Source organism: Isoptericola sediminis (assembly GCF_013085345.1).
GTDB lineage: Bacteria > Actinomycetota > Actinomycetes > Actinomycetales > Cellulomonadaceae > Isoptericola > Isoptericola sediminis.
In genome coordinates this window covers 165,672-220,128 of sequence record NZ_JABFAJ010000011.1, presented here as the reverse complement: position 1 = coordinate 220,128, position 54,457 = coordinate 165,672, and the positions used below count along the sequence as shown (strand labels likewise).

General features: G+C 73.6%; 55 protein-coding genes and 2 riboswitches (2 of these 57 only partly in view). Of the genes, 20 read left to right on the top strand and 35 right to left on the bottom strand.

Translation table 11 applies throughout. The features are described 5' to 3' along the window. The 7 genes from HLI28_RS06920 to HLI28_RS15935 all read right to left on the bottom strand — a co-directional run. On the bottom strand, window positions 1-790 hold the 5' portion of the coding sequence (locus HLI28_RS06920) for a sodium-dependent transporter (protein ID WP_171246765.1). Its footprint begins 785 nt before the window's first position; only the first 790 of its 1,575 coding nucleotides appear in the window; the start codon lies at window positions 788-790; the stop codon falls past the left edge of the window. 110 nt (window positions 791-900) lie between these two features. Next, window positions 901-2,154 carry an FAD-binding protein gene (locus tag HLI28_RS06915; protein WP_171246764.1) on the bottom strand — a complete coding sequence of 418 codons (1,254 nt, stop codon included), beginning with the start codon at window positions 2,152-2,154 and terminating at the stop codon, window positions 901-903. A 23-nt stretch (window positions 2,155-2,177) separates the two neighbouring features. Beyond that, entirely contained in the window at window positions 2,178-3,311 is a 1,134-nt protein-coding gene (locus tag HLI28_RS06910; protein ID WP_171246763.1) for a DNA glycosylase AlkZ-like family protein, read from the bottom strand. Window positions 3,312-3,365: 54 nt separating this feature from the next. Beyond that, a complete protein-coding gene (locus tag HLI28_RS06905; protein ID WP_171246762.1) occupies window positions 3,366-3,737 on the bottom strand; it encodes an STAS domain-containing protein in 372 nt (123 codons plus the stop codon). 133 nt (window positions 3,738-3,870) lie between these two features. Next, a complete protein-coding gene (locus tag HLI28_RS06900) occupies window positions 3,871-4,365 on the bottom strand; it encodes a YbaK/EbsC family protein (protein ID WP_171246761.1) in 495 nt (164 codons plus the stop codon). Next, window positions 4,362-4,700 carry a DUF2087 domain-containing protein gene (locus HLI28_RS06895; RefSeq protein ID WP_171246760.1) on the bottom strand — a complete coding sequence of 113 codons (339 nt, stop codon included), beginning with the start codon at window positions 4,698-4,700 and terminating at the stop codon, window positions 4,362-4,364. Before HLI28_RS06895 ends, HLI28_RS06900 begins: the two co-directional genes overlap by 4 nt. Further along, complete coding sequence (locus HLI28_RS15935; RefSeq protein WP_171246759.1) at window positions 4,697-7,000, bottom strand: D-alanyl-D-alanine carboxypeptidase family protein; 2,304 nt, start codon at window positions 6,998-7,000, stop codon at window positions 4,697-4,699. Before HLI28_RS15935 ends, HLI28_RS06895 begins: the two co-directional genes overlap by 4 nt. A 181-nt stretch (window positions 7,001-7,181) precedes the next feature. Here HLI28_RS15935 and HLI28_RS06885 point away from each other — a divergent pair, with 181 nt between their 5' ends. From HLI28_RS06885 to HLI28_RS06875, 3 genes are all read left to right on the top strand, one after another. Beyond that, complete coding sequence (locus HLI28_RS06885) at window positions 7,182-7,970, top strand: LamB/YcsF family protein (RefSeq protein WP_171246758.1); 789 nt, start codon at window positions 7,182-7,184, stop codon at window positions 7,968-7,970. Beyond that, window positions 7,967-9,541 (top strand): 5-oxoprolinase subunit B/C family protein, encoded by a 1,575-nt coding sequence (locus HLI28_RS06880; RefSeq protein WP_171246757.1) that lies wholly within the window; start codon window positions 7,967-7,969, stop codon window positions 9,539-9,541. Before HLI28_RS06885 ends, HLI28_RS06880 begins: the two co-directional genes overlap by 4 nt. A 116-nt stretch (window positions 9,542-9,657) precedes the next feature. Further along, on the top strand, window positions 9,658-10,143 hold the full coding sequence (locus HLI28_RS06875; protein WP_171246756.1) for a hypothetical protein: 486 nt from the start codon (window positions 9,658-9,660) through the stop codon (window positions 10,141-10,143). A 23-nt stretch (window positions 10,144-10,166) separates the two neighbouring features. Here HLI28_RS06875 and HLI28_RS06870 read toward each other — a convergent pair whose 3' ends face one another. Then, on the bottom strand, window positions 10,167-11,414 hold the full coding sequence (locus HLI28_RS06870; RefSeq protein WP_171246755.1) for an amidohydrolase: 1,248 nt from the start codon (window positions 11,412-11,414) through the stop codon (window positions 10,167-10,169). A gap of 58 nt (window positions 11,415-11,472) precedes the next feature. Between HLI28_RS06870 and HLI28_RS06865 the strand changes: the two genes are divergently transcribed. Then, window positions 11,473-11,751: a YrhK family protein gene (locus HLI28_RS06865; RefSeq protein ID WP_171246754.1), complete on the top strand. Its 279-nt coding sequence runs from the start codon at window positions 11,473-11,475 to the stop codon at window positions 11,749-11,751. 19 nt (window positions 11,752-11,770) lie between these two features. Here the strand turns inward: HLI28_RS06865 and HLI28_RS06860 are convergent, their stop codons facing one another. After that, window positions 11,771-12,619 carry a siderophore-interacting protein gene (locus HLI28_RS06860; protein ID WP_171246753.1) on the bottom strand — a complete coding sequence of 283 codons (849 nt, stop codon included), beginning with the start codon at window positions 12,617-12,619 and terminating at the stop codon, window positions 11,771-11,773. Between the two features lie 78 nt (window positions 12,620-12,697). On the opposite strand from HLI28_RS06860, the gene HLI28_RS06855 reads away from it, so the two are divergent. Then, complete coding sequence (locus tag HLI28_RS06855; RefSeq protein ID WP_216077442.1) at window positions 12,698-13,174, top strand: hypothetical protein; 477 nt, start codon at window positions 12,698-12,700, stop codon at window positions 13,172-13,174. A 168-nt stretch (window positions 13,175-13,342) separates the two neighbouring features. Beyond that, window positions 13,343-17,827 (top strand): ATP-dependent RNA helicase HrpA, encoded by a 4,485-nt coding sequence (gene hrpA, locus HLI28_RS06850; RefSeq protein ID WP_343035705.1) that lies wholly within the window; start codon window positions 13,343-13,345, stop codon window positions 17,825-17,827. Window positions 17,828-17,860: 33 nt separating this feature from the next. Here hrpA and HLI28_RS06845 read toward each other — a convergent pair whose 3' ends face one another. After that, complete coding sequence (locus HLI28_RS06845; protein ID WP_171246751.1) at window positions 17,861-19,633, bottom strand: RNA-binding domain-containing protein; 1,773 nt, start codon at window positions 19,631-19,633, stop codon at window positions 17,861-17,863. A gap of 208 nt (window positions 19,634-19,841) precedes the next feature. Between HLI28_RS06845 and HLI28_RS06840 the strand changes: the two genes are divergently transcribed. After that, window positions 19,842-20,072 carry a PspC domain-containing protein gene (locus tag HLI28_RS06840; RefSeq protein ID WP_171246750.1) on the top strand — a complete coding sequence of 77 codons (231 nt, stop codon included), beginning with the start codon at window positions 19,842-19,844 and terminating at the stop codon, window positions 20,070-20,072. A 53-nt stretch (window positions 20,073-20,125) separates the two neighbouring features. On the opposite strand, the gene HLI28_RS06835 is transcribed toward HLI28_RS06840, so the two are convergent. The 8 genes from HLI28_RS06835 to HLI28_RS06800 form a co-directional block, all read right to left on the bottom strand. Further along, window positions 20,126-21,025 carry a type II secretion system F family protein gene (locus tag HLI28_RS06835; RefSeq protein WP_171246749.1) on the bottom strand — a complete coding sequence of 300 codons (900 nt, stop codon included), beginning with the start codon at window positions 21,023-21,025 and terminating at the stop codon, window positions 20,126-20,128. Between the two features lies 1 nt (window position 21,026). Beyond that, window positions 21,027-21,956, bottom strand: coding sequence for a type II secretion system F family protein (locus HLI28_RS06830; RefSeq protein WP_171246748.1), 930 nt, complete (start codon window positions 21,954-21,956; stop codon window positions 21,027-21,029). Further along, window positions 21,953-23,422 (bottom strand): TadA family conjugal transfer-associated ATPase, encoded by a 1,470-nt coding sequence (locus HLI28_RS06825; RefSeq protein WP_171246747.1) that lies wholly within the window; start codon window positions 23,420-23,422, stop codon window positions 21,953-21,955. Before HLI28_RS06825 ends, HLI28_RS06830 begins: the two co-directional genes overlap by 4 nt. Continuing rightward, a complete protein-coding gene (locus HLI28_RS06820) occupies window positions 23,422-24,648 on the bottom strand; it encodes a CpaE/TadZ family protein (protein ID WP_171246746.1) in 1,227 nt (408 codons plus the stop codon). The genes HLI28_RS06825 and HLI28_RS06820 overlap by 1 nt, the downstream gene beginning before the upstream one ends. After that, the gene (cpaB, locus tag HLI28_RS06815; protein WP_171246745.1) at window positions 24,645-25,394 is read right to left on the bottom strand and encodes a Flp pilus assembly protein CpaB; all 750 of its coding nucleotides are present in this window, start codon (window positions 25,392-25,394) and stop codon (window positions 24,645-24,647) included. The genes HLI28_RS06820 and cpaB overlap by 4 nt, the downstream gene beginning before the upstream one ends. Before the next feature lie 10 nt (window positions 25,395-25,404). Beyond that, window positions 25,405-26,442 carry a pilus assembly protein TadG-related protein gene (locus tag HLI28_RS06810; protein ID WP_171246744.1) on the bottom strand — a complete coding sequence of 346 codons (1,038 nt, stop codon included), beginning with the start codon at window positions 26,440-26,442 and terminating at the stop codon, window positions 25,405-25,407. Continuing rightward, window positions 26,430-26,837, bottom strand: a complete 408-nt coding sequence (locus HLI28_RS06805) for a TadE/TadG family type IV pilus assembly protein (protein WP_171246743.1) — start codon at window positions 26,835-26,837, stop codon at window positions 26,430-26,432. Before HLI28_RS06805 ends, HLI28_RS06810 begins: the two co-directional genes overlap by 13 nt. A gap of 89 nt (window positions 26,838-26,926) precedes the next feature. Further along, a complete protein-coding gene (locus HLI28_RS06800; protein WP_246246469.1) occupies window positions 26,927-27,112 on the bottom strand; it encodes a Flp family type IVb pilin in 186 nt (61 codons plus the stop codon). A gap of 263 nt (window positions 27,113-27,375) precedes the next feature. Between HLI28_RS06800 and HLI28_RS06795 the strand changes: the two genes are divergently transcribed. Continuing rightward, window positions 27,376-28,011, top strand: a complete 636-nt coding sequence (locus tag HLI28_RS06795; protein ID WP_171246741.1) for a prepilin peptidase — start codon at window positions 27,376-27,378, stop codon at window positions 28,009-28,011. Window positions 28,012-28,080: 69 nt separating this feature from the next. On the opposite strand, the gene HLI28_RS06790 is transcribed toward HLI28_RS06795, so the two are convergent. Then, window positions 28,081-29,397, bottom strand: a complete 1,317-nt coding sequence (locus HLI28_RS06790; protein ID WP_171246740.1) for a DUF2254 domain-containing protein — start codon at window positions 29,395-29,397, stop codon at window positions 28,081-28,083. Window positions 29,398-29,467: 70 nt separating this feature from the next. On the opposite strand from HLI28_RS06790, the gene HLI28_RS06785 reads away from it, so the two are divergent. Beyond that, complete coding sequence (locus HLI28_RS06785) at window positions 29,468-29,989, top strand: O-acetyl-ADP-ribose deacetylase (RefSeq protein ID WP_171246739.1); 522 nt, start codon at window positions 29,468-29,470, stop codon at window positions 29,987-29,989. A gap of 38 nt (window positions 29,990-30,027) precedes the next feature. Then, window positions 30,028-30,606: a DNA-3-methyladenine glycosylase I gene (locus HLI28_RS06780; protein WP_171246738.1), complete on the top strand. Its 579-nt coding sequence runs from the start codon at window positions 30,028-30,030 to the stop codon at window positions 30,604-30,606. Here HLI28_RS06780 and HLI28_RS06775 read toward each other — a convergent pair. Together HLI28_RS06775 and HLI28_RS06770 are read right to left on the bottom strand one after the other, a co-directional pair. Continuing rightward, the gene (locus HLI28_RS06775) at window positions 30,582-31,052 is read right to left on the bottom strand and encodes a hypothetical protein (protein ID WP_171246737.1); all 471 of its coding nucleotides are present in this window, start codon (window positions 31,050-31,052) and stop codon (window positions 30,582-30,584) included. The genes HLI28_RS06780 and HLI28_RS06775 overlap by 25 nt on opposite strands. Window positions 31,053-31,082: 30 nt before the next feature. After that, entirely contained in the window at window positions 31,083-31,541 is a 459-nt protein-coding gene (locus HLI28_RS06770; protein ID WP_171246736.1) for a DoxX family protein, read from the bottom strand. 77 nt (window positions 31,542-31,618) lie between these two features. On the opposite strand from HLI28_RS06770, the gene HLI28_RS06765 reads away from it, so the two are divergent. Next, complete coding sequence (locus HLI28_RS06765) at window positions 31,619-32,740, top strand: App1 family protein phosphatidate phosphatase (protein WP_171246735.1); 1,122 nt, start codon at window positions 31,619-31,621, stop codon at window positions 32,738-32,740. A 75-nt stretch (window positions 32,741-32,815) separates the two neighbouring features. Here HLI28_RS06765 and HLI28_RS06760 read toward each other — a convergent pair whose 3' ends face one another. Together HLI28_RS06760 and HLI28_RS06755 are read right to left on the bottom strand one after the other, a co-directional pair. Next, window positions 32,816-33,463: a 1-acyl-sn-glycerol-3-phosphate acyltransferase gene (locus HLI28_RS06760; RefSeq protein ID WP_171246734.1), complete on the bottom strand. Its 648-nt coding sequence runs from the start codon at window positions 33,461-33,463 to the stop codon at window positions 32,816-32,818. Between the two features lie 47 nt (window positions 33,464-33,510). Further along, the gene (locus HLI28_RS06755; RefSeq protein WP_171246733.1) at window positions 33,511-34,701 is read right to left on the bottom strand and encodes an NYN domain-containing protein; all 1,191 of its coding nucleotides are present in this window, start codon (window positions 34,699-34,701) and stop codon (window positions 33,511-33,513) included. A gap of 104 nt (window positions 34,702-34,805) precedes the next feature. On the opposite strand from HLI28_RS06755, the gene HLI28_RS06750 reads away from it, so the two are divergent. The 4 genes from HLI28_RS06750 (at window position 34,806) to HLI28_RS06735 (ending at window position 40,209) form a co-directional block, all read left to right on the top strand. After that, window positions 34,806-35,708 carry an alcohol dehydrogenase catalytic domain-containing protein gene (locus HLI28_RS06750; protein ID WP_171246732.1) on the top strand — a complete coding sequence of 301 codons (903 nt, stop codon included), beginning with the start codon at window positions 34,806-34,808 and terminating at the stop codon, window positions 35,706-35,708. 63 nt (window positions 35,709-35,771) lie between these two features. Then, a riboswitch (SAM riboswitch) is annotated at window positions 35,772-35,879 on the top strand. A gap of 5 nt (window positions 35,880-35,884) precedes the next feature. Continuing rightward, a complete protein-coding gene (locus tag HLI28_RS06745; protein ID WP_171246731.1) occupies window positions 35,885-36,913 on the top strand; it encodes a methylenetetrahydrofolate reductase in 1,029 nt (342 codons plus the stop codon). Window positions 36,914-37,002: 89 nt separating this feature from the next. After that, on the top strand, window positions 37,003-39,444 hold the full coding sequence (gene metE, locus HLI28_RS06740) for a 5-methyltetrahydropteroyltriglutamate--homocysteine S-methyltransferase (protein WP_171246730.1): 2,442 nt from the start codon (window positions 37,003-37,005) through the stop codon (window positions 39,442-39,444). A 264-nt stretch (window positions 39,445-39,708) separates the two neighbouring features. Continuing rightward, a complete protein-coding gene (locus tag HLI28_RS06735; protein ID WP_171246729.1) occupies window positions 39,709-40,209 on the top strand; it encodes an FBP domain-containing protein in 501 nt (166 codons plus the stop codon). 90 nt (window positions 40,210-40,299) lie between these two features. Here the strand turns inward: HLI28_RS06735 and HLI28_RS06730 are convergent, their stop codons facing one another. Further along, window positions 40,300-40,518: a hypothetical protein gene (locus HLI28_RS06730; RefSeq protein ID WP_171246728.1), complete on the bottom strand. Its 219-nt coding sequence runs from the start codon at window positions 40,516-40,518 to the stop codon at window positions 40,300-40,302. Between the two features lie 62 nt (window positions 40,519-40,580). Continuing rightward, the gene (locus tag HLI28_RS06725; RefSeq protein WP_171246727.1) at window positions 40,581-41,144 is read right to left on the bottom strand and encodes an MOSC domain-containing protein; all 564 of its coding nucleotides are present in this window, start codon (window positions 41,142-41,144) and stop codon (window positions 40,581-40,583) included. A gap of 50 nt (window positions 41,145-41,194) precedes the next feature. Between HLI28_RS06725 and HLI28_RS06720 the strand changes: the two genes are divergently transcribed. Next, window positions 41,195-41,791, top strand: coding sequence for a P-loop NTPase family protein (locus tag HLI28_RS06720; RefSeq protein ID WP_171246726.1), 597 nt, complete (start codon window positions 41,195-41,197; stop codon window positions 41,789-41,791). Between the two features lie 13 nt (window positions 41,792-41,804). Here the strand turns inward: HLI28_RS06720 and HLI28_RS06715 are convergent, their stop codons facing one another. The 7 genes from HLI28_RS06715 to HLI28_RS06685 form a co-directional block, all read right to left on the bottom strand. After that, entirely contained in the window at window positions 41,805-42,191 is a 387-nt protein-coding gene (locus tag HLI28_RS06715) for a VOC family protein (protein WP_171246725.1), read from the bottom strand. 106 nt (window positions 42,192-42,297) lie between these two features. Continuing rightward, entirely contained in the window at window positions 42,298-42,711 is a 414-nt protein-coding gene (locus HLI28_RS06710) for a (deoxy)nucleoside triphosphate pyrophosphohydrolase (RefSeq protein WP_171246724.1), read from the bottom strand. Window positions 42,712-42,829: 118 nt separating this feature from the next. After that, window positions 42,830-43,063, bottom strand: a complete 234-nt coding sequence (locus tag HLI28_RS06705; RefSeq protein WP_171246723.1) for a LuxR C-terminal-related transcriptional regulator — start codon at window positions 43,061-43,063, stop codon at window positions 42,830-42,832. Between the two features lie 270 nt (window positions 43,064-43,333). After that, entirely contained in the window at window positions 43,334-43,702 is a 369-nt protein-coding gene (gene gcvH / locus HLI28_RS06700; RefSeq protein ID WP_171246722.1) for a glycine cleavage system protein GcvH, read from the bottom strand. Window positions 43,703-43,750: 48 nt separating this feature from the next. Further along, window positions 43,751-44,905, bottom strand: a complete 1,155-nt coding sequence (gene gcvT, locus HLI28_RS06695; RefSeq protein ID WP_171246721.1) for a glycine cleavage system aminomethyltransferase GcvT — start codon at window positions 44,903-44,905, stop codon at window positions 43,751-43,753. A gap of 6 nt (window positions 44,906-44,911) precedes the next feature. Next, window positions 44,912-47,812 (bottom strand): aminomethyl-transferring glycine dehydrogenase, encoded by a 2,901-nt coding sequence (gene gcvP, locus HLI28_RS06690; RefSeq protein ID WP_171246720.1) that lies wholly within the window; start codon window positions 47,810-47,812, stop codon window positions 44,912-44,914. 140 nt (window positions 47,813-47,952) lie between these two features. Further along, window positions 47,953-48,048: riboswitch (glycine riboswitch) on the bottom strand. Between the two features lie 73 nt (window positions 48,049-48,121). Next, window positions 48,122-49,030, bottom strand: a complete 909-nt coding sequence (locus tag HLI28_RS06685; protein WP_171246719.1) for a LysR family transcriptional regulator — start codon at window positions 49,028-49,030, stop codon at window positions 48,122-48,124. 177 nt (window positions 49,031-49,207) lie between these two features. On the opposite strand from HLI28_RS06685, the gene HLI28_RS06680 reads away from it, so the two are divergent. Next, complete coding sequence (locus HLI28_RS06680) at window positions 49,208-49,555, top strand: CBU_0592 family membrane protein (RefSeq protein WP_216077440.1); 348 nt, start codon at window positions 49,208-49,210, stop codon at window positions 49,553-49,555. A 64-nt stretch (window positions 49,556-49,619) separates the two neighbouring features. Here the strand turns inward: HLI28_RS06680 and HLI28_RS06675 are convergent, their stop codons facing one another. Then, entirely contained in the window at window positions 49,620-50,798 is a 1,179-nt protein-coding gene (locus HLI28_RS06675; protein WP_171246718.1) for a pyridoxal phosphate-dependent aminotransferase, read from the bottom strand. Between the two features lie 60 nt (window positions 50,799-50,858). Between HLI28_RS06675 and HLI28_RS06670 the strand changes: the two genes are divergently transcribed. Continuing rightward, window positions 50,859-51,431, top strand: a complete 573-nt coding sequence (locus HLI28_RS06670) for a DnaJ family domain-containing protein (protein ID WP_171246717.1) — start codon at window positions 50,859-50,861, stop codon at window positions 51,429-51,431. A gap of 55 nt (window positions 51,432-51,486) precedes the next feature. Next, window positions 51,487-52,614, top strand: a complete 1,128-nt coding sequence (locus tag HLI28_RS06665; RefSeq protein ID WP_171246716.1) for an alpha/beta hydrolase — start codon at window positions 51,487-51,489, stop codon at window positions 52,612-52,614. A 16-nt stretch (window positions 52,615-52,630) separates the two neighbouring features. On the opposite strand, the gene HLI28_RS06660 is transcribed toward HLI28_RS06665, so the two are convergent. Further along, window positions 52,631-53,125: a low molecular weight protein-tyrosine-phosphatase gene (locus HLI28_RS06660; RefSeq protein ID WP_171246794.1), complete on the bottom strand. Its 495-nt coding sequence runs from the start codon at window positions 53,123-53,125 to the stop codon at window positions 52,631-52,633. 120 nt (window positions 53,126-53,245) lie between these two features. Here HLI28_RS06660 and HLI28_RS06655 point away from each other — a divergent pair, with 120 nt between their 5' ends. Next, the gene (locus tag HLI28_RS06655) at window positions 53,246-54,175 is read left to right on the top strand and encodes an SDR family oxidoreductase (protein WP_171246715.1); all 930 of its coding nucleotides are present in this window, start codon (window positions 53,246-53,248) and stop codon (window positions 54,173-54,175) included. Window positions 54,176-54,362: 187 nt separating this feature from the next. Here HLI28_RS06655 and HLI28_RS06650 read toward each other — a convergent pair whose 3' ends face one another. After that, window positions 54,363-54,457: the 3' end of a hypothetical protein gene (locus tag HLI28_RS06650; protein WP_171246714.1), read on the bottom strand. The gene runs 553 nt beyond the window's last position; 95 of the gene's 648 nt are visible here — the last part of the coding sequence; its start codon lies beyond the right edge, outside the window — the gene reads right to left on this strand; the stop codon is at window positions 54,363-54,365.

Below are 54,457 nucleotides of genomic sequence, written 5' to 3'. Positions count from 1 at the left end.
CGGTCATGTTGGACCGACGACGCCGGTACGAGGCGTAGGTGATCATGATGCCGAACGCCACGGACAGCGAGAAGAAGATCTGACCGTAGGCGGCGATCCACACGTCCGGGTCGCCCAGCGCGTCCCACTGCGGGGTGAAGAGCGCGTTCAGCCCTTCCGCGGCCCCGTCGAGGGTCAGCGCGCGGACCACCAGGGCGCCGAAGGCCACCAGCAGCAGCGGGATGAAGACGATGTTCGCCCGCTGGACACCCTTGACGACACCGGCGGCCAGCACCGCGATGACCACGACCCACACCAGCACGAGCGGGATCAGGACGGCGGCCACGAAGTCGAAGGTGAGCCACGGGTCGGCTCCGCCGACGTCGGCGAGCTGGAGGTGCTCCCCGAAGAAGAAGGCCTGCGGGTCGTCACCCCAGTCGAGACCGAAGGAGTAGACGAAGAAGCTGGCCGCCCAGGCGACCACCGCCGCGTAGTAGACCGCGATGACGATGCAGATCATCACCTGGAACCAGCCGAGCGACTCGAGCCAGCCCTTGATCCGCCGGAACGCCTGCGGGGCGCCGCCGCGGAACCGGTGACCGATCGCGTAGTCGAGGAACAGGATCGGGATGCCCGCAGTCAGCAGCGCGATGAGGTAGGGCACGAGGAACGCGCCACCACCGTTCTCGTACGCCACGCCGGGGAACCGCCAGATGTTGCCGAGCCCCACGGCGGAGCCGATCGCCGACAGGATGAAACCTACCTGTCCGGTGAACTGCTCCCGCGGGGCGGTCTGGTTGTCAGCACTCACGGGTCACACACCTTCCGCGCTGGTCGCCGCGTCGTCAAACCGGTCTCTCCTGGTGATCATCGGGCACATTCCCTCGACCGGCATGTCGAGCACCGGGACGAAGCCCCCGGTCAGGCGAGCAGTCGGGCGACGTACCCGCCCCGCAGGCGGCCCTCCGGGTCCAGCCGGTCGGCCAGCACTCGGAACTCGTCGAACCGGGGGTAGGCGGCGCGCACCGCCACGGGGTCGGCGGCGAACACCTTGCCCCAGTGCGGCCGCGCACCGAACGGGGCGAGGGTCTCCTCGATCAGGGGCAGCACCCTGGCGACCTCGGGCGCCCGGGGGAGCCAGGTGAAGTGCAGCCCGATCGAGTCCTCGGCGAAGGGGCTCAGCCACAGGTCGTCGGCGGCCACGGTGCGGACCTCACCGGTCATGAGCAGGGGCGCCACCACGCTGCCCAGGCCCCGCATCGCCTCCACGGCCTTCACCGCGTGCTTCCGGGGCAGCAGGTACTCGCTCTGCAGCTCCTCCCCCACGGACGGGGTGTGGTCGAGCCGGAAGTGGCTCAGGCGCTCGTGGGAGGGGCCGGGGACACCGTGCTGCGCGGTGCAGGCACCCGGGTCCACCCCGGGCACCGGGTGCACGTCGTGCTCGGCCCAGTGCAGGTCGGGCAGGGCGTCGGGCCGGTGACCCCGCCCCTCGGACACCACCGACTTGAACCAGGCCGCGCGGACCGTCGGCTCGTCCCACCGCGTGAAGAGGCTGACGGAGTACGCCGAACCCGTGACGTCGTCGAACCGGTCGAGCACGGCGTCCCACGGGAGCTCCAGCGCGACGTCCTGCCGCACCTGGAACGCGGGCACGGTGGCCAGCTCGATCCGGGTGACGATGCCGAGCACCCCCAACGACACCACGGTCCCGGCGAACACCTCCGGGTCGGTCTCCCGGGTGATCCGGCGCAGCTCGCCGGCCGTGGTCATGAGCTCGAGCGCGACGACGGCGCCCGCGAGGGACCGGTTGGTGTCGCCCGAGCCGTGGGTGGCGGTCGCGACCGCCCCGGCGACGGAGAGGTGCGGCAGCGACGCGAGCTGGGTCAGCGCCCGCCCGTGGGCGTAGAGCACCTGCGACACCTCCCCGTACCGCATCCCCGCGTTGACCGACACGACACCGGTCCCCGGGTCCAGGTCGACGGCCGGGCGGCCGTCGTCGAGGCGGTCGACCTGGACGTGGGTGCCCGTGGTGTCCGCGAGGTCGTTGAAGGAGTGGCGTGATCCCAGCGCGCGGACCGGGCCGCCGACGACGAGCCGGTCGGCGAGCTCCTCCAGGGAGGTCGGGCGCACGAGATCCCGTGCGGCGTAGTCGATGTTCCCGGCCCAGTTCCGCATGCGGCCCAGCGTGCCACGGCTGGTCAGACCGCGCGCAGGAAGGCCTCGAGGTCGACGGTGACACGCGCCACGGCGGCTCGGTCGGGCGCCTCGGGAGCCCGCTGCCACTGCAGCTCCGGTCCGCCCGGTCGGGGCGGCCCGCCCGGCCAGCGCCACCGCGCCGCGCGCCGCCCGTCGATCAGCACGGTGTGGACGAAGGCGTTCCGTCGCCCGGGCTCGGGCGCGCGGGGGTCCGCGAGGACGCGGCGGGTCTCGCCGTAGGAGCTCAGCAGCTCGTCGTAGGCGCACAGCAGGTCGGCGACACGCCCGCCGGACGGCGCCGCGGGGGCGCCGGACACGACGGACTCGTGCACGGCCGGGGTCGTGACCAGGGTCAGCCCGTCGAGATCCTCCGCGCCCGGGACCTCCACGACCTCGCCCAGGTCCCGCAGCACGGCCAGCCCGGCACGCAGCACCGTGCGGGTCAGCCCGGACCACTGCGACAGGTCCTGGACCGTGGCGTAGGCGCGGGCGGGCAGCCAGCGACGCCACAGCTCCAGGACGGCGGACTCGCGGTCGAAACGGTGTCCCAGAGGCCCGTAGCCGGCCGGGACACGGTCGTCGAAGGCCACGTAGGTCGACCGGCCGTGCGCCGCCGGACCGCTGATCAGCACCTTCCGCAGCTCGGCGTGCATGAGGATGTGGGACACGGCGACGCCCGGCGCGTCGGCACCGAGCACGCCCCGCTCGACGAGAGCCGTCGCGAGCTCGTCGCGGGTGCGCGGCCCGGTGGCGACCTCGGCCGCGACGGCGGCGACACCGGGACCGGGGGCGTCGAGCCCCCAGGACCTCTCGGTGGACGCCATCGTCCGGGCGACGCGCGGGGCGGTGAGCTCGAGGAGCCAGCGGACGTCGACGGGCAGCACGAGGTGCCACGTGGGTCGCAGGACGTGGGTGCGCAGGATCTGGCCGTCGTCGAGCGCGGCGAGCGCGGTGGCCTCGTTCCCCCGGGCGGACGTGGCGAGGCGGCGCGTGAGCCCCCAGAGCGTGGGCCGCACCTCCTGCCCCTGCACGGCCAGCAGGTGTCCGACGGCGGCCGGCAGGTCGGGCAGGTCGGGTCCGCGCAGCCGCTGGGACCGCAGCCGGGCCGCCCGGACGGTGGCGGCGTCGACGCTCATGGGAACACCCTGCCCCTCCCCACGGCCGGACACGTCCGCCGGGGTCGTGTCCGGTCAGGCGCTCGTGGCCCGCTCCTCGGCGATCACCGGGATCCGGCCGTCCATGCCGACCATCTCCAGCACCTCGGTGACGGCCTCGGACGGCGACCGCAGCTGGACCGGGGCGCCGACCTCCTCGCCGAACATGTAGACCTGCAGGATGAAGGCGACTCCCGAGGAGTCGATGAACGTCACGTCACGGGTGTCGAGGACGATCGGCTCCGCACCCGGCCGGGCGGCGACCGACGCCATCGCATCGCTCGCCGACTCGCGCAGGGCGGCGTCCACCTCGCCCCACAACATCAGCAGCGTGCCGCCCTCGTCGTGCTGGCAGGAGATGCCGGACCCTGCGTCCGGGTCCATGTCCGTCGCGCTGTCGTAGTCCATCGGGCTCGTGCTCCTGTCATGCCAACGGCGGGCTTCGCGGTCGGATGCCCCCTTCGGTCCTGACCACGATCGAGTGTTCACCCCTCCGACCGGTTCGTCCAGCGGGACACGGCACGGAGGAGCCGGGGATTGCTCAGGGAGACGCCTCGGGGTCGGTGACGTCCGCCACCTGGGCGTTCAGCGCTCTGAGCAAGGCGTCGGCGTCGAGCGTCACCCCGACACCGTGGCCACCGGCCCCGACGGACACGGTACCTGCTGCAGGGATCCTCGCATCGGCAACCACGGGCCACGCGTGCCGCGCACCGAACGGCGTGATGGTGCCACGCTCGAACCCCGTGACCTCTCGGGCGACCTCGGCGTCCGGCATGGAGAGACGGTTGACGCCGAGCAGCGCCCGCAACCGGGGCCAGGCGATCGTCCGGGTCCCCGGGACCAGCACGAAGAGGTAGTCGTCGACCCCGCGGCGCACCACCATCGTCTTGAGCAGACGGTCCGGCGACACGCCCCGGGCGGCCGCCGCCTCGGCGAGGGAGCCCACGCGCCCGTGCCGCCGGACGACGTACTCGAGGCCGGACGCCTCCAGCGCCGCACGGACCCGGCGCTCGGGTTCGGGCTCGACGTCGTTCACGGGGACTCGCCCAGCGCGCGGTCGGCGATCTCGACGGCGTCGGGCTCGGGATCGTGCTCGGTCCGCACCGTGCGCCAGTACTCCGCTCCGTCCCGGGTGCGGCTCACCAGCCCCTGGTCGACCATCGCCCGGCGCAGCGCGACCGGGTCGCGGGCCAGCTCACCGAGCCGGTCGGTCAGCTCGCGCTCGGAGACCGGCTCGAGCAGGCGTGGCATCGCGACGGTCGCGAGGTAGCCCGTCACGGCGACCTTGTCGCGCCACCGGCGGGGACTGCGCTCCAGGCGACCGTTCACGAGGAACCGTCGCGGGTCGTCGCTCGAGGACGTCCGGTTCACGGGGTCGTGTCGGACCCGTCCGCCGAGGTCCCGTCGTCCGTGCCGTCGTCCGCCGAGGTGGCGTCGAGCTCGTCACCGGTCCCGTCGGTGCGGGAACCCGCGACCTCCTCCTCGCGCTGGGCGTACTCGCTGTCGTCGCCGGTCGACTCGGGGGCGCTCTGCTCCGACGTCGAGGAGTCCGTGGTCGACGACGTCGATCCGCTGCTCGAGTCGGTGCCCGAGCTGTCCGTCCCGGAGGTCGGCGTCGGGCTCGAGGACGGGGTCGGGCTGGTCGACGGCGACGGGCTCGTGGTCGGTGTCGGGCTCGTGGTCGGCGTCGGGCTCGGGCTGGTCGACGGCGACGGGCTCGAGGACGGCTTCGGGCTCGGGCTGCTCGACGGCTTGGGGCTCGAGGACGGCTTCGGGCTCGGGCTGCTCGACGGCTTCGGGCTGCTCGACGGCTTCGGGCTCGACGACGGCTCGGACGTCGAGCCGCTCTTCGCGTCGGACTTCTTGGTCGTGCTCTTGGAGCCGCCGCCCGAGGTGTCCTTGGTGCTCGATCCCGAGCCCTTCGTCCCGGTGCTGTGGGTACCGGACCCCGAGGCCGTGGACCCTGAACCCTTCGACGACCAGCCGGCACCCCCGGCGGTGGCCACGTCGTGGCTCGACGCCGCGCGGTCGGGAACCGGGCCGGCGGCGAAGAACTCGAAGTGCCAGGGCTCGGGCTTGCTGCCGTTCGGGCGCGCCCAGGTCGGGTTGTCCCAGCCGTAGTCGGGGGCGTGCACGCGCATCCAGACGTACTCCGCGGAGTAGCCGGTCGAGATCGGCGCGCTGAGGTCGAGCGCGAGGCCCCACCCGTGGTTCGACGTACCCGGCACCGCGGCCAGGTGCGGCTTGGCGGCCCGGACCGCGACCTGCGACTCGTACGACCGGTACGAGTCGGTGATCGGGATGTCGACGCCGAACCGGGCCCGGTACTCCGCGTTGAGGGCGGCGAACTGGGCGGCGGCGTCGCACCGCAGGAGGTGACCGGGAGCGGAGGCGATCCCGCAGAGCACGGAGGCCGGGATGCGTCCGTTGCTGAAGCCCGCGGTCGACCCGGCGTGCTGGTCGACGACCGCCTGGAGCGTCGCGGACAGCGACCCGGCACCGGTGAGCGGCATGCCGTTCGCCGTCACCGCCACCCCGTCGTCGGAGACGAAGGTGCCGTCGGGCAGCTCGGTCACCGCGGGCCGGATGTCGACGACGAAGGACGCGGAGGCCGGGTCCAGCAGCGCGGCCAGGTGCGTCGCCGCCACGACGATGTCGTCGAAGGTCACCGCGCCGTGGTCGTGCGCGTCCTCGTCGTGCGTCTCGACCTGGCCGGCGGCCCCGAGCGCGAGGCCCTGGGCAGCCGCGCCGACCGAGCCCTGCACGCCGGCCGCGAGAGCGTCGCCCTGCCACACGTGGCGGACCTGGAACGTGGACTCACCCTCCACGAGGCTCTCCCAGGTGGGCAGCTGCAGACCGAGTCCCGAGAACGCGCCCACGTCCTGGGGCAGCGGTTCGAGGTCGTCCACCTCGGCGGTCGGGGCCGGGCCGGGGGCGGGAGCCGCGTCCTGCGGGGCGGCGGCCTCCTCGACCACGCCGTCCTGCTCCGGCGCGCTCTTCTGCTGCTGCTCCGGAGCGTCCTTCTCGTCCTGCGGGGCCTCCGACGGGGCCGGGGAGTAGGACGGTGACGGAGCCGGCTCCGGGGACGCCTCGGCGGGCGGACGGAGGGACCCCCCGGTCAGCTCCTCGGGGGCGACGAGGTCGTCGGGCGAGGACACGGGCGGACCGGCCGGCGGGATGTCCGCGGGCGCCGGCTCGACGACCTCCGGCAGCTCCGCGTCGTCCAGACCCGGGACGGCCTCCGCCTGCTGCTGCGCGACATAGGTCGTCAGGAGCGCGCCCAGCTCGGCGGCAGCCTGCTGGACCTCCGGTCCGAGCTCGCGTCCGTCCTTCAGCGCGGTCAGCTCGGCCTGCTCGATGACACCCAGGACCTCGTCGATCGACGCCGGGCCCGACCGCGAGGCGGCGCCCACCACGCCGAGCTCGAGCGGCTCGCTCTGGACGGGTGCGGAGAACGTCGGGTGCTGGCGGAACTCGTTCCAGGGCGTGCTGGCGACCGACCCGGCCATGAAGCCCGCGGCCAGCACGACCGCCCCGGCCCCTGCCCCGACGACCCGCCCGAGGCGACGTCCGCGACGGCGACCGCCCGCGGCGAGACGAGCATCGTCGGACGTCAGAGGGCGCGCCACGTCCTCGCTGCCGATCTCCGTCGAATCGAGCTCGTCCGCCACGTCGTACCCTTCTCGACCCCGTTTGTCCTGGCTGGACGCATCTTCGCACAACACCTCGAGGATACGTGGCCCCTGTCACATTCCACCACCTACTGTGTGCCACGCATTCGCTGCCCGCCACCCCTCCGGCACCGACGAGCGGGCGAAGTTTTCCCGGCCCGGGACGGGGCACACTGGCGTCATGAGGACGTCGGACGCGGACACCCCGCGACGCATCGACCTGAACAGCGACCTGGGCGAGGGCGTGAGCACCTCGGAGCACGCCGGGGACGCCCGCATGCTCGAGATCGTCTCGAGCGCCAACATCGCCTGCGCTTTCCACGCGGGCGACCCGGCGACCATCCACCGCACGGTCCACGCGGCGGTCCGTCGGGGCGTGACCGTCGGGGCGCACGTCGCCTACAACGACCGCGAGGGGTTCGGGCGCCGGGACCTGGAGGTGCCCAGCGACGAGCTCCGGGCCGACCTCGTCTACCAGCTGGGGGCGATCCGCGAGATCGCCCGCAGCGCGGGCACCACGGTCCGCTACGTCAAGCCGCACGGGGCCCTCTACAACACGGCGGCCGTCGACGCGCGGGTCGCCGAGGACGTCGCCGCCGCGGTCGTCACCGTCGACCCCGAGCTCGTCCTGCTGGGCCTGCCCGGCAGCGTCGCCCTCGACGCGGCCCGTGCGGCGGGTCTCGTGACGGCCGCCGAGGCGTTCGCCGACCGCGCCTACACCGCCACCGGCCGGCTCGTGCCGCGCAGCGTGGAGGGAGCCGTCCTGCACGACCCGGAGGAGGTCGCCGCCCGGATGCTGCGCCTGGTCCACGAAGGTGTCGTCCGGTCGATCGAGGGCACGGACGTGACGATCGTCGCCGACTCCATCTGCGTGCACGGCGACACCCCGGGCGCCGCGAGGATGGCGGCCCGGCTGCGGGAGGTGCTCACCGGGGCCGGGGTGAGCCTGCGTCCGTTCGTGACGTCATGACGCCGCAGATCCGGCCGGTGGGCGACGACGCCGTGCTGGTCACGTTCGACGCCCCGGGATCGGCCGTCGCCCTGCACCGGTCGCTGCGACGCCGGCCGCTGCCCGGCGTCGGGCACACCGTGCCGGGCGCGCGGACGCTGCTGATCCCCTTCGCGCCGGGCCGCACCGACGCCGCGACGCTCGCCCGGGCGCTGCGGACGCTCACCGCGGACCCGCCGCCCGACCCGGAGGAGGCGCACCGGCACGAGCTCGCCGTGGTGTACGACGGCGAGGACCTGGCGACCGCGGCGGAGCTGCTCGGATGGTCCGTCGAGCAGCTCGTCCGCCGGCACACGACCGCCACGTGGCGGGTCGCGTTCATGGGGTTCGCCCCCGGCTTCGGCTACCTGGCGGGCGACGACCCCGCCCTGTCCCTGCCCCGCCGGGACACGCCCCGCACGCGGGTCCCGCCCGGTGCGGTGGCCATGGCCGGCGACTACAGCGGGGTCTACCCGCGCGAAAGCCCCGGAGGATGGCAGCTGCTCGGGCGGACCGACGCCGTCGTCTGGGACACCGCACGCCGGGCGCCCGCGCTGTGGCGGCCCGGGGACACCGTGCGCTTCGCCCCGGCACGGGAGGTGGCCACCGTCCGCGTCCCGCGACCGTCGACCCCGCCGGGCGCTCCCGCCGACCCGGTCCTGGAGGTGCTGGCTGCCGGGCTGCAGACGCTCGTGCAGGACCTCGGCCGCCCGGGGAGCGTGGACCTCGGCGTCTCCGGCTCCGGTGCGGCCGACCCCCGCAGCTTCCGGGCGGCGCAGCGGGCCGTCGGCAACCGGACGGACGCCGCCGCGCTGGAGACGCTCGGCGGCCTGCGGCTGCGCGCCCTGCGCCCCGCCGTCGTCGCCACGGCGGGCGCGGCCGCCGACCTCGAGGTGACCGGCGGGACCGGGCCCTCCCGGGCTCCGCTCCCCGGTCGGCCGTTCGTCCTGGCCCCCGGCGAGGAGCTCTCCGTCGGCGCTGCGCGCCGGGGGCTGCGCACCTACGTGGCCGTCCGCGGGGGTCTCGACGTCACCCCGGTCCTGGGGTCGCGTGCCACCGACCTGCTCGCCGGTCTGGGACCGGACCCGGTCACCGCCGGGGACGTCCTCGGTACCGCCGGGGACGCCGTCGAAGCCGTGGCGACCGCGGACACCGGCGCCCCGGACCCCGCGAGGCTGCCCGCCCCCGGCGACGTCGTGACGCTGCCCGTGGTCCTCGGCCCGCGGGACGACTGGTTCACCCCCGACGCGCTCGACGTGCTCGCCTCCCAGGAGTGGGAGGTGACGGCCCGGTCGGACCGCGTCGGCCTGCGCCTGACCGCGGAGCAGCCGCTCACCCGGACCGCGACGGCACAGGGTGCCGAGCTGCCCAGCGAGGGTGCGGTGACCGGTGCGCTGCAGGTACCGCCCGACGGCCTGCCCGTGCTGCTCGGACCCGACCACCCGTTGACCGGCGGGTACCCGGTCGTGGCCACCGTCGCGGCCTCGCACCGGTGGCTGCTCGGCCAGATCCCGCCCGGTGCGCGGATCCGGTGCCGGCCGGTCCGGACCTGACCGCCGACCGGGCATCCGTGGACGACGCCGCGTCACCGCCCACTGTGCGCAACATCTCCACGAGTCGCCCCGACGTCCCCCCGGCACTCAGGGCGCTGACCAGGCAGAATCGGGCCATGACGTCAACGCTGACCATGCCGCCGGCCCGCGCGAAGCAGCGCGGGGCCACCCGGATCGCCGCCGCCAGCCTGCTCGCCCTGGCGATGATGCTCGGCGCGTGCTCCGCCCCGGCGGACGTCCAGCAGTTCATCGACGCCGCGCAGAGCCAGGCCGAGGCCATCGAGGGCGACCTGCGCGAGCTCGAGGAGCAGGTTCCCGACGTCCCCGACGAGGTGCAGACCTCCATCACCGACGCCGTGGCGTCGGCTCAGGCCGCCACGGACGAGGCCCGCACCGCCCTCGACCAGGCCGCGGAGTCCGAGGACGGAGCGGTCGTGGCGCTGCAGGACGCGCAGGTCGCGCTCGAGGCGGCCTCGGCCGAGGTCGCGAACGCGACGGAGGAGGCCCGCTCCGCCGGGTCCGAGCAGGTCGCCGACCTGCTCGCCCAGCTCCAGACCCAGCTCGACGAGCTGCGCGGCGAGACCGAGGACGCCGCCGGCTGACCCGACCCGGTCCGGCAGGGCCCTCAGTCGAGCCAGGCGGTCGCGGCACCGACCAGCAGGGCGACCCCGAGGTCGAGCGTCGGGTCGAGGACCGGCGCGAACTCCGGCGAGTGGTTCGGTGCGACGCCCGCGGGCAGGCTGCCCATCCCGGCGAGCGACGCCGGGTCGACACCGGCGAAGAGCGCCGGGTCCGCCCCGCCCACGTGCCAGTAGACGAGCGGGGCCCCGGCGGCCGCCGCCAGCTCCCCGACGTCCTCCGAGCCCGCGATGGGCGGCATGGCGACCACGGCGGGAGCCCCGCCGGCCCGACGGATCGCGTCGTCGTGCGCCGTCAGGACGTCCCCCAGCGCCGCGCCGGTGCGGTGCGAGGCCTCGGGGTCGTTGACCAGCACCCCGAACCCGGCGATCTGCTCGTACTCGGGCGGTCGCGGCGCCCCCGAGGCGACGGCCTCGGCGTCGACGATCCGGTGCACGGCCGCGAGCACCCGCTCGCGCACGCCCTCGTCGAACGTGCGGACGTTGACCAGCAGCTCGGCCCGGTCGGGGATGATGTTGGCCTGCGTCCCGGCCCGGATCGACCCCACGGTCACGACGGCCTTCTCCGCGATGCCGACCTCGCGGGACACGACACCCTGCAGCCGCTGGACGACCGCGGCCGCCAGGAGCACGGGGTCGACCGTCGACTCGGGGCTGGAGCCGTGACCGCCGCGTCCGTGCAGGGTCACGCGCAGGGAGTCGGCCGCGGCCATCGCGGGTCCCGGCGTGAGGTTGACCGTCCCGACCGGGAACGGCATCACGTGCTGCCCGAGCACCACGTCGGGGGTCCCCACCCGCTCGTACAGCCCGTCCTCGACCATGGCCCGCGCCCCGGCGCCGACCTCCTCGGCGGGCTGGAACAGCACCTGCAGCGTCCCCGACCACTCCCCGCGACGTGCGGCCAGGTCGGCGGCGGCACCCAGCAGGCAGGTGACGTGCACGTCGTGACCGCAGGCGTGCATGGTGCCGGTCTCCTGCGAGGCGTACGGCAGGCCGGTGCGCTCCGTCACCGGCAGCCCGTCCATGTCGGCGCGCAGCAGCACCGTCGGCCCGTCGCCGTTGGCCAGCACGCCCACCACGCCGGTACCGCCGATCCCCCGGTGCACGGCGTACCCCCAGCCGCCCAGGCGGTCGGCCACGATCCCGGCGGTGCGGTGCTCGGCGAACGCGAGCTCGGGATGGGCGTGCAGGTCGGTGCAGATCGCCGTCAGGTCGGCGCCGGTGAGGGTGCTCATGGCCGCATGATGCCGCGCCACGGGTGCCGCCGTCGCTCCCGGGTGCCACCATGACCAGATGCCCGAGGATCGCGACATCACCCTGCGCATCGGTCACGAGGAGCTCGTCGTCCGGCAGCGCTACGAGACCGCCAGCATCGCCAACGACGTCCTGATCGGCCTGTGGTTCGTCGTCGGCTCGGCCCTGTTCTTCTCCGAGTCCACGGCCACCGCCGGCACCTGGCTGTTCCTGCTGGGCAGCATCCAGATGCTCCTGCGCCCGGGGATCCGCCTCCGGCGACGCCTGCACCTGCAGCGACTGGGCTCCCCGCACGCGGAGACCGCGCGCGACTTCTGAGCGTGTCGCCGCCCGCTGCTCAGTCGGGGTCGACGGGATCCAGCGGCTGCTCGTGGTCGTGGTTGACCGTGCCGCGACGCCAGTAGCCGGCGATCGACATGCGGTCCGCGCCCAGGCCGAGCTCCCGGCGCAGGTGACGGCGCACGGGCACCAGGTCCCCCGCCTCACCGAGCCCGACGACGTACTCGCCGTCGTCCAGGGGACCCAGGGCACGGACCGCCTCGGCGAGCTGGCCCGGGCCGCCGGTGCGGTAGAGGAGCTCGACGTCGGCACCGCCGAGCTCCGACTCCACGAACTCCTCGTCGACGTCGTCGCCGATCTCGACGATCGCGGTCACCCGCACGTCCGGTCCGACGGCCGCGACCCAGCGGGCGGCGGCGGGCAGGCCGGTCTCGTCGACGGCCAGCGTGAGTCGGTCGACGCCGTCCGGCACCCCGTGGCTGACGTGCGGTCCGGCGAGCACCAGCTCGTCGCCGACCTCGGCCCGGGCGGCCCAGGCCGACGCCTGGCCCGCGTTGCCGTGCAGCACCCAGTCCAGGTCGACCTCGGCCGCGCCGTCCCGCGTCCGCGCGTCGCGGACGGTGAGGTCCCGGGAGACCGAGACGCCCGCGGTGGGCCGCTGCAGGCCGCCGTCGGGGGCGAGCGTGGGGGCGTGCAGCTCGCCGGTGGCCGGGTCCGGCAGGAAGACCTTGACGTGGTCGTCCGGGCCGGGGGCGCGCAGAGCGGCGAGGGACGACGGCGCGGCCGGGTCGGCGCCGTCCACGTCGCGCAGGGTCGTGCGCACCATGGACCCGGTCAGCTCGTGCACGGCGTGCACGCGGACCCGTCGCGGGACGATGTCGAACGAGGAGCGGGGTCGCGACGACATCTCTCGATTCCATCACGCCCGCCGGGGGCCGGGCCACGAGACCTGGCGACCGGGTACCACGTCGGGGACACTGGAGAGGTGAGCGATCCCTACCAGCCGCCGCCGTCGGACGAGCCGACCCCGCCGTCCGGCGGGAACCCGCCGCCCGGGTACGGGCAGCAGCCGCCCGGGTACGGGCCGCAGCAGCCCGGCCCCTACGGCACGCCCCCGCCGGAGAACCCGCAGCAGCCCGGGCAGCCGCAGCCCGGCTATCCCCCGGCGGGCTACCCGCCGCCGTACACCCCGGACCCCCCGGGCAAGGTCATGGGGATCGTCGGCTTCGTGCTCGCGTTCGTGTTCGCCCCGGCGGGCATCGTCGTGTCCGCGCTGGCGCTGTCGGACTCGAAGAAGGTCGGCTACGACAACGTCCTGGGCAAGTGGGGGCTGTGGTTGTCGATCATCTTCACGTCGATCGGCGTGCTCCTGGTGATCGGGTACCTCGTGTTCTTCATCGCCGTGTTCGGGACGATGGGCACCGAGATGACCGTGTCGTCGGGCGTCCTGTCCGGCGTCTGATCAATCAGCTTGCGTCTCTTGCGACAATGAGAGGTCGTGAGCACCGAGCCCTCCCCCGCCCCGCAGCCCGTCGGCGACCCTGGTCGCCCGACGGGCGGTAGCCGACGGCGGCGCCGCGGCCGCGGGAAGGGGCGCGGTCCCGGCGCCGGGACCGCGGGACCGACCCGTGTGAGCCGTGCGGAGCTCGACCGTGCCGCGGAGATCCGGGACGCCGTCGTCGTCCCGGAGATCACCTACCCGGAGCAGCTCCCCGTCTCGGTCCGACGCGAGGACATCGCCGCGGCGATCCGCGACCACCAGGTCGTGGTCGTCGCCGGCGAGACCGGGTCCGGCAAGACCACCCAGCTGCCCAAGATCCTGCTCGAGCTGGGCCGCGGGCGGGCCGGGCAGATCGGGCACACGCAGCCCCGACGCATCGCCGCGCGGTCCGTCGCCGAGCGGGTGGCCGAGGAGCTCGACGTCGAGCTCGGCGGTGTCGTCGGCTACCAGGTGCGGTTCACGGACACCTCGTCCGACGAGACGCTGGTCAAGGTGATGACGGACGGCATCCTGCTGGCCCAGATCCAGCGGGACCCGGAGCTGCTCGCCTACGACACGATCGTCATCGACGAGGCGCACGAGCGGTCGCTCAACATCGACTTCCTGCTCGGCTACCTGTCCCGGCTGCTGCCCCGGCGCCCGGACCTGAAGCTCGTCATCACCTCCGCGACCATCGACTCCGAGCGGTTCGCCGCGCACTTCTCCCCGGCCCACCTGGCCGAGGTCGGTGGCGCACCGCCCGCCGTCGTCGAGGCGCTGCCCGACGCCGCCCCCGTCGTCGAGGTCTCCGGCCGCACCTACCCGGTCGAGATCCGCTACCGCCCGCTGGTGCCCGAGGCCGAGCAGGGCACCGGGAAGAAGAAGGCGGCCGGCGGTGAGGAGAAGGACCTCGTCACCGGGATCGTCGAGGCCTGCGACGAGCTGATGCGCGAGGGGTCCGGCGACATCCTCGTGTTCCTCTCCGGCGAGCGCGAGATCCACGACGCCGCCGACGCCCTCGAGGGGCACCTGAAGGAACGCGTCCGCGACCCGAAGCGCCCCGACCACGTCGAGATCCTGCCGCTGTACTCGCGCCTGTCCTCGGCCGAGCAGCACCGGGTGTTCCAGTCCCACCCGGGCCGGCGCATCGTGCTGTCCACGAACGTCGCCGAGACGTCGCTGACGGTGCCCGGCATCCACTACGTCGTCGACCCGGGCACCGCCCGCATCTCGCGGTACTCCAAGGCCACCAAGGTCCAGCGCCTCCCGATCGAGCCGATCAGCCAGGCCTCCGCGAACCAGCGCTCCGGGCGGTCCGGGCGTGTGGCCGACGGCATCGCGATCCGCCTGTACTCGCCGGAGGACTTCGAGAACCGCCCGGAGTTCACCGAGCCCGAGATCCTGCGCACCTCGCTCGCCTCGGTCCTGCTGCAGATGATCTCGGTCGGCGTGGTCGGCTCCCCCGACGACGTCGCACGGTTCCCGTTCGTCGAGCCCCCGGACACGCGCGCCGTCCGCGACGGCGTGAACCTGCTGGCCGAGCTCGGCGCGCTCGCCCGCCGACGGGCGCGCGACGGCACGGCGTCGGGCGAGGTGCACCTCACCGACGTCGGACGCCGGCTGGCCCGGCTGCCCATGGACCCGCGGCTCGCGCGGATGGTCCTCGAGGGGTCACGGCTCGGCGTCGCCCGCGAGGTCGCCATCATCGCCGCGGCGCTGTCGATCCAGGACCCGCGGGAGCGTCCCGCCGACTCCCGCGAGCAGGCCGACCAGTCGCACGCCCGGTTCACCGACCCGACGTCGGACTTCCTCACCTATCTGAACCTGTGGGAGTACCTGCGCGAGCAGCAGCACCAGATGGGCTCCTCGGCCTTCCGCCGGCTGTGCAAGAGCGAGTACGTCAACTTCCTGCGGGTGCGCGAGTGGCAGGACGTCGTCGCCCAGCTGCGGCAGATGGCGAAACAGCTCGACGTCGACATGCGCTACCGCCCGGCCACGACCGGCCCCTCCGAGACCGACGGCGCGGAGCCGGACGCGGAGAGCTGGAAGCGTCCCTGGGACGGCGACACCATCCACCGGGCGCTGCTGTCCGGGCTGCTGTCCCAGATCGGCATGCAGGACACCGGCGAGATCAAGGCGTCCTCGGTGGCGCACCTGCGCGGGGAGGCCCGGGCCCGGGCGTTGCGCCAGGCCGCCAAGCGGGCCCGGAACGAGTACCTCGGCGGACGTGGCGCCCGGTTCGCGATCTTCCCCGGTTCCCCCCTGAGCAAGAAGCCGCCGGCGTGGATCATGGCCGGCGAGCTCGTCGAGACGTCCCGGCTGTGGGCCCGCGACGTCGCGCGCATCCAGCCCGAGTGGGCCGAGGAGCTCGCCGGCGACCTGGCCAGACGCACCTACTCCGACCCGCACTGGTCGACCAAGCAGGGTGCCGCCATGGCCGCGGAGAAGGTGCTGCTCTACGGCGTCCCGATCGTCGCGGACCGCAAGATCCTGTACGGCAAGGTCGATCCCGAGGCCGCGCGGGAGATGTTCATCCGGCACGCTCTGGTCGAGGGGCAGTGGACCACGCACCACGCCTTCTTCGCCGAGAACCGTCGGCTGCTCGCCGAGGCCGAGGAGCTCGAGGCGCGGTCGCGTCGGCGCGGGCTGGTCGCCTCCGAGGACGACCTGTACGCGTTCTACGACGAACGGGTCCCCGAGTCCGTGGTCAGCGCCCGACACTTCGACTCCTGGTGGAAGAAGGCCCGCCGCGACGACCCGGACCTGCTGACGTTCACGCTCGACCAGCTCGTCGACGCCGAGGCGGTGGACACCTCCGAGTTCCCGGAGACGTGGACCCAGGGCGAGGTCACCCTGCCGCTGACCTACCAGTTCCAGCCCGGGAGCGACGCCGACGGCGTCACGGTCCACATCCCGCTGTCGATCCTCAACCGGGTCTCCCCCGACGGGTTCGACTGGATGGTGCCCGGGCTGCTCGACGAGCTGTGCACGGCCACCATCCGGTCGCTGCCCAAGGCCGTGCGCCGCGAGCTCGTGCCGGCACCCGACGTCGGCGCCGCGGTCGCCGGCTGGCTGCGGGAGAACACCCCCGCCTGGGAGGACATGACCCGGGCCGGCGACATGGCGTCCCCGTTCCACGTCGAGTTCACGCGGGCCGTGCGGGCGCTGCGCGACGTGGTGATCCCGGACGACGTCTGGGACGACGAGCGGGTCGAGCGACTGCCCGGCCACCTGCGGATGACGTTCCGGGTCGAGGGCTCCGCGGACGCCGACGGCCCCGCACGCGACGCCGGGCCGGCCGGTGGTGGCCGCCGCAAGTCCGGGAAGAAGCAGCGTGGCCGGGGCGCTGCGCGTTCGACCGGTCCCGTGGTGCTCGACGAGTCCAAGGACCTGCTGTCGCTGCAGAAGAAGCTCGCGCCGCAGGCGGAGGCCGCGGTGCGGTCGGCCGTGAAGGGGGCGGTCGGCGTGGCGCTCGAGGAGGCGGCCCGGGCCACCTCGGGTCGCTCAGGAGCGCCCGGGGTCGAGGCGTCGGACGCGCCGCCTCGCTCACGGGCCCCGGGGGGCCCTCCGCTACGGCTGGACGGCGGCGCATCCGACACCCCGACCCCTGGCTCCGCAGGTTCGTCCGGGTCCGGGCGGTCCGACGGCGGTACCAGCGCCGGGGCTTCCGCTCCTGGGTCCGTCGTGGCGGAGCAGGAGGGGCTGACGACGTGGCCGGAGCTGCCGGACGGGGTGCTGCCGGCGACCGTGTCGACCGACCTGGGTGGCGGCGTCGTCGTGCAGGGGTACCCCGCGCTGGTCGAGGAGCCGGGGGCGAAGGGCTCGCCCCCGTCGGTGGCGCTGCGGGTGCTGGCCGCCGCCGCGGAGCAGGACGAATCGCACGCCCGCGGGGTGCGCCGGCTGCTGCTGTCCGAGACGGCGCTGCCGACCGGGCGCATCACCTCGCGGTGGTCCGCGAAGCAGTCGCTGACGCTGGCGGCCGCCCCGTACCAGAACACCGACGCCCTGGTCGACGACCTGCAGCTCGCCGCCGTCATCGCACTGACCAGCGCGGACGCGGACAAGGCTCCCGGGACGCCGACCGGCGGACCCGTTGGTGTACAGATTCGTGATGCGGACTCGTACGCGAAGGCGCTCGCGTTCGTGCGCCGGCACCTGGAGGACGAGGTGCACCGGGTCGTCGGGCACGTCGTCGCCGCGCTCACCGCCTGGCGGACGGTCGAGAGCGAGGTCAAGGCGTCCTCGTCCCTCGCGCTGCTCAACACCCTCCAGGGTGTCCGGGAGCACGTCGCGGGCCTCGTCCACGACGGTTTCGTCTCCGCGACCCCGCCGCGCCGCGTCCCGCACCTCGTGCGCTACCTGCGCGCTGCCTCGTACCGGCTGGAGAAGGCCGAGGCGAACCCCCACCGCGACGCCGAGCTGGCGTGGCGCCTCCAGGACGTCACCGGCGTGTACGAGAAGGCTCGCGAGGCCTACGCCGCCGGGGCCGCCGACCCGGCCCGCGCCGCCGAGCTGGCCGAGGTCCGGTGGCTGCTGGAGGAGCTGCGGGTCTCGCTGTTCGCCCAGCAGCTCGGCACCGACGGGTCGGTCAGCGAGAAGCGGATCCGCAAGGTGCTCACCCCCGGTGGCTGGTGACCCCCATCACCGGTAGGGAACCAGCAGTATTCCTCAGTCGAGATCAAGTTCCTCAGACTGCGGCCGATCCGCAGGTCGCACCGAGGCGTCCTGACCAGCTACAGCTTTCGGCCCTGGCCCGTAGGTCACCGAGGTGCCGCGTGTCGCCTTGGAGGTCCGGACGAGGAACCCCCGATCGACAAGATCACGCAGCAGACGCGAGGTGGTCTGGACGTCGAGATCGAGCATGAGGCGGACCATGCGCGAGTTGATCATCCCGGCTTCCTTGACGAGCGCGATCACCTTTCGATCGAGCTGATCGGCCGTCCGCCTTCGGTACGCGACTGCCGACCCGAGCGCAGCCACGGGTTCCTCGCGCAGTCGATAACGCGGGAACGTGTTCCGTCGCGTCTCTCGCGTCGGTTCGATCAGACGAACCTCGTCCGAGGCAAGCCGGTCCAGAACCGCTTGAGTCTCAGCGACGTCTGGTTTCTGCAGTCTTGGAGTCATTTCTCGGGCGTCAACGAGCCGCTGCGTCAAGAGGGTGAGGAGAACCATCAGCATGTCCGCATCTTCGGCTTCGTCAGCAGGAAGGGTCGAGACGAACCGCGTGAGACTCGCGTTCGGGGCCCCGCCCCGGAGAGTAACCGTCACCGACTCCGGATCGGCCTGGTAAACCGGAGGCTGGTGGCCAATCCGAGCCATCTCGGCGTACATCCTGTCGACGCCGGTGCCTGCGGTCTCCGCGAAATCGAGTCCACGAATGGCCTGAGCGAGGCTTCCGTTCCGGGTGCGGGACGACGTAGTCAGCACGTTGTCAGCCCGGACACCGGTGACGAAGCCGCCGGGGGAGGTCACCGCGAGCCGAGTCGGCGAATGTTCTACGGTGACTCGATCGGTACGCCGGTAGTCGCGATGCATGACAGCGTTGACGACAGCCTCACGTACCGCGGCGTCTGGAAGGTCACCGACCTGCAATTGCTGCCCTGAGCCAACACTCACCGACGTCCGGTCGATGCGCACCTCGACCAGGTCGAAGACCCGCTGGAGGACAGTCACGAGCGGCCCGGAAAGCTGCTCGTTCGCGGCGAGCGCACCCGTCGGCGTGCGGCGGAAGACATAGGCGACAAGGACAGGGAACTGGTCCAGCCCGCGGAAGAGCAGCGCCCCGGCATTGGTCAGCGTGTTCCTCTCCGTGACTACGCCGAGCCCGCGGAGCATCTCGACCGTTGCCCCCCGCGCCCTTTCACGACGTCGTGGGTCGACCGAACGTTCCAGGCGAGAGCGCGCGACGGCGACCGCTACGTCATCAACGGCGTTGACCTCTACCCCTGAGTCATGGGCCGACCAGTCATCGCCTTGGCGTTCAGCGACAAGAGAAGCGATTCGGTGCGTCGACATCGGCATGCAGGACGTGCCGACGCGCTCGGTAGGCATCTTCGACTTGACTTTGTGGACAGTCACACCGCGCGGCACGTGGACGGCCAACACGTCCCCGCCCTGATGCGTGACGGCTTCTACCTCGACCAGAATCGAAGGATCGGTCAGTTCGTAGATCCGCTTCCTCGTCCCGTCGCTGTCGAGCGTATGGCCGACGAACGCGTCGGGGCCGGCGACCCGATCGGCTACGCCGACCACGACCGTGCCGCCCCCAGCGTTGGCGAAGCAGGCCACAGCGTCAGCGAGGTCCTCCAGGGTGTCTTGGACCGATCGTGGCTTCTGCGTCTTGAAGTCGAGCGTCTGCGTCTCTGCAACGTCGGCTGTGCCGCCCGCGTGGATCGCGTCCAGCACGCTCAGGAGTTCGGCTCGACGCATCGGTTTCTCCATCCTTTTGCGCAACCCTGTCAAGCCAGGATAGACACAAACGTCGGAGAAAGTGCGCCACTGACCCCACGGCCGACGGGTCGGTCAGCGAGAAGCGGATCCGCAAGGTGCTCACCCCCGGGGGTTGGTAGGCGGGGGCGGGCCCTTGATCAGGGTCGGACCAGGGCGTTCCCGGATGCCGGAGCGTCGTCGTCCCGCCTAGGGTCGGACCATGAGCAATCCGCAGAAGGACTCCGCAGCCAGCTCCCGCAAGCTCTACCGCCCCCGCCAGGGCCGAGTCATCGGCGGCGTGTGCGCCGGCATCGCGGACTACTTCGGGTGGGACCGGACCCTCGTCCGGGTCCTGACCGTCGCGTCCATCTTCATCCCCGGCCCGCAGGTGCTGGCGTACATCGTGTTCTGGATCCTCATGCCGGACGAGCGCAAGGCGTTCGCGGCCTGATGCCCTCGTGACCCGGCGGCCGGGGCCCGGCCCCCGGCCGGGACCCCCGTCGGTCAGAGCTGCAGGAACGCGCTGATGATGTCGATGACGACGGGCGTCATGATGACGATGAACAGCACCGGCAGGATGCACAGCATCAGCGGCATGAGCACGAGCACCGGCACCCGCTGCGCCTTTTCCTCGGCCCGCTGACGACGCCGCACGCGCATCTCCGACGCCTGCGTGCGCAGCACGTCGCCGATGGAGACACCGTGGGCGTCCGCCTGCAGCAGGGAGCGGACGAAGCGCCGCAGGTCGACGACGGCCGTGCGGTCGGCCAGGTCCTCGAGCGCCTGGCGGCGGGAGAGGCCCATCCGCATGTCCTGCAGGGTGCGGGTCAGCTCCTCGGCCAGCACGCCGTGACCGTTCTGCGCGACACGGGACAGCGCCGACTCGAACCCGACGCCGGCCTCGACGACGATCGTCAGCTGGTCGAGGGTGTCGGCCAGCTCGACCTGGATCTGCTGCTCGCGGTGCTGCGCCCGGGAGAGCAGGAGCAGCTCGGGCAGGAAGTAGCCGACGACGGCGACGACGAGCACGGTGCCGGTGAGCAGCGGGGACGCGTTCGCGGCCACCGCCCACAGCACCAGCAGGACGCCGACCGGCGCCCACAGCAGCTTCACGGCCAGCAGGCGGTCGACCGGCCAGTCCGGTGGACGCCCGGCCCGCACGTACTGCCGTTCGAGCAGGCCGACGACCGGCGCGGCGGTCAGCCGGCGGCCGAGGGCCGCCTGCCGGGGCGGGGCCGCGGACGTCGTCCCCAGCGACCGCGCGACGGGTGACGCGACCCGGCCACGGTGCAGGTTCTCCACGGTGCGGCGTCGTTCGGGGGCGAACGCCCCGAGGACGAGCCAGATGCCCAGACCGACGGCGGTCGAGACGGTCAGGACGGCGAGCATCACGGGTGGCGTCATCTCAGAACCTGATCCTCACGACCTTGCGCATCCAGATCGACCCCACGACGAGCAGGAGGGCCGCGACCACCAGCGCGACGATCCCGAGGGGGTGCTGGACGAACGGGGCCAGGTAGGTGGGGTTCGTCAGGAGCAGGAACCCCGCGACGACGAACGGCAGCGCGACGAGGATGACGCCCGAGAGCCGTCCGTCGGCCGAGAGCGCGTCGACGTGGCGGCGGATCTGGTTGCGTTCACGGATCGTGACGCCCACGCCGTCGAGCACGTCGGCGAGGTTGCCGCCGACCTCGCGGTTGATGGTGATGGCCTGGGCGACCCAGCTGAAGTCCTCGTTGGCCATGCGGATCGCCGCCTCCTCCAGCGCCAGGGAGAGCGGGCGCCCGACCCGCGTCTCGTTGACGATGCGCGCGAGCTCGGCGCTGGTGGGGTCGTCCGCCTGCTGCGCGACGCCCGCGAGCGCCTGCAGCAGGCTGTGCCCGGCACGTAGGCTCCCCGCGACCAGCTGCAGCGTGTCGTCGAGCTGGTCCGCGAACGCCGCCCGACGACGGCTGGTCCGCACCCGCACCCAGAGCACCGTGGCCACGGGCGCCACCAGCGCGAGGAGGAGCATGAGCCACGGGCCGCCGATCAGCAGTCCGACGGCACCCAGGACGACGAACGCCACCAGGACGAGGAAGACCACGTCCTGGGGACGACGGCGGACGCCGGCGAGGTCCAGGGCGATGGCGACGCTGCCCTCGCGGCGCCGCATCGCCCTGGCCACCAGCCGTGTCGCGGTCGCCGCCGCGTCGGCCAGCCGGCCGTCCTCGGGGGCGGCGTCGGGGCGGCGTCGGGACCGGGGGAGGTGCGCCCGGTGCGGTGCGATGAGCACCAGCGCACCGACGGTCAGCGCGAGGCCGACGGTGAGCGGTCCCCACAGCGCCGGGTTCACAGGACCCTGACCGGGTCGGCGCCGAACACGGTGGGCGGGAGCGACACACCCCGCTCCTCGATGTGCTCCGAGAACCGCGGGCGCACCCCTGTCGGCCGCGCCCGCCCGAGGAACCGGCCCGTGGCGGGGTCCGTCCCGGCGGCGTAGTCGAACGTGAAGATGTCCTGCAGCGTGACGGTCTGCCCCTCCATCCCGTGCACCTCGGTCACCGAGGTGATCCGGCGGGTGCCGTCGCGCAGCCGCGTGAGCTGGACGACGACGTCGACGGCGGAGGAGATCTGCTCACGGACGGCCCGCAGCGGCAGGTCCATCCCGGCCATCAGCACGAGGGTCTCCAGGCGGGACACCGCGTCCCGCGGGGAGTTGGCGTGCACGGTCGACAGCGAGCCGTCGTGGCCCGTGTTCATCGCCTGGAGCATGTCGAGCGTCTCCCCGCCGCGGACCTCGCCGACGACGATGCGGTCGGGACGCATGCGCAGGGAGTTGCGCACGAGGTCGCGGATGGTGATCTCGCCGCGGCCCTCGAGGTTGGGCGGCCGGGACTCGAGACGCACCACGTGCTCCTGCTGGAGCTGGAGCTCGATGGCGTCTTCGATGGTGATGATGCGCTCGTCGCCGGGGATGAACGCCGACAGCACGTTGAGCAGGGTCGTCTTCCCGCTGCCGGTGCCGCCGGAGACGATGACGTTGAGCTTGGCCTCGACGCAGGCGTGCAGCAGGTCGGCCATCTCGGACGTCATCGTGCCGAACCGCAGCAGGTCCTCGACCTTGTACGGGTTCTGCGCGAACTTGCGGATCGTCAGGGCGGAGCCGTGGAACGCGAGCGGCGGGATGATCGCGTTGACGCGCGAGCCGTCGTCGAGGCGGGCGTCCACGAGCGGCGAGGCCTCGTCCACCCGCCGCCCCATCCGCGAGACGATCCGCTCGATGATCTGCCGCAGGTGCTCCTCGGAGGTGAAGCGCACCGCCGTGCGGCTGAGGAGGCCCTCCCGTTCGACGTAGACGGCGTCGTGGCCGTTGACCATGATCTCGGAGACGTCCGGGTCGTCGAGGAGCTGCTGCAGGGGGCCGAGCCCCAGCACGTCGTGGCGCACCTCCTCGATCAGCCGCTGGCGCTCCTCGCCCGACAGGGGTGACCGCTGCGCCTCGACGACGGACGCGAGCTCGGACCGCACGAGCTGGTGGAGCTGCTCCTCGTCCAGGCGGGGGTCGGTCAGCCGGGACCCGAGCCGGGAGTAGAGCTCGGTGACCGCCTGCTCCTTGAGGTGGGTCAGCGGGTCCTGCTCGTCACCGACGGTGCTGCGGGGCTGCCGGGCACCGGTCTCCGCGGCGGGCCGCGGCGGCAGCGGGACGGTGAGCTCCGGGTCGGAACCGGCCGGCCCGTCGAGCAGGTGGCGACCGGTGGTCTCGGGGGGTACCTGGCCGGCGACGCGCTTCGCGGCGGCCAGGCGGGACGCCAGATCCATCAGGACCTCACCTTCACGCCGATGCGGGGCCTCGTCCGCCCGCTCGACGCGCTCGCGGGCTGGTAGAGGGTCTGGAGCCTGCGGAGCACCTTGGCCGCCGGGTCGCGCGGCTGCCGGGTGGTGAGCGGTTCACCCATGTTCATCGACACGACCGCGGCCCGGCTGTGCGGCATGGTCAGGTCGACCCGGACGCCGAGCGTCGCCTCGACGTCCGCCAGGCTGAGGCCGGCCCGCGGGTCGGCGAAGTTGAGCATGATCCGTCGCGACTCCGTGAGCATGCCGAGCTCCGTGAGCGCGTCCAGCTCTTTGCGCAACCCACGGACCCCGGGCACGTCCATGCTCGTGACCAGCAGCGGGTCGGTGGTGTGGTCCGCGGCGGCGAGGGTGTGGGCGCCGAGCCCCGCGGCGGTGTCGATGACGACGTGCTGGAAGAGGTCCGTGAGCTGGTCGAGCAGCTCCCCGACGTGCTCCGGGGTGACAACGTCGGCCGAGGCCGGGTCGTTCGGTGCACCGGCGACGAGCAGTCCCGACGGGTGCTGGGCGAGCCGCGTCTTCAGGGCGATGGGGTCCTGGTGACCCCCGTGGGTCACGATGTCGCCGAGCGTCGACTCCGGCTCGAGGCCGAGCGCGGTCGCGACGTCCCCGAACTGGAGGTCGAGGTCGACCAGCACCGTCGACCCCGGCTGCGCGGACGCCAGCCCGACCGCGAGGTTCGTGGCCACGGTCGTCTTGCCGACGCCGCCCTTCGGCGACAGGACGGAGATGACCCGGCGCGGCGACGAGGCGTCCAGGACCGGGTCCCAGCTCGCGGTGCCGGACGGCTGCGCGCCGGAGCTGCCCGGGGCCCGCCGCACGCGGGCGGTGTCCGCCACCCTCGCCAGCACGTCCCGCATCTCGTCCACGGTGACGTGGGGTGGCACGACGTCCCGGACACCGGCGCGCAGGGCCTCGATCATGACCGACTCGTCCGGTGCCGAGACGAGCACGAGGCCGACCCCGGGGAAGAGCCGGTCGAAGCTGCCGGCCAGCGCCAGCGCCTGGTCGCGGGCGTGGGTGGCGTCGAGCACGACGACCTCGGGCAGGTCGGTGCGGCGCACCTGCCCCAGGAAGACGGCCGGGTCCGTGGGCAGCGGGCTGGCGTGCACACCGACGCAGGCCCCGTCGGCCGCGGCGTGCACGCGGTCGAGCAGCGCCCGGGAGTCGGTGGCGATCAGGACGTCGCTCATTCGAAGATCACCTCCGGGTCGACGATCCGCGTCGCTCCCTCCTTCGCCTCCTCGGGTTCGAGGGAGAGCCAGATGTCGGCGTACTCGGCCGCGAAGACGAACTTCTCGGCGTCCGGCGGAGACAGCGCGACGGTGACCATGATGGCTTTCTCCGGGGCGGTCTCGGTCTCCTCGCCGTCCTCGGTGCGCTGCTGCTGGATGCCGCCGCGGACGTCGGTGACGAGGACCTTGTGAAAGACCAGGTGGGTCGACGACGACGAGTCCCCGCCGTCCTCCTCCCCGTCCCCCTCGCTCTCCATCGAGACGAAGACGCCGACCGTGTCACCGGGCTGCACCGCCCCGCCGACGACCCGCTCCGTGGTGAGCTGCAGGCTCAGCGTGTGGAAGCCCTGGGGCACCTCGACCGAGCCGTCGAGGTCCTCGGGGGCGACGAACCGCTCCGCGACGACCTGCTCACCGGGGAGCAGGTCGGCCGTGGCGACGAGCCCCTCGAGATCCGCGAGATCGCCGACCGCGCCCGGGACGACCGCCCCGGCCGGCACCTCCGTGCTCACGACGTCCTCCTCGAGGGTCAGCCCGTCGGCCGGAGTCCCCTCGGGGACGGTCTCCACGACGGTGAGCACCACGGTGGGTTCCAGGTCGGCCATGGCCCGGCTGTCGGCACCGGCGGCGTAGCTGTAGGTGAGCACGCCCCCGGCGAGCGCCAGGAGTGCGGCCACGACGGCCGCGATGATGCGACGGTTCACAAGGGTCTTCCTAGTCTTCAGTCAGGGTGAGCTCGACGACGGCGGCGCCGAGCTGAGGTCCGTCGGTGCCGAGCTCGAACCCGCCGGTCGCGTCCACGAAGTGTTCGAAGGTCCCCCGCAGGCAGCGAGCGGAGGGATCGAGCCCCTCGTTCTTGCAGAGCTTCGAGTCGCCGTCGCTGTGGTACTGGCCGGTGAAGTCGTACCCGATCAGCGTGAAGGCCGCGAACCCGAGGAGGCGGTACTCGCCGTTCGCTCCACCCGACGCGTTCTCCTCGGAGAAGATCGGGATGAGGATCGTCTCGCCGAGCATGTCGTCGAAGTCGCTGGGGTCGCACTCGTTGGGAGGGGACTCGCCGGGGGACGACGGCACCCAGTCGCCGACCGAACCCACGGGGCCGGTGCAGCCCTCTGAACCCTCGAGCCACCCGAATCCGCCCGGCAGCACGTTCCCGGACGGCCCGGTGCAGTCCGAGTCGCTCGTCTTGGTGAACTCGAAGGTCACGGGCTCGGCATCCTGCGGGAAGTCGACCCCGACCAGGGCGCCGTCCTCGTAGACCTCGACGGCACCGGCCTGATGGACGACCTCGCAGTAGGACAGGATGTAGGGCAGCATCCCGGCACCCGCCGTGGGGTGTCCCCACTTCGCGGTCGCCACCGCGGCGACGGCACCCTCGTCCTCGCCGATGACCGGCGCGAAGAAGTGGTTCCGCGAGGAGTCCGTCCGGACGGTGACCACACCGGCCGCGGTGTCGAGCGTCGTGATCGTCGCCGTGGGGTCCCCGCCGAGCGGGGTGTTGGCGTCGGCCATCTCCTCGGCCGTCGCGTCGGTGCCGGTGCACTCGTCGCGAGCGCAGTCCTGGGCGACGGCCAGGGCCGCGGCGTCGGCTCCGGTCTGCAGGATCTGCTTGTCGGCGTGCAGGGCCGCGATGTCGACGGCCAGCGCGGCGACGGCGAACAACGGGACGGCCAGCAGGCCGACCATGACCGCGGAGGCCCCGCGGTCGGCGGTGGCACGGAGCCGGCGGAGCCGGTCGGTCAGCCGTTGCATCGCATGGTCCCCGATCCGGTGAGGTCGACGGCGAGGAAGCCGCCGAGCAGGGAGACGTCGGCCACGGTGATGTCCACGCTCGCGTTCTCGGGCGCCCCGTCGGCGTCGCAGCCGGCGGCGGGCGTCACGGTGATCTGGTCCGCCGTGATCACCACCGACGGTGCCGCCGAGGAGATGGCCGTCGTGCGGGCCTGGCTCGCGGGGTCGGCGTCGTCGGACAGCGCGAGCACGCGCACCCCGTCCCGGGCGGCGTTCCCGAGCACGGTCTGCACGTGGTACGCGTACCCGAAGCTGACGATGCCGAGGACCAGGGCGATCAGCACGGGCGCCACGAGGGCGAACTCGACGGCGGCGGCGCCGCGGTCGGTCGCCGTGGGAGTGCGAGGGATCGTCATGGTCCTTCCGAGGGCTGGGATCGGGCAGCGCCGGCCTGGTGCGCCGCCGTGGCGCTCCGTGCACGCACGGAGCGCCACGGCACGACCGGTCAGCCGCCGGCGCCGTCCACGCCGGACGGACCCTCGAGGGTCTCGGTGATGGAGGTGAAGAGGGCGTCGAGCTGGGTGCCGAGGATGAGGACCGCGCCGATGATGACGACGGCGATGAGACCGACGAGGAGGCCGTACTCGACCGCGGACGCACCGCGGTCGGCGCGGCGAGCCACGACGGTCATGAATCGGTCACTGATGAGATTCAGGAGGTGCATGGTTCGTCCATTTCTGCTTCGATGCCGACGGATCGCAGGTCCCCCGGTTGGTGGGCATGACGCTAGGGAGATGCGTTCACATCGATCAAGCACTCAGCGGGTGAACAATTCGGGATTCCCGTGTTTTCACCCACGCCGGGCGGATCTCCGTCAGGCGAGAGGTCGGACATATCACCGCATAGCACCACGAGAGTCATCATCGAATTGATTGCCCGAGGCTTGAAGAACCGATGACCCATCCGCTCACCGTGACCGTCGCGGCACTCGCCTGCGCCCTGCTCGCCGGCCTGCTCACGCCCTGGGCGCGCCGGTACCTGCTCAGCGAGTCCCGGCTGCTGCGGCCGTGGGTCACCGGCCCGCTGGCCGGGCTCGGCGGCGCGGGTGCCGCGGTCGTCACGACGTCCTGGGCGGAGCTGGTCGCCGTGGGCACCGTCGCGGTCGCGGCCGGCCTGCTCATCCCTGGCGACCTGGCGACCTACCGGCTCCCCGACCGCATCGTCGGCCCCGCCGCCGTCGGGCTCGTGGGCGGCCTCGTCGTCGCCGCGGCGGTGGCCGACGACTGGTCCCGGCTGCTCCAGGCCGTGCTCGCCGGCGTCGTGCTGCTCGCCGTCTACCTCGTGCTCGCGATGATCTCGCCCAGCAGCCTCGGGTTCGGTGACGTGAAGCTCGCCGGGCTGCTCGGCACGGTGCTCGGCTGGTGGGGGTGGCAGGCCGTCGCGTTCGGCACCCTGGCGGCGTTCGTCCTCTTCGCCGTCGCCGCTCTCGTGCTCCTGGCCGCGCGCCGCACCTCGCTGCGGGACGACCTGCCGTTCGGCCCGGCCATGATCCTCGGCGCCGCGCTGGGTCTCGCCCTGCTCGTGCCGTGATCCGACCGTGCCACGGCACGGCGGTCGCGGCCGCGGAGGCGCAGCACCCCGTCGCCGGGGCCCGGACGGTCAGCCCGCGACACCCTGACCGGGGGTCGACGGGTCCGGGACGTTCCCGAGCCGCCCCTGCAGCGCGTCCATCCGCTCGAGCACGGGGGTGGCGTCCGCGTCCAGGGGTTCGCTCGCCACGTAGGCCGCGCGCAGCACCTCCACCTGCTCGCGGATCGCCTCGCGCACCGCGGACCGTTCCGCGGCGTCCTCGAGCCGTTCGAGCAGCCGCAGCAGCGCATCGAGCGCGACCGGCGCGTCCACCCCGTAGGTCCGCAGCGCGGTCACGACCGACCGGACGAGCTCCTCCGCCGTCGGCCACGGGACGACCAGGCGCACCGTGCCGTCCGCGTCGGTCCGCCCGCGCGGCGCCGGCTCCCGGGACACGACCCGGACGAGCCCGTTGCCCAGCGCGTCCAGCGCCGAGGCGGCCGTGTACGGGTCGTTGGCGCCCAGGGACAGCGCACGGACGGCCATCTCCGTGAGGTCCTGCACGGCGAACCCGACATCCTGGTGCGGGGTCCGGGCCGGTCCGAGGACGACCCCGTTGCGCACGACGTCGGTCAGACCGTCCAGGTCTCCCCGCACCCGGGCGAGCGGCTCGCCCTCGATCACGTGGTCCCCGGGGCCGACGACGAGCTCGATCCGCCCGTCGCAGGCCTTCGCGCCCCGCACGAGCCCGGCGAGGTCGACGTGCTCGACGTGACCGCTCCCGGCCGCCCGCACCTGCGGCGGTCCGTCGAGCTCGGTGTCGGTCGTGACCTGGTGGTCGGCGGGGTCGGCCGGGAACACCCGGTCCACCGCCGTCTCGAGCTCGCGCCGGACCCGCTGCTCCAACGTGGTCACCTGCACGGACTGCGCGATGTGATGGATGAAGAACACCAGCACGGCGACGTTGACGACCGCCAGGACGATCGCCAGGTGGACGGCGAGCGTGGGGACGGACTCCCCGGACCCCTGCGGCTGGATGTCGCCCAGCACGACGAGGGCGTACAGGAACGTCGCGGTGAAGGTCGCCAGCACCCACTGGTTCGCGCGGTCCGCCATGAAGTTGCGCACGAGCCGCGGCCCGTACACCGAGGAGGTGGTGGCCATCACGGAGATCGTGATCGAGAAGGAGGTCGCGGCCACGGTCAGCACCGACCCCGCGATGGCGGTGAGGACCGCCCGCCCGCCGTCCGCGCTGAGGGAATCCAGCAGCGGCACGTCGATCCCGGCGTCCTGCAGGGTGCGGTCGACGACGACCATCCCCCGGGCGGCCACGAGCGCGACCGCTCCGAGCACGGCGGGCAGGAACCAGAAGGACTCCCGCGCACGGGACAACCAGGCGCTGATCATGGGCTCACCGTAGCCGGGCGACGGAGTACGGTCGAAGAAGGCGACGGCGGCCCGATCCCAGGAGGACGACATGAGGATCACGCACGAGCAGGGTGACATCACCACCGCCGCGGTGGACGCGATCGTCAACGCGGCCAACTCCTCGTTGCTGGGCGGCGGCGGCGTGGACGGCGCCATCCACGCCGCGGCCGGGCCACGGCTGCTGGAGGCCTGTCGCGAGCTGCGCCGTACGACCCTGCCCGAGGGGCTGGGGGTGGGCGACGCCGTCGTGACACCGGGGTTCGACCTGCGGGCCGACTGGGTGGTCCACACCGTCGGCCCGAACCGGCACCGGGGCGAGACCGACCCCGAGCTGCTCTCCTCCTGCTTCCGCACGTCCCTCGGGCTCGCCGCGGACGCCGCGTCCCGCACGGTCGCGTTCCCGGCGATCGGCGCCGGCGTCTTCGGCTGGGACGCCGAGGACGTCGCGCGGATCGCGGTCGAGACCGTGCGGGTCTGGGACGAGGAGAACCCGGCAGCGCTCCACGAGGTGCGGTTCGTGCTGTTCAGCGCGGAGGTCCGGGCGGCCTTCGCCCGCGCCCTGGACGGATGAGCCGGGCGGACGTCGGTGGCGTGCGGCAGGCTGCGGGCATGACCACGGCTGCACGATGCTTCGGCGACGGCGACCCGCTCTACGCGGAGTACCACGACACCGAGTGGGGTCTGCCCGTGCACGGGGAGAGCGCCCTGCTCGAACGCATCGCGCTCGAGGGGTTCCAGTCCGGCCTGTCGTGGCTGACGATCCTGCGCAAGCGCGAGGCGTTCCGTGAGGTGTTCCTCGGCTTCGAGCCGGGAGCGGTCGCAGCCATGACGCCGGACGACGTCGAGCGGTTGATGTCCGACGCCCGCATCGTGCGCAACCGGGCCAAGATCGAGGCGACGGTCGCGAACGGCCGGGCCGTCGTCGCCCTGCACGCGGCGGGCCGGAGCCTCGACGAGCTGTTCTGGTCCTTCGCCCCGCCGCCACGGGACGGGCGCCCCGCGACGCACGCCGAGGTCCCCGCCACGACACCGGAGTCGGTCGCCCTGGCGAAGGCCCTCAAGGCCGAGGGGTTCCGGTTCTTCGGGCCGACGACGGCGTACGCGGCCATGCAGGCGTGCGGCCTGGTCGACGACCACCTGGCCACGTGCCCCGTCGTCACCGGTCAGGGGGTCGCGTCCGGGCGATAGCGCTCGGCGTCCCCCGGTGACACCTCGTGCCCCGGGCGCCCGGCGGTCCGGCGGTCCTGCTTCATCCGCGCCTCGGCGAGGTGCCGCACACCTCCGGCGAGCTCCTCGCGGGCACGCCGCTCGTGGTCGCGGAACACTTGCCAGTACCCGTCGTCGTACTCCTCGACGATCTGGAAGGTCCAGCGGCCCGGGAGCACGTTGCGGCCGACGAGGTCGTCGGCGATCCGCCGCGCGACCTCGTCGTGCCCGGCCTCGCGGAGCTGGTCGACAGCGGCGCCGAGCGCCAGGTCCGCCTCGCCGGTGAGCTGGTGGAAGGTGTACAGGTGCCCACGGGCGCGCTCGACAGTCTCCAACGCCTCGCTCAGCGCGCCGAGCGCCTCGACCGTGGCGTCGGAGACACCGGGAGGCGTCGTGTGCTCGCCGTCGGGCAGGTCGGTGTCACTCATCGCTGCATGCTAGGCACGGCTGCCCGCTGCTCACCCCTCGGAACCCCGGCCGTCGCGCAGGGCCCGTCGCGCCGCGGACCAGGCCCCGGTCGACCACAGGGCGAGCGCCACGAGCACCGGCTGGAAGAACAACCGGCCGAAGCGCTTGGCGTCGGTGTCCAGGCCGAAGCCGTCCTTGTGCTCGAGCCACTGCGCGACGTTGCCGGGGAAGATCACGACGAAGAAGGCCGCCGCGACGAGCCCCACCGCGACCTTCCACCGGGACAGGGCGACCAGGGACCCGCCGATGACGATCTCGACGACGCCCGAGGCCAGCACCGTGACGTCCTCGTCGACCGGGAACCATCCCGGCACCTGGGCCTGGAACTCCTCCCGGGCCACGGTGAGGTGCGCGACGCCGGCGCCGAGCAGGGCCGTGCCGAGCCAGAGGCGGGCGATGGTCCGGGGCAGCGAGGTGGGGGTCGGCCTGGTGAGCTCGGCGAGGTCCATGCCGCCGATCGTCGCACCGGCGCCGCGGCGGTGCAGCGCAACGCGCGCGGACGGCTCCGACCTGGTCGAATGACGCCATGGATGAGTTCTCGCAGGACGCGGCGACCGGAACCCCCCACGACGACCTGCGCGCCACCCCGACGGCGCACCCGTCCCAGCGCCCCCACCTGGCCGCCGTCGTCGAGGACCGCCTCTACGCCGTCGCGGGCCGCGTGCTGCGCCGCTTCGGCTGGCGTCCCCGGTTCCAGGTGTACACCGGGTACGGCTCCCCCGAACGGGTCCGGGTGCTGGCCCGGATGCTCCTGGCACCGGCGGGCGCGTCCCGGCGCGACGAGCGACGGCCGCTGCGCCGTGGGTTCCGGCACTTCCTCACCGTGCCGGCACCCGACAGCCCGGTCCGGGTCCGGATCGGTGGGCACGAGGTCGAGGACGTCACCGACCGGTCCGGGTACGTCGACCTCGAGCTGGACCTGCCCTCCCGGGAGCCGTTGCCGGCCGGGCTGCAGGAGGCCGAGCTGTCCAGCCTGGGGTCGCCGGACGGGCCGGAGGTGCCCGCCCCCGTGCTGGTGCTCGGCCCGGAGACCCGGTTCGGCGTCGTCAGCGACATCGACGACACGACGCTGGTCACCGGTGTCCCCCGTCCGCTCCTGGCCACCTGGAACACGTTCGTGCGCCGGGCGGGCTCCCGCCGCGCGGTGCCCGGCATGGCGGCGCTGTACCGGGAGCTCGAGGAGACCCATCCCGAGGGCGCGTTCTTCTACGTCTCCAACGGCGCCTGGAACACGGCCGGGGCGCTGCGGGCGTTCCTCGCGCGGGAGGACTACCCCGCCGGGCCGATGCTGCTGACCGACTGGGGGCCGACGCTCACCGGGTGGTTCCGCAGCGGCCGGGAGCACAAGGCCGCCAGCCTCGACCTGCTCATGTCGTGGTTCCCGCACGTGCGCTGGCTGCTCGTCGGGGACAACGGCCAGCACGACCCGGAGATCTACGCGGACGCCGTCGAACGGTGGCCGGACCGGATCGCCGCCGTCGCGATCCGGCAGGTCGCCGGGGCGGACCGCGCCCCGGTCACCGACCCCGGGTCCGGGACGACGGACCCGCTGGACGACGCGGCGGCCCCGACACCGGTGATCCGGGGCGAGGACGGCACCGTCCTCGCGCGGGGTCTCGGCCGGGTGCCCGGGGTGCTCCGGGACTGAGTCGCGCGGTGCCGTGCTGACTCGCGGAGCCTGGTACTGACTCGCGCCGGGACGCGGCCGGCCGGCCGCCGGTGGTCAGACGCCGAGCTCCTGGCCGCTCATGGCGTGGATCGAGGCCATGACCTCGTCGGTGAGCTCGCGGCGGGCCTGCGCCGGCCGCATGCCGGCGGGGAGCTGCCGCTGCGGCGCGATCGGGGTCCCGAAGTCGACCTGGATCCCGCGGTACGGACGGGGCAGGCGCCGGCCGACCGGCTGGACCCGGTCGGTCCCGCGCAGCGCCACCGGCACGATCGGCGCGGGTCCGGCCAGCGCCAGCCAGGCCACGCCCGTGTGCCCCTTGTGCAGCCGGCCGTCGCGGGACCGGGTCCCCTCGGGGTAGATCCCGAACGCGTCCCCGCGCTGCAGCACCAGCAGGGCGTCCTGCAGGGAGCGCTGTCCGGCACGGGGGTCCTCGCGGTCCACGGGGATGTGACCCATGGTGGTGAAGAACCAGCGGTAGACGCGTCCCTTGAGCCCCCGACCGGTCCAGTACTCGGCCTTCGCGATGAACGTGACGTGCCGCGGGGTCACCAGCGGGATGATGATCGAGTCGATGAACGACAGGTGGTTGCTCGCGAGGATGACCGGCCCGCGCCGCGGCACGTGGTGCAGTCCGGTCACCCGGGGCCGCAGGAACACGTACACCAGCAGCGACAGGATCAGCTTCAGGACGCGGTAGGTCACCGGCCTATTGTGCCCGAGGCGGTCGGGCGACCGTCCGGGGCGGGGACTCAACCGAGGCTGACGAGGTAGTCCTCGGCGTCGTCGTCCCAGGCCAGCGTCACGGCACCCGCCTCCTCGGCCCCCCGGCAGAACTGCAGGAAGCCCCGGTAGCCGAGGGCCTTCTCGGAGAAGTCCGGGCGCTGCTTGCGCAGCAGGTTCTTCAGCCCGGACAGCGGCGTGCCGTCGCCGGCCTCGGCGACGACGATCCGCAGCAGGTCGAAGGCGTGGGCGCTGTCCGGCTGCGCGGGCAGCTCGACCACCGGGTCACCCGTCGACGGTCCCTCGGAGAGCACGACGAAGTCCCGGTCGGCGAGGTAGCGCAGGAACTCCGTGAACGTCCGGAACCCGTAGTCGGACTCGGTGAACGTCGGCTCCTTGCGCACCAGCGTGCGCTTGAGCTGGGACGCCGTGACGGAACCGGACGAGGAGGCCTGGAGCCCGGCCAGCGTCTGGGCGACCTTGACCTCCATCGTCGGCGGCTCGCCGGCGGGGGTCTCGTCCTCGTCGACCTCGGGCGCCGGGGCGGGCTGAGGGGTCGGTTCGGGCGCCGGCTCGGCCTTCTTGCGCCGGCTCCTCGCGCCCGAGGACGGTGCCTCGGTGGCCTCGGCGGCCGCGGCCGCGGTCGTGGTCCGTCGGCCGCCGCGAGCCGTCGACCCCGTGGCGGCGCCGGACTTCCTGCCCGACGACTTCTTGCGCGCGGACTGCTCGGCCTCGTCGGGCACGTCGACGCCCTCGAGGCGGTCGTAGAAGAGGAACTCGTCGCAGGCCCCCGGCAGCAGGCGGGACGTGGACTTCTCGACGCCGACGCCGATGACGTTCTTGTCGAGCTCGCGCAGCTTGGTGACCAGCGGGGAGAAGTCCGAGTCGCCGGTGCACATGACGAACGTGGTGATGTAGTCGCGCTCGAACGCCATCTCGATCGCGTCGACGACCATCTTGATGTCGGCGGCGTTCTTGCGCGACGCCCCCATGCGCTGCGGCATCTCGATGAGCTCGACCTGGTGGCGGGTGAGCATGCGGCGGTCCTCGTCGAAGTAGGACCAGTCGGCGTACGCCCGGCGGGTGACGACCCGGCCGCGCACGGCCAGGGCGTCCGCGATCGGACCGAAGTCGAACTGCATCCCACCCAGGTGCTCCCGGGCGCCGAGCGCCAGGTTCTCGTAGTCGAGGAAGACGGCCAGGCGCTCTTCACGTTCCATGGCGCCACACTATGCCCCGCGCGGGCCGGGGGTCGTCCCGGGACGGCCGGAGCCGACGTGAGACGCTCGACGGACCGGCAGGTCCACAGCCCCAGGAGGTACCCGTGCGCGCGATCGTGTTCACCGAGCTCGGCGGACCCGAGGTCCTGCACCTCGCCGACGTCCCGGCACCGGAACCGGCCGCCGGCCAGGTCCGCGTGCGCGTCGAGGCCGCGGCCGTCAACGGCTGGGACCTCAAGACTCGCGCCGCCCGGATCCCCGGTGTTCCGCTGCCGGAGTTCCCCGCCGTGCCGGGGCTGGAGGTCGCGGGTGTCGTGGACGCCGTCGGCGACGACCTGACGGGCGTGCGGCCCGGTGACCGGGTCGTCGGGTTCGCCGACACGGGCGGGTACGCCGAGCTGGCCCTGACCTCGACGTTCACGCTCGTCCCGGACGGCCTCGACCCCACCCGCGCCGTCACGGTGCCCGTCTCGGCGGAGGCCGCGCACCGCGTCCTGCGCGTGCTCGGGGTGACCGACGGCGAGACCCTGCTCGTGCACGGCGCGTCCGGGTCGGTGGGCGAGCTCGCCGTGCAGCTCGCCCGACGCCGGGGGGCGACGGTGATCGGCACCGCCTCGCCGGCGAACCAGGACCGCGTCGCGGCACTCGGCGCCACGCCGACCACGTACGGGCCCGGCCTCGTCGAGCGGGTGCGGGACCTGGCGCCGTCGGGCGTCGACGCGGTCCTGGACACCGCCGGCGCGGGCGTCCTGCCCGACTCGATCACGTTGCGCGGCGGGACGGAGCGCATCGTCACCATCGCGGACCCGGCGGCCTCCGACCTGGGGATCACCTTCAGCTCCGGGGCCCGGCGCGACCCCGACGAGCTGGCCGAGGACGTCACCTCCCTCGCGCGGGGCGAGCTCACCACGACGCTCGGCGAGGTCCTGCGGCTCGACGACGCGGCACGCGCCCACGCGCTGGTCGAGAGCGGCCGTGGCGGGGGCAAGGTCGTGCTCGCCCCCTGACACGTCTCATCATGCGACACCGCTTGTCCGCAGGCTGAACAGCGCGTAGGGTCGGACCCCGACAAGCCATCCAGAGCGGCCGAGAGTCCTGGCTCGACGACGCCGCAGCAACCCGTTCTCCGACGGAAGCCTCCCGAGGACGAAGGTGCTCAACACCAGGCCCGATGGAGTGACGCATGGTCGCCGAGGCATCCCCGCATCTCCCCGCGCCGCCGCGCCCGGAACCGTCCCGCCCGACGGTGAGCTTCGAGCTCATGCCGCCGCGGCGACCCGACGCCGCACCCCGGTTCTGGGAGACGGCACGCCGGCTCGTCGCCGCGCGCCCGGACTTCGTGTCGGTGACCTACGGGGCGGGCGGCGGGGACCGGGACACCGCCCGCGACGTCGTCTCCCGACTGCTCGCCGGCACGCCCGTGCTGCCGATCGCGCACCTGACCTGCGTCGGCGCCTCGCGGGAGAACGTCTCGGAGGTCGTCGACGAGTTCCTCGAGGCCGGGGTGCGCTCCTTCCTCGCGCTGCGCGGCGACCCGCCGCGGGACCAGCCCGACTGGCGACCGCCCGCCGGCGGCGTCCACTCGGCCGTCGAGCTCGTGCACCTGCTGCGGGAGGTCGAGGCCCGGCGGTGCGCCACCGACCCGGCTGCCGCCGTCCGCGGCGCCGCCCGCCCGCTGACGATCGCCGTGGCCGCGTTCCCCGACGGCAACGTCCAGGCCGGCACGACCCGTGCCCAGGAGGTCCGGCGCCTGCTGGAGAAGCAGCAGGCCGGCGCGTCCTTCGCCGTCACCCAGTTCTTCTACCAGGCCGACTCCTACACCGACTTCGTCGCCGAGGCCCGCGCGGCCGGCGTGACGATCCCGATCCTCGCCGGGCTGCTGCCCACGACCGAGCCGCGCCGGCTCCGTCGTGTCGAGGACCTCACCGGCGTCCGCGCGCCCCGGCACCTGCTGGACGCGCTGGACGCCCGGCCGGACCCCGAGGCGCAGTACGCCTACGGGACCGCGTACGGCACCGAGCTCGCCCAACGGGTGCTCGACGCCGGCGCGCCCGGTCTGCACGTGTACACGTTCAACAAGCACCGTCCCGCTCTGGACCTGCTCGAGGGTGTCCACCTCGGCGGTCCGGCGTCCGTCCCCGTCGACGACGCCGACCTGGCCGGCAGGCCGTGGGTACCGAGCATCCCGACCCCCGCACCGGCCGCGCTCTGAGGGGACGGACCGCTGCCCGGGACGCACCCGCGTCCCGGGGAGCCCCGTCGTCCCCACCACGCGTCCCGGAGCCCGCGAAAGGACTGCTCATGACCGTTCCGACCACCACCCCGTTCCCCGGCGGCACCATCCTCGGCTACCCCCGGATCGGCCGCCGCCGTGAGCTCAAGCGCGCCGTCGAGGCGTACTGGGCCGGCCGCACGGACGCCGTCGACCTCGAGGTCGCGGCCGGCACCCTGCGCCGCGAGACCGTGCAGCGGCTCGTCGCGCTCGGCCTCGACCCCGAGGACGGGTCCGTCCCGGGTTCGTTCTCGTACTACGACCAGGTGCTCGACGTCGTCGCCCTGCTCGGCGCCGTCCCGGCTCGGTTCCGGGACCTCCTGGACGACGAGGACGGCTCCCTCGACCTCGACGGCTACTTCACCGTCGCCCGCGGACGCGGCGAGGACGCCCCGCTGGAGATGACCAAGTGGTTCGACACGAACTACCACTACCTGGTCCCCGAGATCAGCGAGACGACGCCGATCTCCTTCGCCGACCACCGCGTCGTGCGCGAGTACGCCGAGGCGAAGGAGGCCGGGGTCACCACGCGTCCGGTGCTCGTGGGACCCGTGACGTTCCTGGCGCTGTCGAAGGCGGCCGATGACGCGGGCGACGGGTTCCACCCGCTCGACCGGCTCGACGACGTCGTCGCCGCGTACGCCGAGCTGCTGCGGGCCCTCGCCGCCGTCGGCGTCCCGTGGGTGCAGCTCGACGAGCCCGTGCTGGTGACGGACTCGGTCGGCGTCGACCCGGAGCGGGTCGACGCCGCGATCACCCGGGCCTACCGGGAGCTGGCGACCGGTCTGGCACCCGCGTCGGCGGACGACGCGCTGGACACCGTGCCCGAGCGACCGCGCCTCCTCGTGGCCGCGCCGTTCGGCGGGCTGGCCGCCCCGGGCGCCGACGGCCGGCCGGCCCGGGACGGGCTCGCGCTGCTGGCCGGGACGGACGTCGAGGCCGTCGCGATCGACCTGTTCGAGGGCGGTGTGCCCGCCGGGACCGGTCCGGACGGGACGGTCCCGGGGCTGGCCTCCAAGACCCTCGTGGCCGGTGTCGTCGACGGGCACAACGTCTGGCGCACCGACCTCGCTGCGCGCCTGGGCACGCTCGAGGCGTTGCGCGGGCTCGGCGCCCGGTCGTTGGCCGTCGGCACGTCGACGTCCCTGCTGCACGTGCCGCACGACGTCGACGACGAGACCTGGACCGGCCCGGCGGCCGACCGTGCCGGGCGCACCCCGGCGCTGCGCCGCTGGCTGGCGTTCGCCGACCAGAAGGTCGGCGAGGTGACGACCCTCGCCCGGGCCCTGACCGGCGGGCCGGACGCGGTGCGCGCCGAGCTCGACGAGGCGAGCGCCGCGCTGGCCGACCGGGCCGCCGCGACCGGCGTCGTCGTCCCCGCCGTGCGGGAGCGGATCGCCGCGCTGTCCGCGACGGACTTCGCGCGGGGTGATCACGCGGGACGCGTCGCCGCCCAGCGCGAGAGCCTCGACCTGCCGCCGCTGCCGACGACGACGATCGGTTCGTTCCCGCAGACGGCCGAGATCCGTCGCACGCGGTCCGCCTGGGCGAAGGGCGAGCTGGCCGACGACGCGTACCGCGCCGCGATGCGGGACGAGATCGCCCGGGTGATCGCGCTGCAGGAGGACATCGGCCTGGACGTGCTGGTGCACGGTGAGCCGGAGCGCAACGACATGGTCCAGTACTTCGCCGAGCTGCTGGACGGGTTCGCGACGACGGACCTCGGCTGGGTGCAGTCGTACGGGTCGCGGTGCGTGCGCCCGCCGATCCTGTGGGGCGACGTCACGCGGCCCGCCCCGATGACGGTGGAGTGGACCCGCTACGCCCAGTCGCTCACCGCGCGCCCGGTCAAGGGCATGCTCACCGGACCGGTGACGATCCTGGCCTGGTCGTTCGTCCGCGACGACCAGCCGCTCGGCGACACCGCCCGCCAGGTGGCGCTCGCCCTGCGCGACGAGGTGACCGACCTCGAGGCCGCGGGCACCGCCGTCGTCCAGGTGGACGAGCCGGCGCTGCGCGAGCTGCTGCCGTTGCGGCGGGCCGACCAGCCGGCCTACCTCGACTGGTCGGTGGGGGCGTTCCGTCTGGCGACGGCGGGTGCCGCGTCGTCGACCCAGGTGCACACGCACCTGTGCTACTCGGAGTTCGGCGAGATCATCGACGCGATCGACGGGCTCGACGCCGACGTGACCTCGATCGAGGCGGCCCGGTCACGCATGGAGGTCGTCCCCGAGCTGCACGAGGCCGGGTACACGCGCGGGGTCGGGCCCGGCGTCTACGACATCCACTCCCCCCGGGTGCCGTCGACCGCCGAGGTCACCGAGCTGCTGGGGCTGGCGACGTCGGCGATCGACCCGGGCCTGGTCTGGGTGAACCCGGACTGCGGCCTCAAGACCCGCGGGTACGCGGAGGTGGAGCCGTCGCTGCGGCACCTCGTGGAGGCCGCGCGGACGGTGCGGGCCGGCCTCTGATCGCACCGGGGTTCCGCCGGACGGTCGCACGGTCGAATGACCTGGACGCGGCCGGGATGCTGTGCCAGCATCGGTCCCGGCCCGCCGACCGGTGGGCCGGGACCGGAGTCGAGGAGCGAGTGATGCAGCGCGTCACGGGGAGCGGGGTGGCCGTGCAGGCCTGCTCGGCCGACGCCACCCACCGGGTCCCTCGCCGCTGACCGCCCGGTCGGTGTGAGGGCCCGGCGTCAGCCTGCCCACTCCCCCGCCGACCGAAGGCACCCCATGACTCCCCTCACCGAGCAGCAGCTCCGTGCTGCCCTCGTCAACGCCACCCGCAGCGAACGCCAGCGCATGCTCCCCCCGGACCTCGACGCCCAGCGGTGGGACCGCCTCGAGTTCCTCGGCTGGCGCGACCGCAAGCAGCCCCTGGCCGCCTATGTCGTGGCCGAGATCGACGGCGCGCCGACCGGCATCATCCTGCGCGCCCCCGAGACCAGCGCCCGGCGCTCGGCGATGTGCGCCTGGTGCGAGCACGCCGGCGACCCCGGCGACGTCGCCCTGTTCGTCGCCCGCCGGGGCGGGGCGTCCGGACGGAAGGGCAACACCATCGGCACGCTGATCTGCACGGACCTCCGGTGCTCGCGCAACGCGCGGCGTCGGCCGACCCTGGCCGAGGCGGGGTCCGACGACGACGCGGCCCGCGCCGCCGTCGTCGAGCGGCGCGTCGCGGGCCTCGGCTCGCGCGTGACCGCGTTCGTCGAGCAGGTCCGCAGCACCGCCTGACCCGCTCACCGCTGTGGGCATGAGATTTGCAGTCCCGGACCGCTCCGGCCTGCAGATCTCATGCCCACAGCTGAGGTGGTGCGCTCCGGTTCAGCGCTCGCTGCCGCCGATCATCGGCAGGCCGAACGCCAGCCCGACCGCGACGATCCCACCGGTGAAGACGAACGGGGCGAGCGAGGGGTCGGCCGTGGCGCCGACGCCGATGAGGACGAGCCCCGCGACGAACAGCACGAAGGACACGATGACGCGCCCGAGCATCGCCCCGGGGGCGTCGTTCTGCGGGGCTCGGTTGACCTGGAAGTCGCTCATGGGACCAGCCTAGCCCGCCGGGCGTCCCCGGCATCGGCGGCCGGTCCAGGTCGACGACGGCGTCACGGCAGCCGCGGGCGCCGGACCGCCTCACCGGCGCGAGCCGGGTCGAGCTCCACCGGGCTGACCAGCACGGCGGGTCCCCGGTGCAGCACACCGTCCGTGACCGGCATGCACCGCACTCCCCCACGTCCCCGCATCGCGGCGTGCACGCCGGGGGCCAGCATGCGGTCCATCCAGGCGCAGGGGTGGGCCGGCCGGCCGCCGCGCAGCGTCACGGCCGAGCGGCGGGAGCGGATCTCGAACTCCTGCCCGATCAGCGGTGCCAGCTCGGCGCCGCGCAGCACCACGTTGCGCCGGGTCAGCAACGGGTCGAGCGGGCCCGTGCCGAGCTCGCGGGCGATCTCCTCGAGGGCCTCGGCGGCGAACACCGTCACCGCGGCGTCCATGTGGGCGGCCTTGCCGAAGAACCGGTCGCCCACGATCCCCCGGCCCGCCACGACCTCGGCCTCGTCGCGGTCCGTCGTCGGGACGTCCGCCGCGCCGTCGCGGGGCCGCCCGAAGTAGGCGTGCTCGGGAGACACGAGCAGGTGCTCGATCACGACCGGGTAGTCGTACGCCGTCATGCCCCGAGTCTGGCACCGTCCGGGCGACGGGACCCCGCTAACCTGGCGGGATGCCCGCCGACGCGTCGCCCGCCCTCCCCCGCCGCGTCCTCGTGGCCGGGACCTCGGGCGCCGGGAAGTCGACCCTGGCGGGTCGGATCTCGACGCTGCTCGGCATCACGCACACCGAGCTCGACGGGCTCTACCACGGCCCGGGATGGACGCCGCGACCCGCGTTCGTCACCGACGTCGAGCGCCTGGTCGCCGGGGAGTCCTGGGTGACGGAGTGGCAGTACCGCGCGGTGCGACCGCTGCTCCTCGAACGGGCGGAGCTGCTGGTGTGGCTCGACATGCCGGTCCGCGTCCGGATGCGGCGCGTGGTCACCCGGACCGTGCGGCGTCGGGTCCGCGGGACCGAGCTGTGGAACGGCAACCACGAACCACCGCTGCGCACGTTCGTCAGCGACCCGGACCACATCGTGCGCTGGGCCTGGCGCACCCGTCACGGTTTCCGGGGACTCGCGTCGCACGTGGCGGAGGTCGCGCCGCACCTGACGGTGGTCCGGCTGCGGAGCCAGGACGACGTCGAGCGCTGGCTGGCCGAGCTCGCGGGACGGGTCGGCCGTCCGGTCCCGCCGCCGCGTCGCGACGCCGACCGGCGGTCCTGAGGGCCGCGCGGCCTCACGCCTCGGCGCCGGGCGCGTACGTCCCGAACGACCACTCGTGCCCCTCCGGGTCGAGCACCCGGGCGCGGCGACTGCCCCACCCGGTGTCCTCCGGTGCGACGAGGAGCGTGCCACCCGCCTCGACGGCACGCTCGGCGAGCGCGTCGACGTCGTCGCTCACCAGGTACAGGCCCTGCCCGACGGAGAAGCCTCGCACCGGGAGGCGACCGTAGTCGGCGTCCGCCGTCGCGACCATGAGCACGACGCCGTCACGCACGAGCTCGCTGTGCACGACGCCGCCGTCCGCGTCGTCCTGCCGCGCGACGGTGCGGAACCCGAGGTGCTCCAGCCAGGCGATCCCGGCGGGCGCGTCGGTATAGCTGAGGTAGAGCGCTGATGACACCGGCGTCGTCCTCGGCACCACGGTGACCTCCTCCGGCCGACTCCGTCGTCGGCACCAGTGTCGTCGATGCGCCCGGGGACGCAACGCGGCGCACACCGTGAGGGGGCTAGGCGATCCGCCCGGCGAGCTCCTCGACGATCCGGACGTCGCCGTCGAGCCAGTCGACCTCCCACAGCGAGCCGGCGTCCAACCAGCGCAGCTCGTCGTGCTCGATCAGGGGCCGCGGGAAGCCGGTGGCCACCGACGCGAGCCAGAGCCGCAGGACGTGCCGGTCCGTGATGATCCAACCGCCGTCGTCGGGCCCCACGACCTCGTCGCCGAGCTCCACCCGCACCCCGAGCTCCTCGTGCAGCTCGCGGTGCAGGGCGTCGACCGGGTGCTCCCCCGGCTCGGCCTTGCCCCCGGGGAACTCCCAGCGTCCCGCGATGGCCGCGGGACGGGTCCGGCGTGCCGCGAGCAGCCGGGTGGGCCGGTCGAAGGCATCGACGATCGCAGCGGCCACGACGAGTCGACGAGTCATGGCGCGAGTGTGTCACCCGCGGCGGCGACGACGCCGTCGCGGAGGTCACATTCCGTCGACCTGCCCGCCCTGCCCACGACATCCCCCGATAGGGGGCAGGGCGTCCGGTGGCGACGCCTCAGCTGGACCGGATGCCCGCCCGGCGGGCCCAGGCCACCGCGTCGGCCCGCGTCGAGACGCCGAGCTTGCGGTAGACGCTGCGCACCTGAGACTTCACGGTGTTGCGCGTGACGAACAGCTTGCTGGCGATCTGCTCCAGCGTGACGTCCTCGGACAGGTTCGACAGCACGACCTGCTCACGACGCGTCAGGGTCGGCTTGAGCGTCGGCCGCTCGAGTTCGATGGCACTCATCGTTCCGCTCCTCCACGACGGCCGCCGATCGCTGACGATCGACCTGGGGATCTGCCGTCATGGATGTGAGAGGGGAACGGAAGGCGATCATGACGCGGATCACGGCGAAGAAGTCTGCGCGGACGGCGTCATCGGGCACCGTGACGGCGTCACGGGCGGGAGCGCGGTCACGTCGTCGCAGGTCACCATGTCCTCGAGGCCGGGTGCCGCGGGCAGGTGTCCGATCATCACGATTTGGTCACAGCGCCCGCGGCCCCGGTCCGGAGCACCTCAGCCTGCGTGCTGCGCGTACTCCTCGGCGCTGAGCAGCTGGCCCTCGCCCGACACCTCGATCTTGAACAGCCAGCCCGCGCCGAACGGCTCGGTGTTGACCAGTGCCGGGTCGTCGACGGCGGTCTCGTTGACCTCGACGACCTTCCCGGACACGGGCGTGTAGAGCTCGGAGACGGACTTGGTGGACTCGATCTCGCCGACGACGCTGCCGGCCTCGATCTCGGCGCCCACCTCGGGCAGCTCGAGGTACACGACGTCTCCGAGCGCCTCGACGGCGTAGGAGGTCACGCCCACGGTCGCCGGGGTGCCGTCGTCGATCCACTCGTGCTCGACGGAGTAGCGCAGGTTGCTGGGGTAGTCGGCCATGCTGGGTCTCCTCGGTGGGTGGCTGGTTCTCGGACCGCGCGGCGGGGGTCAGCCGCGACGGTAGAACGGCATCGCGGTGACGACGAACGGTTCGGCGCGTCCGCGCACGTCGACGGCGAGCTCGGTCCCGTCGGCGGCGACCTCCGGGCGCACGTACGCCATCGCGATCGGGTGGCCGAGCGTGGGCGACGGCACGCCGGAGGTCACGGTCCCCACCTGCTCGCCGACCTCGCCGTCGTCGGTGGTCCGCACGACGGCGTACCCGGACCGGGCCGGGCGGCGTCCGGTGCCGCGCAGGCCGACCAGGACGCGCTCCGGGTCGGCCTCGCTGCGGGCGGCGAGCGCGTCGCGCCCGACGAACTCGAGCGGGGTGCCGTCGTCGGACGTCTTGTCGAGCTTGACGATACGGCCCGCACCGGCGTCGTACGGCGTCGTGGTCGTGTCGAGCTCGTTGCCGTAGAGCGGCATGCCGGCCTCGAGGCGCAGCGAGTCGCGGGCCGCGAGCCCGGCCGGCACCAGGCCGTACGGCTCGCCGCCGGCGAGCAGGGCACGCCACAGCGCCACCGCGTGCGGGGTGTCGACCCAGATCTCGAACCCGTCCTCGCCCGTGTACCCGGTGCGGGCGACGAGCACGATCTCCTCGCCGAACCGCATGCCGAGGCAGGCGTAGTAGCGCAGGTCGTCCAGCGACGTCCCGCCGGAGATCTCGGCGTCCTCGGTGAGGACCTCGCGGAGGATCTCCTCGGCGCGCGGTCCCTGCACGGCGATCAGGGCGAGACCCGCGGAGATGTCCCGCACGGCGACGTCGAAGCCGGCAGCGCGCTCCAGCAGGGCCACGAGCACGGTGTCCGCGTTCGCCGCGTTGGGCACGGCGAAGTACTCGTCGGTGCCGTTGTGGTAGACGATGAGGTCGTCCAGCACTCCCCCGTCGTCGGCGCAGATCATGGTGTAGCGCGCCCGCATCGGCCGCAGGGCGGAGAAGTTGCCGACCAGTGCGTGGTCGAGGAACGCGGCGGCCTCGGGGCCGGTGACGCTGATCCCGCCCATGTGCGACAGGTCGAACAGACCGGCCGCCTCGCGGACCGCCCGGTGCTCGGCGAGGTCGGAGGTGTAGCGCAGCGGCATGTCCCAGCCGCCGAACTCGGTCAGGTGGGCGCCCAGCGCGACGTGCTCGTCGTGGAGCGGCGACTTGGTCGTGGTCATGATCCCTCAGTTCTCGGCGTAGGCGTCGACGGGCGGGCAGGAGCACTGCAGGTTCCGGTCACCGTGCGCCTGGTCGATGCGCCGGACCGGCGGCCAGTACTTGGCCGACCGCAGGCTCGGCACCGGGAACGCCGCCTCCTCGCGGGTGTACGGGTGGTCCCAGGTGTCCACCATGACGGACGCGGCCGTGTGCGGCGCGTTGCGCAGCGGCGAGTCCTCCAGCGGCCAGCGGCCGGCGGCGACGGCGTCGATCTCGCCGCGGATCGCCACCATGGCGTCGACGAACCGGTCCAGCTCGCCCAGGTCCTCGGACTCGGTGGGCTCGACCATCAGGGTCCCGGCCACGGGGAACGCCATGGTCGGGGCATGGATCCCGAAGTCGACGAGCCGCTTGGCGACGTCGTCGACGGTGACGCCGGTCTCCGCGGTGATCTCCCGCAGGTCGAGGATGCACTCGTGGGCGACGAGGCCGTGGTCGCCCGTGTAGAGGACGGGGTAGTGCGGGGCGAGCCGCGAGGCCACGTAGTTGGCGGTGAGCACGGCGTGCTCGGTGGCCGCGGTGAGCCCGTCGGGGCCCATGAGCGCGAGGTAGGCGTACGAGATCGGCAGGATGCCGGCCGATCCGTGCCTCGTCGCCGACACCGGCGGCACGGGCCCGGCCGGCTGCGCCGCACCCGTGCCGGACGGCGTGGGGTCGCCCGGCAGGAACGGCACGAGGTGCTCGGCGACGCCGACGGGACCGACGCCCGGACCTCCCCCGCCGTGCGGGATGCAGAACGTCTTGTGCAGGTTCAGGTGCGACACGTCGCCGCCGAACCGGCCCGGTCGTGCCAGACCGACGAGCGCGTTGAGGTTGGCGCCGTCGATGTACACCTGACCACCCGCATCGTGTACGGCGGCGCAGACGTCCTGGACGTGCGGCTCGTACACACCGTGCGTCGAGGGGTAGGTGATCATGATCCCGGCCACCCGGCCGGCGTGCTTCTCGAGCGCGGCCTGCAGGTCGTCGAGGTCGATCTCGCCGTCCGATGCGGTCTTGACGACCACCGCCCGGAGCCCGGCCAGGGTCGCCGACGCGGCGTTGGTGCCGTGCGCGGAGGCGGGGATGAGCACGACGTCGCGCTCCCCCTCGCCCCGCGAGGCGTGGTACGCGCGGATCGCCAGCAGACCGGCCAGCTCCCCCTGCGACCCCGCGTTGGGCTGCACCGAGACGGCGGCGTACCCGGTGATCTCGGCCAGCCACGACTCGAGGGTCCCGACCAGCTCGGCGTAGCCCAGCGCCTGGTCGGCGGGGACGTACGGGTGCAGGTCGGCGAACTGGGGCCAGCTGATCGGCTCCATCTCGGCCGTCGCGTTGAGCTTCATGGTGCACGAGCCCAGCGGGATCATCGTGCGGTCGAGGGCGAGGTCCTTGTCGCTGAGCGCCCGCAGGTAGCGCAGCATCGCGGTCTCGGAGCGGTGGCGGTGGAAGACGGGGTGCTGCAGGTAGTCCGTGGTGCGCAGCAGCGCGTCCCCGAGGGCGGGCTCGTCGGACGCGTCCGCGGCGGACGCGCCGAACAGGCCGAGCAGCGTCTCCACGTCCTCGCCGGTGGTGGTCTCGTCGCACGCGATCTGTACGTGATCCGCACCGTCGATGTACAGGTTGTAACCGGCCTCCACGGCGGCGGCGCCGATCGCGGAGGCCTGCCCGGGGACGGCCACGCGCACGGTGTCGAAGAACTCGGCGTGCACGACCTCGACGCCGGCCGCTCGCAGACCGGCCGCCAGGGACAGCGCCCGGCCGTGCACCCGCTCGCCGATCGCCCGCAGGCCCTCGGGGCCGTGGTAGACGGCGTACATCGCGGCCACGACCGCAAGCAGCGCCTGGGCGGTGCAGATGTTGGAGGTCGCCCGCTCGCGCCGGATGTGCTGCTCGCGGGTGGCCAGCGCCAGGCGGTAGCCGATCTGGCCGTCGGCGTCGATCGAGACCCCGACGAGCCGGCCCGGGAGCTGGCGCTCCAGGCCCTTGCGCACGGCGATGAAGGCGGCGTGCGGCCCGCCGTGGAACAGGGGGACGCCGAACCGCTGGGCCGAGCCCACGGCGACGTCCGCACCGAGCTCGCCGGGGGAGCGGAGCAGGGTCAGCGCGAGGGGGTCGGTCGCCACCGTCACCTGGGCGCCGCGTTCCTTGGCCTCGTCCACGACGGTGCGCAGGTCGAGGACCCGCCCGGAGGCACCGGACTGCTGGACCACCACGCCGACCAGCGACCCCTCGGGCAGCTCGACGCCGGCGGCCGTCAGCTCCGCGAGGCCGGCCTCCAGCCCGTCGGTGAGGTCGGCGACGACGACGGGCAGCCCGACCGCCTCGGCCCGGCCCCGGGTGACGGCGAGCGACTGGCCGAACAGGTCCGCGTCCAGCACGACGTACCCCTGCTTGGCCCGCGAGGCCCGCCACATCAGCGCGACGGCCTCCGCGACGGCGGTCGCCTCGTCGAGCAGGGAGGCGCCGGCGATCTCCAGGCCCGTGAGGTCCTCGATCACCTGCTGGAAGTTGAGGTGCGCCTCGAGGCGGCCCTGGGAGATCTCCGGCTGGTACGGCGTGTAGGCCGTGTACCAGGCGGGGGACTCGAGGACGTTGCGCCGGATGACGGCGGGCGTCACGGCGGGGTAGTAGCCCTGCCCGATCATCTGCCGCTTGACCTGGTTCTTCGCGGCGATCCCGCGGAGGTGGTCCAGCACCTCGGACTCGGTCCGCGCCGCCGGCAGGTCGAGCTCGTCGGGCTGGCGGATCGACGCGGGGACGGCGGCGTCGACGAGCGCGTCGAGGCTCGGGTAGCCGAGCTGGTCCAGCATCGCCGTGGTCTCGTCGCCGCGCGGGCCGATGTGCCGGTCGGCGAAGACGTCCGGGTCGAAGGGGGAGTGGGTCACGAGGAGCGCTCCGAAGGTCGGTGGGCCGGGACCCTCCCCGCTCTGTCATGGGCCTGAGAGTTTGGCCGCCCCGCGCACGGCGGGACGGGATGCACCGTCGGCGGGCCCGTCCCGTCGGGCGGACCGCTTTTCAGAGTTGCCTCACCGTGGCGGTACTGGGGCCTGAGAGATTCCCGGGGAGGGGTCTTGCTCCTTCGGCGCTGCCGGCGCGCGGCAGACTCTCCCGGCACGGTTCGAGCGGCGTGTTCGGTTGTGGTCGAGCGGTCGAGCGCGGTCAGTCTACCCGGCCGGCCACGACGGCCGAAGGGCTCAGGTCAGCTCGAGGTCGCGGGCGATCTCGACCATCGTGTCGACCACGGCACGGACCGCCGGGCCCGGCTCGTGGCGCGTCGAGCGGTGTCGCACGATGATCCGCCGGGACCCGAGCCCGGGCATCGCGACCACCTCGGTACCCTCCGGCGGCTCGCTGCGACGCACGGCCAGCGCCGGCAGCATCGCGACGCCCTGCCCGGCGTCCACGAGGGCGAGCGCCGTGTCGAAGTCGAAGTAGCCGTGCCGCACGTTCAGGGTGGTGCCGAGCGTGCGGCCGAGGCGGCGCAGGGCGCGGTCGGCGGCGGTGTTCTGGACCGCGCCGATCCAGGGCATGTCCCGCAGGTCGTCGAGGCGTTCCGGCGTCGGCAGGGTGGACGGCACGACGAGCAGCCACGGCTCGTCGATCAGGGGGATGTCGTGCGCGCCGCGGGGGGCGGGGGAGTCGACCTCGACGTCGCGCTCGAGCAGGACGACGTCGAGGTCGCCGGCGCGCAGCATCCGGATCGCGTCCGCCGGCTCGTGCTCGCGCACGTCCAGCGTGACCCCGGGGTGGTCCTCGATGAACGGCTGGAGCATCGGGGCGACCACGGACCGGATGGCGGACTGGAACGCACCGATCGTCACGGTGCCGCTCACCCCCTCGCCGAGGTTGGCGATCTCCTGGTGCGCCTCCAGCAGCTCGGCCTCGATGCGTTCGGCGGCGTCGGCGAGCACGCGACCGGCCGGCGTCAGGCTGACGCCCCGGGGGCCGCGGTCGAGGACCGGGAAGCCCTCCTCGGCCTCTAAACGGGCGATCTGCTGGGAGACCGCCGAGGGGGTGACATGCAGAAGATCTGCTGCCGCGAGCACGCCCCCGGAGCGGTGCACGGCAAGGAGAAAGGCAAGTCTTCGTGGGTCGGCAGCCATGTAGCAATGCTAACCGGCTTCTGCAGGAGCGTTCGATTGTCCTGAAGCAACTTCATGCTCCAGAATGGTGCCTGCGCCCGCAGGTAGCACATCGCTCCCGGCTCGGCCGGCTTCGTGGCGCCCACCCCTCAACGTTCGTCGTCGACGACCGTCCCCACTTGTGTTAGGAGGCTAAGCATGTCGCAGACCCTGTCCCTCGTCATCACCGGGCTCGGGTGGTTCGGAGCTCTGATCGGGCTGGTCGCGTATGCGATGGTCTCGAAGGGGCGCTGGGCACCGAACTCGCTCCCGTTCCAGACCGCCAACCTGACCGCCACGTCGACGCTGTTCCTCGTCGCCGCGGTGGAGGGCGTCTGGCCCTCGGTCTTCGCCAACGTCGCCTGGATGGTCATCGGCGCCCAGGCCCTGATGGTCATGGCCAAGGCCCGTCGCACCGGCCGTGAGCACGTGACGCGCGTGCAGGTCGCCCCGCGCGAGCCTGCCGCCGAGCCGGTCGTCGCGGCCGCACCGGCCGTGCTGCGCTAGACCACGGCGCGCGGCGCGACGACCGCCCCCGCTCCCGGGACGACCCCGGGTGACGGGGGCGTTCTCATGCCCGGGACAGACCGTCCTGCCAGGCCACGATCCGGTCCACGGCCCGCGCGACCGTCACCGGGTCCGCGGCGAACGACAGCCGGACCCAGTCACCACCGGTCCGGCCGTCGAAGTCGGTGCCGGGGGTGATCGCCACGTCGGCCTCGGCCAGCAGCCGCGAGCAGTAGGTCACCGCGTCCAGGCCGAGGCGGGAGACGTTCCCGTACAGGTAGAACGCGCCGTCGGCCGGCGCCACGGGTCGCCAGCCGAGCTCGTCCAGCCGGTCCAGCAGCGCGGCGCGCGACGCCCGGTAGCGGACCACGTTGTCGGCCGCCGCCTGGTAGCCCGCGGGGGAGAAGGCCGCGATCGCCGCGTGCTGCGCCAGCGCCGGCGGCGACAGCGCCACGTTCCCGGCGAGCGCCCCGACCGGTCCGACGAGCTCCTCCGGCAGGACGAGCCAGCCCAGCCGCCAGCCGGTCATGGCCCAGTACTTGGAGAACGAGTTGACGACGACGGCGCCACCGTCGCCGTGCACCGCCGCGGTCGCCTGCCCGAGGTCGTCCCCGTAGGCGATGCCGTGGTAGATCTCGTCGCTGATCAGGCGCACCCCGTGGTCGGCGCACCAGCGCGCCACCGCGTCCAGCTCGGCGGGCGCGATCATCGTCCCGGTGGGGTTCGCGGGCGAGGCCACGATCAGACCCGCCAGCGGCCCGTCGGCGACGAGCTGCTCGAGCTGGGCGACCGTCGGCTGGTAGCGCGTCTCCGGTCCGCAGTCGATCTCGACGACCTCGCAGCCCAGCGCCGCCAGGATGTTCTTGTAGGCGGGGTAGCCGGGGCGGGCCAGCGCGACCCGGTCTCCGACGTCGAACGCCGCCAGGAACGTCAGGACGAACCCGCCGCTGGATCCCGTCGTCACCGCGACGCGGCCGGGGTCGACGTCGACCCCGTACCACCGCCGGTAGTGCCCCGCGATCTCCTCGCGCAGGGCCGGGACGCCGAGCGACTCGGTGTAGCCGAGATCGCCCTGCCGCAGCAGGTCGGCGGCACGGTCGCGGACGACGTCCGAGGCACCGGCCGACGGTTCGCCGGCGCAGAGGTTGAGGACGTCGTGCCCGGCGCTGCGCCGGACGTTGGCGGCCGCCAGGACCTCCATGACGGCGAACGGGGGGACCTGGCTGCGGCGGGAGACCTTCATGCCCCCATGATGCCCGTCCGCCGAGGTCCCGGACCCGGCCACGGTGCGTACCGTGGCGTCATGGGCACCGACGACCGCACCGACGGACCGGACCCCGGCTCGCCCCGAGCGTCGTCCGGGGACGACCCGGTGCGCCGTGCCGCGCAGTACCGGGTGGACCGCGAGGTCGAGCGCGAACGCGCCGAGGCCGGGCTCCCGCCCCGCACCGCGGAGGAGGCCGCGGCGGACCGCGCCGACGGGCGCCGCGTGCCCATGTCCGAACGTGCCCGGTTCGCGGACACGGCGATCGACCAGGCGATCCGCCGGGGCGAGTTCGACGACCTGCCGCTGCAGGGCAAGCCGCTGCCCGGCATCGGCGGCTCGCACGACCCGGACTGGTGGCTGAAGAACCTCGTGCAGCGCGACCACATCACCGGCGTCCTGCCCGCCGCCCAGCTGCGCCAGGAGGACGCCGTGCTGGAGGAGACGCTCGACCGTGAGGGCGACGAGCACCGGGTCCGCCAGGTGCTCGAGGACTTCAACGCCCGGGTGGTGGACGCCCGCCGTCAGCTCCGGGGCGGACCCCCCGTCGTCACGCCGACGCGCGACGTCGAGCGCGAGGTCGCGCGGTGGCGCGTACGACGAGGTCGATGACCCGCCCGGTCGGCAGGGCTCGCGCCGTGCGCGCGCCACGCCTAGGTTGAGCGCCATGCAGGACGGGGGACCCGAGAGCGCGACCCGGACGTCGGGCACGGACCCGACGGCCGGTGCCGCCGAGCCCGTGACCACCCCGGGGTGGGAGCCTGACGTGCTGCCCGGGTTCGAGCAGCGGACCCTGCGCCTGGCGCCCGACTTCGAGGGCGAGGTCGACACCACCCTCGTCCGGCCCGTCCCGCCCGCACCGGACGGGGCCCGGCCCGACGTCGGCGTGGACCTGCTCTACGTGCACGGCTGGACCGACTACTTCTTCCAGACGCACCTCGCCGACTTCTGGGAGCGGCTCGGCGTCCGGTTCCACGCCCTGGACCTGCGCAAGTACGGCCGGAGCCTGCGCCCGCACCACACCCCGGGGTTCGTCACCCGGCTGGAGACCTACGACGAGGACCTCGAGGCGGCACTGGCGACGATCGGGCACGGCCGGGACGACCGGACGGACCGACGTCTGGTGCTCATGGGGCACTCGACCGGCGGGCTGATCCTGAGCCTGTGGGCCGCCCACCACCCCGGGCGCGCCGCGGCGCTGGTCCTGAACAGCCCCTGGCTGGAGTTCCAGACGCGCAAGGTGGGCCGCCGCGTCCTCGAGCCCGGTGTCCGCGCGCACGCGGCGCTCGCGCCGCGCAGCCATCTGGTGAACGTCGACCAGGGGTTCTACGTCCGGTCCATCTCCCGGCGGTACGAGGGCGCCTGGGACGTCGACCCGGCGTGGCGGCCCGACGACGGATGGCGTGCCACACCCGCCTGGCTGTCGGCGATCTTCGACGGCCACGAGGAGGTCGCCCTGGGTCTCGACCTCGACGTCCCGGTGCTCGTCATGCTCTCGACACGGACGGTCCGCCCGGTGCGGTGGTCGCCGGAGATGCTGCGGGCGGACACCGTGCTCGACGTCGAGGGGATCGCCGAACGCGCCGCCCGGCTGGGCCGCCTGGTCACGATCGCCCGGATCGAGGGGGCCCTGCACGACGTCACGCTCTCCGCGCCGGACGTGCGCGCCGTCGTGCGGCAGGAGACCGAACGGTGGTTCCGCGCCTACGTGCCGACCCGTCCCCCCGCACCCGAGCCCGCTCCGGAGGCGCCGTGGTGGCGCCGGTTGTTCGGGTCGGCGCGCTCCGCCGAGTAGTCCGTCCGCCGGGTGCTCAGGCGAGGCCGAGCTCGACCCGCACGTGCGCCACGATCCCGTCGGCGGCGGCCTCGATCTCGTCGAGGCACACCTCGAAACCGTCCGCGTCGCCGTACCAGGGGTCGTCGACGTCGAGCCGTGACTCCTCGCCCCGGCCCCCGACCTGCGGAGCGTCCGGGTCGAAGGACCTGTACATCCGGATCTGCGGATCTGTACCGTTCGCGAGCCGTCGCAAGACGTCGGCGTGCCGCGACGTCATCGCCAGCACGAGGTCGCGCTCACCGAGCTCGTCGGCCGAGACCTGCCGCGCCCGGTGGCCGTCACCGACCGCGTAGCCCCGGGCGGCCAGGGCGCGCCGGGCCCGGGGGTCGACGGGGTTCCCGTGCTCCTCGTCGCTGACACCGGTCGAGTCGACCGTGACGCGGTCGGCGAGACCCGCCCCGTGCAGCCGGTCGCGCAGCACCACCTCGGCCATGGGGGAGCGGCAGATGTTGCCGGTGCACACGGTCATCACGCGGTAGATCGTCTGGCTCACGACCCCATGCTTGCACGGCCGCGCGGACCCGTGCCGGGCGTCCGCGGTCGGCGTGGTCGCGCGGCGTGAGGACCCACGACCCCGTACCGTGACGGCATGAGGTGGTCCGCCGAGGGTCTCATCGCCGTCACCGGAGCGTCCGGGCGCGTCGGGTCCCGGCTCGCGTTCCGGCTCGCCGCGGAGGGTGCGCACCAGCGCCTCGTGGTGCGGGACCCCTCCCGCGTCCCGCGCCTCGACGACGGCCGCCCCCTGCCGGAGTGCGAGACCGCGGTCGCCGACGGGTACCACGACGACGAGGGCATGCGGGCCGCGTTCGACGGCGTCCAGACGGTGTTCCTCGTCAGCGCCCGCGAGTCGGAGGACCGCGTGGCCGAGCACGTGGCGGCCATCGACGCCGCTGTCCGGGCCGGCGTCGAGCGCATCGTCTACGTCTCGTTCGTCGGCGCCGCCCCCGACGCCACCTTCACGTTCGCCCGGGACCACTTCCACACCGAGCAGCACCTGCGCACGACCGGGCTGCGCTGGACCGTCCTGCGGGACAACCTGTACCACCAGGCGCTGGCGTCGTTCGTCGGGCCGGACGACGTCATCCGCGGCCCCGCCGCGAACGGACGGGTCGCGTCGGTGGCCCACGACGACGTCGCCGACGTCGCCACCGCCGTGCTGCTGGACGAGGATCCCCGCCGCCACGACGGCGTCGTCTACGACGTGACCGGCCCGGAGGCGATGAGCCTGCTCGAGGTGGCGGCCGCGCTGACCGTCGCGACCGGCCGCGAGATCCGGTACCACGCGGAGTCCGTGCCCGAGGCGTACTCCTCCCGCGCGCGGTTCAACGCCTCCGCCGTCGAGCTCGCGGGGTGGGTCTCGTCCTACGAGGCCATCGCGGCCGGCGAGATGGCCACCGTCTCGCACGACGTGGAACGCCTGGTGGGCCGTCCCGCACGGTCGTTCGCGCAGTGGCTCGACGACTACCCGGACGAGTGGGAGTCGCTCCGCCGCAGCGGCCCCGTGGGTCCGGTCGCATAAATCGCTGGGCACCTCCGGCCGCCGGGCGTAGCGTGCTCGGCGTACGCGAAAGGAGGTGATCCGCACGGTGAAGAACCGACGGACGCACGAGGTGGTCGCGGTCTGAGCACCGCGACCACCCGGGACCCGCGGGGGCCACGCCGTCGTCCAGCGTGGCAGGAGGACCACCTCCGACCCGCGGGCCCTGCTATCCCTTGACGCAGAACCCCGTGATGGCGTCGGCCGCGATGATGTCGGCCACCGGGTCCGGGCTGGCCGCGCAGTTCGCGACCCCGGACTCGA

Excerpts from the sequence above, each read along its gene's own strand:
- HLI28_RS06915 (WP_171246764.1), bottom strand. The coding sequence starts at position 2,154 with ATGCGGAACTGGGCCGGGAACATCGACTACGCCGCACGGGATCTCGTG.
- HLI28_RS06910 (WP_171246763.1), bottom strand. The coding sequence starts at position 3,311 with ATGAGCGTCGACGCCGCCACCGTCCGGGCGGCCCGGCTGCGGTCCCAG.
- HLI28_RS06905 (WP_171246762.1), bottom strand. The coding sequence starts at position 3,737 with ATGGACTACGACAGCGCGACGGACATGGACCCGGACGCAGGGTCCGGC.
- HLI28_RS06885 (WP_171246758.1), top strand. The coding sequence starts at position 7,182 with ATGAGGACGTCGGACGCGGACACCCCGCGACGCATCGACCTGAACAGC.
- HLI28_RS06880 (WP_171246757.1), top strand. The coding sequence starts at position 7,967 with ATGACGCCGCAGATCCGGCCGGTGGGCGACGACGCCGTGCTGGTCACG.
- HLI28_RS06875 (WP_171246756.1), top strand. The coding sequence starts at position 9,658 with ATGACGTCAACGCTGACCATGCCGCCGGCCCGCGCGAAGCAGCGCGGG.
- HLI28_RS06870 (WP_171246755.1), bottom strand. The coding sequence starts at position 11,414 with ATGAGCACCCTCACCGGCGCCGACCTGACGGCGATCTGCACCGACCTG.
- HLI28_RS06865 (WP_171246754.1), top strand. The coding sequence starts at position 11,473 with ATGCCCGAGGATCGCGACATCACCCTGCGCATCGGTCACGAGGAGCTC.
- HLI28_RS06860 (WP_171246753.1), bottom strand. The coding sequence starts at position 12,619 with ATGTCGTCGCGACCCCGCTCCTCGTTCGACATCGTCCCGCGACGGGTC.
- HLI28_RS06845 (WP_171246751.1), bottom strand. The coding sequence starts at position 19,633 with ATGGAGAAACCGATGCGTCGAGCCGAACTCCTGAGCGTGCTGGACGCG.
- HLI28_RS06840 (WP_171246750.1), top strand. The coding sequence starts at position 19,842 with ATGAGCAATCCGCAGAAGGACTCCGCAGCCAGCTCCCGCAAGCTCTAC.
- HLI28_RS06835 (WP_171246749.1), bottom strand. The coding sequence starts at position 21,025 with ATGACGCCACCCGTGATGCTCGCCGTCCTGACCGTCTCGACCGCCGTC.
- HLI28_RS06825 (WP_171246747.1), bottom strand. The coding sequence starts at position 23,422 with ATGGATCTGGCGTCCCGCCTGGCCGCCGCGAAGCGCGTCGCCGGCCAG.
- HLI28_RS06820 (WP_171246746.1), bottom strand. The coding sequence starts at position 24,648 with ATGAGCGACGTCCTGATCGCCACCGACTCCCGGGCGCTGCTCGACCGC.
- HLI28_RS06810 (WP_171246744.1), bottom strand. The coding sequence starts at position 26,442 with ATGCAACGGCTGACCGACCGGCTCCGCCGGCTCCGTGCCACCGCCGAC.
- HLI28_RS06805 (WP_171246743.1), bottom strand. The coding sequence starts at position 26,837 with ATGACGATCCCTCGCACTCCCACGGCGACCGACCGCGGCGCCGCCGCC.
- HLI28_RS06800 (WP_246246469.1), bottom strand. The coding sequence starts at position 27,112 with ATGACCGTCGTGGCTCGCCGCGCCGACCGCGGTGCGTCCGCGGTCGAG.
- HLI28_RS06795 (WP_171246741.1), top strand. The coding sequence starts at position 27,376 with ATGACCCATCCGCTCACCGTGACCGTCGCGGCACTCGCCTGCGCCCTG.
- HLI28_RS06790 (WP_171246740.1), bottom strand. The coding sequence starts at position 29,397 with ATGATCAGCGCCTGGTTGTCCCGTGCGCGGGAGTCCTTCTGGTTCCTG.
- HLI28_RS06785 (WP_171246739.1), top strand. The coding sequence starts at position 29,468 with ATGAGGATCACGCACGAGCAGGGTGACATCACCACCGCCGCGGTGGAC.
- HLI28_RS06780 (WP_171246738.1), top strand. The coding sequence starts at position 30,028 with ATGACCACGGCTGCACGATGCTTCGGCGACGGCGACCCGCTCTACGCG.
- HLI28_RS06775 (WP_171246737.1), bottom strand. The coding sequence starts at position 31,052 with ATGAGTGACACCGACCTGCCCGACGGCGAGCACACGACGCCTCCCGGT.
- HLI28_RS06770 (WP_171246736.1), bottom strand. The coding sequence starts at position 31,541 with ATGGACCTCGCCGAGCTCACCAGGCCGACCCCCACCTCGCTGCCCCGG.
- HLI28_RS06765 (WP_171246735.1), top strand. The coding sequence starts at position 31,619 with ATGGATGAGTTCTCGCAGGACGCGGCGACCGGAACCCCCCACGACGAC.
- HLI28_RS06755 (WP_171246733.1), bottom strand. The coding sequence starts at position 34,701 with ATGGAACGTGAAGAGCGCCTGGCCGTCTTCCTCGACTACGAGAACCTG.
- HLI28_RS06745 (WP_171246731.1), top strand. The coding sequence starts at position 35,885 with ATGGTCGCCGAGGCATCCCCGCATCTCCCCGCGCCGCCGCGCCCGGAA.
- metE (WP_171246730.1), top strand. The coding sequence starts at position 37,003 with ATGACCGTTCCGACCACCACCCCGTTCCCCGGCGGCACCATCCTCGGC.
- HLI28_RS06735 (WP_171246729.1), top strand. The coding sequence starts at position 39,709 with ATGACTCCCCTCACCGAGCAGCAGCTCCGTGCTGCCCTCGTCAACGCC.
- HLI28_RS06730 (WP_171246728.1), bottom strand. The coding sequence starts at position 40,518 with ATGAGCGACTTCCAGGTCAACCGAGCCCCGCAGAACGACGCCCCCGGG.
- HLI28_RS06725 (WP_171246727.1), bottom strand. The coding sequence starts at position 41,144 with ATGACGGCGTACGACTACCCGGTCGTGATCGAGCACCTGCTCGTGTCT.
- HLI28_RS06720 (WP_171246726.1), top strand. The coding sequence starts at position 41,195 with ATGCCCGCCGACGCGTCGCCCGCCCTCCCCCGCCGCGTCCTCGTGGCC.
- HLI28_RS06710 (WP_171246724.1), bottom strand. The coding sequence starts at position 42,711 with ATGACTCGTCGACTCGTCGTGGCCGCTGCGATCGTCGATGCCTTCGAC.
- HLI28_RS06705 (WP_171246723.1), bottom strand. The coding sequence starts at position 43,063 with ATGAGTGCCATCGAACTCGAGCGGCCGACGCTCAAGCCGACCCTGACG.
- gcvH (WP_171246722.1), bottom strand. The coding sequence starts at position 43,702 with ATGGCCGACTACCCCAGCAACCTGCGCTACTCCGTCGAGCACGAGTGG.
- gcvT (WP_171246721.1), bottom strand. The coding sequence starts at position 44,905 with ATGACCACGACCAAGTCGCCGCTCCACGACGAGCACGTCGCGCTGGGC.
- HLI28_RS06685 (WP_171246719.1), bottom strand. The coding sequence starts at position 49,030 with ATGGCTGCCGACCCACGAAGACTTGCCTTTCTCCTTGCCGTGCACCGC.
- HLI28_RS06680 (WP_216077440.1), top strand. The coding sequence starts at position 49,208 with ATGTCGCAGACCCTGTCCCTCGTCATCACCGGGCTCGGGTGGTTCGGA.
- HLI28_RS06675 (WP_171246718.1), bottom strand. The coding sequence starts at position 50,798 with ATGAAGGTCTCCCGCCGCAGCCAGGTCCCCCCGTTCGCCGTCATGGAG.
- HLI28_RS06670 (WP_171246717.1), top strand. The coding sequence starts at position 50,859 with ATGGGCACCGACGACCGCACCGACGGACCGGACCCCGGCTCGCCCCGA.
- HLI28_RS06665 (WP_171246716.1), top strand. The coding sequence starts at position 51,487 with ATGCAGGACGGGGGACCCGAGAGCGCGACCCGGACGTCGGGCACGGAC.
- HLI28_RS06660 (WP_171246794.1), bottom strand. The coding sequence starts at position 53,125 with ATGACCGTGTGCACCGGCAACATCTGCCGCTCCCCCATGGCCGAGGTG.
- HLI28_RS06655 (WP_171246715.1), top strand. The coding sequence starts at position 53,246 with ATGAGGTGGTCCGCCGAGGGTCTCATCGCCGTCACCGGAGCGTCCGGG.